This is a genomic window from Microbacterium sp. CFH 31415 (genome assembly GCF_022538185.1).
GTDB lineage: Bacteria > Actinomycetota > Actinomycetes > Actinomycetales > Microbacteriaceae > Microbacterium.
On sequence record NZ_JAKYXC010000016.1, the window covers coordinates 113338 to 170220 of the forward strand.

The 56883-nt window shown below is 71.4% G+C and carries 40 protein-coding genes (1 of these 40 only partly in view); 30 read left to right on the forward strand and 10 right to left on the reverse strand.

Annotated elements, in window-relative coordinates; genetic code table 11:
* Positions 1-628 carry the 5' portion of a hemerythrin domain-containing protein gene (locus MK786_RS14755; protein WP_241112994.1) on the reverse strand. The gene continues 62 nt to the left of window position 1, outside the view, so the window shows 628 of its 690 coding nt (coding positions 1-628); its start codon is at positions 626-628; its stop codon lies off the left edge, out of view.
* A gap of 138 nt (positions 629-766) precedes the next feature.
* On the opposite strand from MK786_RS14755, the gene MK786_RS14760 reads away from it, so the two are divergent.
* Complete coding sequence (locus MK786_RS14760) at positions 767-1549, forward strand: ABC transporter ATP-binding protein (protein ID WP_241112995.1); 783 nt, start codon at positions 767-769, stop codon at positions 1547-1549.
* Positions 1546-3015, forward strand: a complete 1470-nt coding sequence (locus MK786_RS14765; protein WP_374200488.1) for an FtsX-like permease family protein — start codon at positions 1546-1548, stop codon at positions 3013-3015. The genes MK786_RS14760 and MK786_RS14765 overlap by 4 nt, the downstream gene beginning before the upstream one ends.
* A 184-nt stretch (positions 3016-3199) precedes the next feature.
* Here the strand turns inward: MK786_RS14765 and MK786_RS14770 are convergent, their stop codons facing one another.
* Positions 3200-3706, reverse strand: coding sequence for a hypothetical protein (locus MK786_RS14770; protein WP_241112996.1), 507 nt, complete (start codon positions 3704-3706; stop codon positions 3200-3202).
* 245 nt (positions 3707-3951) lie between these two features.
* On the opposite strand from MK786_RS14770, the gene MK786_RS14775 reads away from it, so the two are divergent.
* On the forward strand, positions 3952-4593 hold the full coding sequence (locus tag MK786_RS14775; RefSeq protein ID WP_241112997.1) for a 2-phosphosulfolactate phosphatase: 642 nt from the start codon (positions 3952-3954) through the stop codon (positions 4591-4593).
* Between the two features lie 363 nt (positions 4594-4956).
* Here MK786_RS14775 and MK786_RS14780 read toward each other — a convergent pair whose 3' ends face one another.
* The 3 genes from MK786_RS14780 to MK786_RS14790 all read right to left on the reverse strand — a co-directional run bounded on the left by MK786_RS14780 (position 4957) and on the right by MK786_RS14790 (position 6979).
* The gene (locus MK786_RS14780; protein WP_241112998.1) at positions 4957-5445 is read right to left on the reverse strand and encodes a SprT-like domain-containing protein; all 489 of its coding nucleotides are present in this window, start codon (positions 5443-5445) and stop codon (positions 4957-4959) included.
* 30 nt (positions 5446-5475) lie between these two features.
* On the reverse strand, positions 5476-6003 hold the full coding sequence (locus tag MK786_RS14785) for a tetratricopeptide repeat protein (protein WP_241112999.1): 528 nt from the start codon (positions 6001-6003) through the stop codon (positions 5476-5478).
* Between the two features lie 112 nt (positions 6004-6115).
* On the reverse strand, positions 6116-6979 hold the full coding sequence (locus MK786_RS14790) for a fused MFS/spermidine synthase (RefSeq protein ID WP_241113000.1): 864 nt from the start codon (positions 6977-6979) through the stop codon (positions 6116-6118).
* 256 nt (positions 6980-7235) lie between these two features.
* Between MK786_RS14790 and MK786_RS14795 the strand changes: the two genes are divergently transcribed.
* From MK786_RS14795 to MK786_RS14805, 3 genes are all read left to right on the forward strand, one after another.
* On the forward strand, positions 7236-8903 hold the full coding sequence (locus tag MK786_RS14795) for an ABC transporter substrate-binding protein (RefSeq protein ID WP_241113001.1): 1668 nt from the start codon (positions 7236-7238) through the stop codon (positions 8901-8903).
* 87 nt (positions 8904-8990) lie between these two features.
* Positions 8991-9995, forward strand: coding sequence for an ABC transporter permease (locus MK786_RS14800; RefSeq protein WP_241113002.1), 1005 nt, complete (start codon positions 8991-8993; stop codon positions 9993-9995).
* 61 nt (positions 9996-10056) lie between these two features.
* On the forward strand, positions 10057-11019 hold the full coding sequence (locus tag MK786_RS14805) for an ABC transporter permease (RefSeq protein ID WP_241113003.1): 963 nt from the start codon (positions 10057-10059) through the stop codon (positions 11017-11019).
* A 63-nt stretch (positions 11020-11082) separates the two neighbouring features.
* Here the strand turns inward: MK786_RS14805 and MK786_RS14810 are convergent, their stop codons facing one another.
* Entirely contained in the window at positions 11083-12819 is a 1737-nt protein-coding gene (locus MK786_RS14810) for an ABC transporter ATP-binding protein (RefSeq protein WP_241113004.1), read from the reverse strand.
* Between the two features lie 106 nt (positions 12820-12925).
* On the opposite strand from MK786_RS14810, the gene MK786_RS14815 reads away from it, so the two are divergent.
* Positions 12926-13681, forward strand: coding sequence for a LamB/YcsF family protein (locus tag MK786_RS14815; protein WP_241113005.1), 756 nt, complete (start codon positions 12926-12928; stop codon positions 13679-13681).
* 2 nt (positions 13682-13683) lie between these two features.
* Positions 13684-15219 carry a 5-oxoprolinase/urea amidolyase family protein gene (locus MK786_RS16500; RefSeq protein WP_241113006.1) on the forward strand — a complete coding sequence of 512 codons (1536 nt, stop codon included), beginning with the start codon at positions 13684-13686 and terminating at the stop codon, positions 15217-15219.
* Positions 15220-15230: 11 nt separating this feature from the next.
* Here the strand turns inward: MK786_RS16500 and MK786_RS14825 are convergent, their stop codons facing one another.
* The 3 genes from MK786_RS14825 to MK786_RS14835 form a co-directional block, all read right to left on the reverse strand.
* A complete protein-coding gene (locus tag MK786_RS14825; RefSeq protein ID WP_241113007.1) occupies positions 15231-17870 on the reverse strand; it encodes a DUF4062 domain-containing protein in 2640 nt (879 codons plus the stop codon).
* On the reverse strand, positions 17864-18076 hold the full coding sequence (locus MK786_RS14830; RefSeq protein WP_241113008.1) for a hypothetical protein: 213 nt from the start codon (positions 18074-18076) through the stop codon (positions 17864-17866). The genes MK786_RS14825 and MK786_RS14830 overlap by 7 nt, the downstream gene beginning before the upstream one ends.
* Before the next feature lie 95 nt (positions 18077-18171).
* Entirely contained in the window at positions 18172-20922 is a 2751-nt protein-coding gene (locus MK786_RS14835) for a DUF4062 domain-containing protein (RefSeq protein ID WP_241113009.1), read from the reverse strand.
* A 189-nt stretch (positions 20923-21111) separates the two neighbouring features.
* On the opposite strand from MK786_RS14835, the gene rpoB reads away from it, so the two are divergent.
* The 3 genes from rpoB (at position 21112) to MK786_RS14850 (ending at position 29377) form a co-directional block, all read left to right on the forward strand.
* The gene (rpoB, locus tag MK786_RS14840; RefSeq protein ID WP_241113010.1) at positions 21112-24606 is read left to right on the forward strand and encodes a DNA-directed RNA polymerase subunit beta; all 3495 of its coding nucleotides are present in this window, start codon (positions 21112-21114) and stop codon (positions 24604-24606) included.
* Between the two features lie 73 nt (positions 24607-24679).
* Positions 24680-28570, forward strand: a complete 3891-nt coding sequence (locus tag MK786_RS14845; RefSeq protein WP_241113011.1) for a DNA-directed RNA polymerase subunit beta' — start codon at positions 24680-24682, stop codon at positions 28568-28570.
* 189 nt (positions 28571-28759) lie between these two features.
* A complete protein-coding gene (locus tag MK786_RS14850) occupies positions 28760-29377 on the forward strand; it encodes a hypothetical protein (RefSeq protein WP_241113012.1) in 618 nt (205 codons plus the stop codon).
* 37 nt (positions 29378-29414) lie between these two features.
* Here the strand turns inward: MK786_RS14850 and MK786_RS14855 are convergent, their stop codons facing one another.
* Positions 29415-30008, reverse strand: coding sequence for a hypothetical protein (locus MK786_RS14855; protein WP_241113013.1), 594 nt, complete (start codon positions 30006-30008; stop codon positions 29415-29417).
* 173 nt (positions 30009-30181) lie between these two features.
* On the opposite strand from MK786_RS14855, the gene MK786_RS14860 reads away from it, so the two are divergent.
* From MK786_RS14860 to MK786_RS14950, 19 genes are all read left to right on the forward strand, one after another.
* Positions 30182-31105 (forward strand): ABC transporter, encoded by a 924-nt coding sequence (locus MK786_RS14860; protein ID WP_241113014.1) that lies wholly within the window; start codon positions 30182-30184, stop codon positions 31103-31105.
* Positions 31106-31591 (forward strand): hypothetical protein, encoded by a 486-nt coding sequence (locus MK786_RS14865; RefSeq protein ID WP_241113015.1) that lies wholly within the window; start codon positions 31106-31108, stop codon positions 31589-31591.
* Positions 31592-31652: 61 nt separating this feature from the next.
* Positions 31653-32309 (forward strand): spermidine/putrescine ABC transporter substrate-binding protein, encoded by a 657-nt coding sequence (locus MK786_RS14870; RefSeq protein ID WP_241113016.1) that lies wholly within the window; start codon positions 31653-31655, stop codon positions 32307-32309.
* Between the two features lie 136 nt (positions 32310-32445).
* Positions 32446-33582, forward strand: coding sequence for a serine/threonine-protein kinase (locus MK786_RS14875; RefSeq protein WP_241113017.1), 1137 nt, complete (start codon positions 32446-32448; stop codon positions 33580-33582).
* Positions 33582-39530: an Ig-like domain-containing protein gene (locus MK786_RS14880; RefSeq protein ID WP_241113037.1), complete on the forward strand. Its 5949-nt coding sequence runs from the start codon at positions 33582-33584 to the stop codon at positions 39528-39530. The genes MK786_RS14875 and MK786_RS14880 overlap by 1 nt, the downstream gene beginning before the upstream one ends.
* 35 nt (positions 39531-39565) lie before the next feature.
* On the forward strand, positions 39566-40531 hold the full coding sequence (locus MK786_RS14885; protein ID WP_241113018.1) for a MoxR family ATPase: 966 nt from the start codon (positions 39566-39568) through the stop codon (positions 40529-40531).
* Entirely contained in the window at positions 40528-41901 is a 1374-nt protein-coding gene (locus MK786_RS14890) for a DUF58 domain-containing protein (protein ID WP_241113019.1), read from the forward strand. Before MK786_RS14885 ends, MK786_RS14890 begins: the two co-directional genes overlap by 4 nt.
* The gene (locus MK786_RS14895; RefSeq protein WP_241113020.1) at positions 41898-44417 is read left to right on the forward strand and encodes a transglutaminase-like domain-containing protein; all 2520 of its coding nucleotides are present in this window, start codon (positions 41898-41900) and stop codon (positions 44415-44417) included. Before MK786_RS14890 ends, MK786_RS14895 begins: the two co-directional genes overlap by 4 nt.
* Positions 44414-45907, forward strand: a complete 1494-nt coding sequence (locus MK786_RS14900) for a DUF5684 domain-containing protein (protein WP_241113021.1) — start codon at positions 44414-44416, stop codon at positions 45905-45907. Before MK786_RS14895 ends, MK786_RS14900 begins: the two co-directional genes overlap by 4 nt.
* Complete coding sequence (locus MK786_RS14905) at positions 45904-46596, forward strand: hypothetical protein (RefSeq protein ID WP_241113022.1); 693 nt, start codon at positions 45904-45906, stop codon at positions 46594-46596. Before MK786_RS14900 ends, MK786_RS14905 begins: the two co-directional genes overlap by 4 nt.
* A gap of 26 nt (positions 46597-46622) precedes the next feature.
* The gene (locus MK786_RS14910; RefSeq protein ID WP_241113023.1) at positions 46623-47972 is read left to right on the forward strand and encodes an RDD family protein; all 1350 of its coding nucleotides are present in this window, start codon (positions 46623-46625) and stop codon (positions 47970-47972) included.
* On the forward strand, positions 47969-52456 hold the full coding sequence (locus MK786_RS14915; protein WP_241113024.1) for an FtsK/SpoIIIE domain-containing protein: 4488 nt from the start codon (positions 47969-47971) through the stop codon (positions 52454-52456). Before MK786_RS14910 ends, MK786_RS14915 begins: the two co-directional genes overlap by 4 nt.
* A 108-nt stretch (positions 52457-52564) precedes the next feature.
* Positions 52565-52852: a WXG100 family type VII secretion target gene (locus MK786_RS14920; RefSeq protein WP_169580731.1), complete on the forward strand. Its 288-nt coding sequence runs from the start codon at positions 52565-52567 to the stop codon at positions 52850-52852.
* 59 nt (positions 52853-52911) lie between these two features.
* A complete protein-coding gene (locus MK786_RS14925) occupies positions 52912-53226 on the forward strand; it encodes a hypothetical protein (protein ID WP_241113025.1) in 315 nt (104 codons plus the stop codon).
* Positions 53227-53233: 7 nt separating this feature from the next.
* On the forward strand, positions 53234-54586 hold the full coding sequence (locus MK786_RS14930; RefSeq protein ID WP_241113026.1) for a hypothetical protein: 1353 nt from the start codon (positions 53234-53236) through the stop codon (positions 54584-54586).
* Positions 54583-55293, forward strand: coding sequence for a hypothetical protein (locus MK786_RS14935; protein WP_241113027.1), 711 nt, complete (start codon positions 54583-54585; stop codon positions 55291-55293). The genes MK786_RS14930 and MK786_RS14935 overlap by 4 nt, the downstream gene beginning before the upstream one ends.
* Positions 55290-55880, forward strand: a complete 591-nt coding sequence (locus MK786_RS14940) for a hypothetical protein (RefSeq protein WP_241113028.1) — start codon at positions 55290-55292, stop codon at positions 55878-55880. The genes MK786_RS14935 and MK786_RS14940 overlap by 4 nt, the downstream gene beginning before the upstream one ends.
* Positions 55877-56491, forward strand: coding sequence for a hypothetical protein (locus MK786_RS14945; RefSeq protein ID WP_241113029.1), 615 nt, complete (start codon positions 55877-55879; stop codon positions 56489-56491). The genes MK786_RS14940 and MK786_RS14945 overlap by 4 nt, the downstream gene beginning before the upstream one ends.
* 103 nt (positions 56492-56594) lie before the next feature.
* The gene (locus MK786_RS14950) at positions 56595-56882 is read left to right on the forward strand and encodes a WXG100 family type VII secretion target (protein WP_169580731.1); all 288 of its coding nucleotides are present in this window, start codon (positions 56595-56597) and stop codon (positions 56880-56882) included.
* Position 56883: the final 1 nt, after the last annotated feature.

Sequence of the window (56883 nt, forward strand, 5' to 3'; positions counted from 1 at the left end):
CGAGCCGGCCGGGCGCCGGCATGTGCGTGCGCAGCCACGCGTCGCCGCCGTCGGGCTGCGACGCGAGGATCTCGCCGAGCTGCTGCCATGTCTGCCCCTTCGGCACGGCCTTGCGTCCGTGCTCGGCGAACCACTCGACCTCCTCCTCGGTGATCGTGCGCTCCATGACGGGCACGATGTTGGCCTCCTCGTCGGGGAGGTGCACGGCGAGGGCGGCGTTGATCCCATCGAGCGCCGCGAGCACGGGCACCGAGTCCGCCTCCGACGCTGACGCACGCCAGGCCGGCAGCGCCCGGTCCAGGGCGGTGAGGTGCACGAGCATCTCGGCGTGCTGCTCCTTCATGCGCTCGACGTGCGCGGCGCAGGCCGGTGCCCGCTCCTCGAGGGCGTCCCACAGTCGGGCGTCCTCGCCCTCGTGGTGGGCGTGCAGCGCGATCGACAGCGTCTCGAGCTGCGTGGCGACCGCGGCCGCGTGTGCGGTGTCGCCGGAGGCGACGCCGCGCACCAGGTCGGGGCTCTCGCCGAACGTGCGCCGGAAGAGCCGATGGATCTCGATCATCCCGCTGGCGTCGCACGTCTTCGGGCCGGCGGGCAGGTCGCCGCGCGGCGGCAGGGGCGTGGCGGGCATCGGGTCTCCTCGTCATCTATGGCCTGCCGCGACCCTAGACCCGTGCCCCGGCGCGCGGAAGAGATCATCCTGCAGATGTACTCGGATGCCTCGCCAGGCCGACGCGCCGTCCCACCTGCCGTTCGTACCGTCGAAGGCATGGAGATCACATCGACCGACTTGGGGCTCGCGGCGCGGGTCCAGCAGCTCACGAAGACCTACGGCCGCGGCGAGAGCGGCGTCCGCGCACTGGATGAGGTGTCGGTGGGCATCCGCCGTGGCGAGTTCACCGCGATCATGGGACCGTCCGGCTCGGGCAAGTCGACGCTCATGCACATCATGGCGGGACTCGATGCCCCGAGCTCGGGTCGCGCGTGGATCGGCGACACCGACATCACCGGCCTTTCCGACCTCGAGCTCACGATCCTGCGCCGCCGTCGCGTGGGCTTCGTGTTCCAGGCGTTCAACCTCGTGCCGACGCTCGACGCGCTCGGCAACATCCTGCTGCCGTTCGACCTCGACGGACGCCGCCCGACGGCCCTCGAGAAGGCCCGGATCGACGGCCTGATCGAGGCGCTCGGCCTCACGCCGCGGCTGCGGCACCGTCCGCACGAGCTCTCGGGCGGCCAGCAGCAGCGCGTCGCCATCGCCCGCGCCCTCGCCACGGCGCCCGACCTGGTCTTCGCTGACGAGCCCACCGGCAACCTCGACTCGCGCACCGGCCGCGAGGTGCTCGGGCTCCTCGCGGCCGCCAGCCGCGATCACGGCCAGTCGATCGCGATGGTCACGCACGACCCGATCGCTGCGAGCCACGCCGACCGCGTGCTCTTCCTCGGCGACGGACGCATCGTCGCCGACAAGCCGCGTCAGACCGCCGAGGAGATCTCGGCGTACATGCTCGCGAGCGAGCTCGGCACCAGCGAGCCGGCGGTGGCGTCATGACCGCGGTCACCGCACAGGAACGAGTCGAGCGGATGCCGCAGCCCCCGGCCGCGCGTCCTCTCGCGTGGCTGCGCGAGCGCGGCATGGGTGCGAGCATCCTCGTCGCCGCCATCTCGAGCGCCTTCGGTGCACTGCTCCTCACCGCGACGGGGTATCTCGCGGCGATCATGGACGCCGACCCGTATATCGGCGACAGCGAGACGCTGGCCGCGGTGCTCGTGATCATGACGGTGATCCTCGTGGGCGTCGCCGTGTACGTCGCCGCGATCGTGACAGCCAACACCTTCTCGACGATCGTGGCGGGCCGCACCAGGCGCATCGCCTTGATGCGTCTGATCGGAGCATCGGCGTATTCGCAGCGCAACGAGATCGCCCGTCAGGGTCTCGTCGTCGGCGCGATCGGCGCCGTCGTCGGGCTCCTCACCGGAATGCTTGCGGCGGCCGGCGGCATCGCGCTCGCCGAGGCGCTCCTCGGGGTTCCCGACGTCGGCTACTCGGTCGTACAGGCAGTGCTCGCCATTCCGGCGATCATCGTGGCGCTCACCACGTGGGCCGCGGCCTGGGTGGGCTCGCGACGCGTGCTGACCGTGACGCCGCTGCAGGCGCTCGGTGGCTCGGTCGAGGCATCCCACGACTCGTACACCCGCCGCAAGGGGCGCAACGGAGCCGCGATCGGCCTGTTCGCTTCGGGGGCTGCGCTGCTGGCGGCGGGCATCGCGCTGGGTCTGGTCTCGCCCCTCGGCGTGGTGATCGCGTTCCTCGGCGGACTGCTGTCGTTCACCGGCCTCGTGCTCGGCTCGACGATGGTCATGCCGCCGGTGCTGCGCCTGGTCGGCCGCCTGTTCGGCGACTCGGCGACCTCGCGACTCGCGGCCGAGAACGCACTGCGCTACCCGGAGCGATCGAGCCGCATGGCGATCGGCGTCGTGATCGGTGTGACGCTCGTCACGATGTTCGCCGTCGCTCTCGAGACGGTGAAGGCGGTCGTCGCCGCATCCGGCGGGGGCGAGATCGATCGTGACTTCGAGGCGCTTCTCGACATGTTCGCCGGCATCATGATGGGCCTCGTCGCCGTCTCGGCGGTCATCGCCGCCGTGGGACTCGTCAACCTCCTGACGATCGGCGTGGTGCAGCGCCGCCGCGAGCTCGGGCTGCTGCGCTCGCTCGGCGTCTCGACCAGCCAGGTGCGTCGCATGGTGATGCTCGAGGCTGCGCACATCACGATCGCGGCCGTCGTCACCGGGCTGGTGCTGGGCACGGTCTACGGGTGGGCCGGAGCGCAGTCCGTGCTCGGCTCGGTCGCCGTCCCGCCGGCGTGGCAGTCGCCCACGTTCGTCGCCCCGGCGCTGCCGTGGCTGCCCATCGCGCTCGTCGTGGTCGCGACCGCCGTGCTCACGCTCGTCGCCGCGGTCGTTCCGACGCGCCTGGCGACGCGGGTAGCTCCGATCGAGGCGCTCGCCGACTGACGCCCACGCCGGCGCCGGGCCCGGCGCCGCCCGGGCCCCCCTTCCAGTCCCCCATCCCTCCGTTCCCCGCGAGACTGCACCCGGGCGCCGAGACTGCAGCTACGCGCTGCGGTCTCGGCGCACCAGTGCAGTCTCGCGGAAGACCCGGGGGGGAGACCGGGGGGAGGACCGGGTCCGGGCGGCGTCAGATCGCGACGTCGGCCTCGGGGTCGTGGGCCCAGCTCGGTGCGAGGGCGCGGATGCGGGCGGCGCGCCACTGCCACATGCCCCACAGCACCGGCCAGAGCGCGGGAGCCGTCGGCCCGCCGATCACGAGCCGGTCGCGCCAGAGTGTCTTGGATGGTTCGCCCGGCGCGGGTGAGACCGCCATCTGGTGGTCCCACACGTCGAGACTGGCGAGGGGACCGGTGAGCGGGATGCCGCTGTCACGGAAGATGCGCACGGGGCCCGCCGGCTCGTCGACCACGCGCTCGCTCACGTGGATCAGCTGGCGGCCGGACGGCACGCCGAAGGCCGAGAGCTGCACGGGCACGTCGTCGCCGGGCGACCACGCCGTCGGCAGCCCGTCGGGTACGAGCGGCTCGAGCCCGAGCACGGGGCCGTAGAGCTCCGCCACCGCGCGGGGCGAGTGGAGGGCCCGCCAGGCGGCGTCGGCGTCGCAGTCGATCACGAGCTTGAGCAGGATGCGCATGCTCCAGTCTCGCACCGTGCACCGCGGGCGGGTGGAGGGGCAGGTCTGCCGAGCCGCCTGCCGTGCCGCAACCCCGCCCGACACCGGCTCGGCGGTGCGGCCGGTGCGATCGTCCGGGCCCGCCGTGCCACGACTCCGCCTGGCACACGCTCGGCCGCGCTTCACGTGCCGTCTTCGTGCGGGTGACGGCGGGCGGACGCCCTCGCGGGTCGGAGTTGCGACACATGCCGCCGTACGCTGGACGGATGCCCGGCCACCTGTTCGACCAGTCCTCCTACCAGGTGCGTCTCGACTGGGGCGTCGACGGTCTCGTGCGCGTCGCCCCGAGCGACGTCATCGTGGTGGTCGACGTGCTCCGGTTCTCGTCGACGGTCATCCAGGCCGTCGAGAACGGAAAGGCGGTGGAACTGGATGCCGCGGCCCACGCGGTCTCGATCAACGGCGCGGCCGTCGCCGAGGCCGCAGCCGGATCAGGTGCCACCGTGCTGCTGGGGGGCCTGCGCAACGCGTCCGCAGTGGCGCGCGCGGTCATGACGATCCAGCACCACCGCGGCGACCGCACGAGCATCGCCGTCATCGCCTGCGGAGAGCGCGTCTCGGCTGATGCCGTCGCCCCGCTGCGCTTCGCCGTCGAAGACCTGATGGGTGCAGGAGCCGTCGTCGACGCGCTCGCCGAGCTCGGCATCGACCACTCGTCGCCTGACGCCGCCGTCGCGGGCGAGGGGTTCCGGGCACTGCGCGGCGCCGCTCGGCACCTCGTCACCGCGAGCGGCTCCGGCCGCGAGCTCGAGGCAGCGGGACGGCGGGACGAGGTGCTCGCCGCGGCCGCCGTGGACGCGGCATCCGTCGTCCCCGTCCTTCGCGAGGGCGCGTTCGAAGCCTTCTGACACCAGCGCGCCGCACAGACACCGGATCCAGGACACCGGCGCGCCGCGCAGGACAGTCGGACCCCCGTGCCCCGTCACTCGCACCGAAGCACCGCGCCCCGCACCGCCGCCGCGACGCGCGCACCCGGGCACCCGGCGCCGCGACACCTGCATCCGCCCAGGCACCCGCCGCCCCGGACCCCCGGGCCCCGTCACCCGCACCGAGGCACCGCGCCCCACACCCGGACCCCCGCCGCGACGCCCGCACCCGGACCCCCGCCGCGACGCCCGCACCCGGGCACCCGGCGCCGCGACAACTGCACCCGCCGCCGTGGCACCCACCGCCGGGGCACCCACCGCCGCGACTGCCGACGCCCTCCCGGGTCAGCGCGGGGTCATCGCCGCCAGGCGCGTCGCCGGGGTGATCTCGCGCCGCGTCCATGTGAAGGTGAACCGCTCGTCGAAGCGCGGCGCGCACTTCGCGCACGAGGTCGGACGGGTGGCGCGGCGATGCCGGTACGCGACGTGCCCGGCCGGGCACACGCCCACCCACGGCGCCAGGTCGGTGGCCGTCTCGCCGTGATGGGTGGTGCCGCCCACGTAGCCGAGGTCGCGGGCGACGGCCTTCCACTTGGCGCCGTGGCCCGCCGCCGGCCCGGCGAGCGCGTGGGCCACCTCGTGCAGCAGCGTCTGGTGGTTGGTGTCGTCGTCGTGGCGTGCGGCGAGGTATCGCGAGACGCTGATGCGACGGCTCGTGTAGTCGCACAGTCCGGCACGGCGCTTGGCGTTGTCGAACGCGAACGACCACGAGTCATCGAGGTGGGTCGAGATGAGCGCCTCAGCCCAGAGGCGCACGCGATGCAGGTCCGACATGAACGCGAGAGTAGGGGGTGGCTGCGACAGTCAGCTGGCGACGGATGCCGCGGCCCGGCGCCGGTCTGCGGCATCGATCGCGAGCAGCGTGGACTCGAGCTGGTCGTCGGGGGCTCCGGACTCCTGGCGCAGGAACAGAGCCCGCTTGAAGTCCCGCCGCGCCGACTCGTAGTCGCCGGCTTCGTAGTGGGTGCGGCCGCGGTGCTGATAGGCGAACGCGGCGATGCCGGCCCAGCCCTGGCCGTCGGCCTCTTCGGCGCAGGTCGTGAGCTCCTGGTCGGCCGCGGCGTACGCGCCGCGCGTCTGCAGCACCGAGGCGTGCAGGATGCGGGCGCGCAGCAGGTCCTTGCGGGTGCCGGCCATGCGGGCGACGCGCACCGACTGCTCCGAGACGACGAGGGCATCCTCGGTGCGATCGAGCACCTTCAGCAGCCACACGCGCTCGAGCAGGGCCGGAAGGCTGCGCTGCTCGCCGATCTCGTCGAGGCGCTCCTTGCACTGGCGGGGATCCACCTTCTCGCGGAGGGTGTCGGGGTCGTACCCGCGGATGTAGCTCACAGCGACTCCCTTCGCACACGGTCAGCTCGCTGCATCCAGTGTGCCGCCGGGCGAGCGCTGTCCGGCCGTGCCACGCCGGGGCGCGGCATCCCACCGCCGTCGGAAGCGACGGTCAGCGGTCGAACAGCGACGACGACGGCTTCGGCGAGTCTGTCGCGTCGCCGTCGGTCGCGACCCGGGCGCCGCGGGCGAACTCGACGACCTCGGCGCCCTGCGCCACCTTCGCAGGGTGCGGGCCGGCCGCCATGAGGCGCGGCAGCCACTCCGTGGGGAGGGGAGCTCGGGATGCCGCGATCACGAGATTGCCGAAGCGGCGACCCTTCAGCGTCTGCACCTCGGCGAGCACGATGACGTGCTCGAGCACCGCCGCGACCGTCGCGACCTGGCGGCGGGCGAAGGCGAGCCCGGCCCCGTCGGCGACGTTGACCAGCAGCACGCCGTCGGGCGCGAGGAAGCGCGCAGCCTCGGTGTAGAACTCCACGGTGGTGAGATGGGCGGGCGTCTGGGCGCCCGAGTAGACGTCGGACACGACGAGGTCGGCCGCGCCGATCAGCCCCGCGGGCAGGCGGCCCAGCACCGCGCGGGCGTCGCCGATCCGCACGCGGATAGATGCCCCGCGCGGGAGCGGGAGATTCTCGCGCACGAGGTCCCACAGCGCCGGCTCGAGCTCGGCGACCTGCTGCCGCGAGCCCGGCCGCGTCGCCTCGACGTACCGCGGGATCGTGAGGGCGCCGGCACCGAGATGGATCGCGGTGAGCGGCTGGCCCGGTATCCGCAGTCTGTCGATCACCGCGCCCATGCGCGCCACGTACTCGAAGTGCAGGTGGGTGGGGTCGTCGAGGTCGACGTGCGACTGGGGCGTGCCGTCGACGTCGAGCTCCCATCCGCCGCCGAACGCCGAGGGCACGATAGAGGCGATGGCCCCGTCGAGCAGACGCGCCGAAGGAGCGGATGCCTCGTTCCCCCCGCGCGCCATGACCCTCACGTTAGCGCGGTCCGACCGCCGCTCCGGGGCCGGATTGACACATCTGCACTCGCGACGGCGTCGTCCGCGAGCACATCGCTGAGCCGCTGGACGTCCGCGCGGTCGAAACATAATCGAGACATAGGTGTAATCGCCGCAGCGTCCGCGTCCAGGTAGCGTCGATGCATCACACCCCCTGAGGGCGCCCCACGCCTCGCCTGCACGATGCCGTGAGCGGCGCCCACATGACATGGAAGGTGCACAGCACATGCTCCACACTTCGAAGAGGCGCCTTCTCGCGGGCGCCGCGGCGGTCGCCATCGGCGCCGTCGTCCTCACCGCCTGCGCCAGCGAGCGCGGCGGCGGCGGCGAGACCGGCGAGGCGAGCGACGTCGACTCGACGTTCGTCTTCGCGGCATCCAACGACCCCTCGGGTCTCGACCCCGCCTTCGCCAGCGACGGCGAGACCTTCCGCGTCGCGCGTCAGATCTTCGAGGGACTCGTGGGTGTCGAGCCGGGAACGGCCGACCCCGCCCCGCTCCTCGCCGAGAGCTGGGAGCAGTCCGAGGACGGTCTGTCGTACACCTTCACGCTGAAGGAGGGCGTCACCTTCCACGACGGCACCGACTTCAACGCCGAAGCCGTCTGCGCGAACTTCGAGCGCTGGTACAACTGGACCGGCCTCGCCCAGTCCGAGAGCCTGTCGTACTACTACGGCTCGCTCTTCAAGGGCTTCGCCGACTCGCCCGAGACCGCGGTCTACGAGTCCTGCACGGCCGACGACGAGACGCACGCGACGGTCACGCTCACGCAGCCGTTCGCCGGCTTCATCGCGGCCCTGTCGCTCCCCGCGTTCTCGATGCAGAGCCCGACGGCTCTCGCCGAGTACGACGCCGACGGCGTGGGCGGCACCGAGGAGTCCCCCACGCTCAGCGAGTACGCCAACGCGCACCCGACCGGCACCGGTCCGTTCGTCTTCGACGAGTGGGCGCCGGGCGAGCAGGTCACCCTCACGGCTTACCCCGAGTACTGGGGCGAGCAGGGCCAGGTGCAGGAGATCATCTTCCGCACCATCAGCGACACCACCGCGCGCCGTCAGGCGCTCGAGTCGGGCAGCATCGACGGCTACGACCTCGTCGCCCCCGCTGACACCGCCGCCCTCGAGGAGGCCGGCTACAACGTCATGCAGCGCGACCCGTTCACGATCCTCTACCTCGGCATGAACCAGGCCGTTCCGGAGCTCGCGAACCCGCTGGTGCGCGAGGCGATCCACCACGCCATCGACAAGGAGGCCCTGGTCACCCAGGTCCTGCCCGAGGGCACCGAGGTCGCGACGCAGTTCATCCCGCCGGTGGTCACGGGCTGGAACGAGGACGTCACCACGTACGACTACGACCCGGAGCGCGCCAAGGAGCTGCTCGCCGAGGCGGGCTACCCCGACGGTCTGACCCTCATGTTCAACTACCCGACGAACGTGTCGCGTCCGTACATGCCCAACCCGGAGCAGATCTTCACCAACCTGGCCTCGCAGCTCGAGGCCGTGGGCATCACGGTCACCCCGGCGGGCAACGAGTGGAACCCGGCGTACCTCGACCGCATCCAGGGCGGCGCGGACCACGGTCTGCACCTGCTCGGCTGGACCGGTGACTACAACGACACCGACAACTTCGTCGGCGTCTTCTTCGGACAGGCCTCGAACGAGTGGGGCTTCGACAACCCCGAGCTGTTCGAGGCGCTCACCGAGGCCCGCGGCACGGCCGACATCGAGGAGCAGACGGCGCAGTACCTGGCCATCAACGAGATGATCGCGGAGTTCAACCCCGGCGTCCCGCTGGCCCACCCCGCTCCGTCGCTGGCCTTCGACCCGCGCGTCGAGTCGTACCCGGCCAGCCCGGTCAACGACGAGGTGTTCAACCAGATCGTCCTCACCGAGTGACGAACTGACGGATGCCGCGGGTCGGGCACACGCCTGACCCGCGGCATCCGCGTTCCCCTCTCATCCTGGAACCCGGAGTCTTGTGTAGTGCTGCGCGTCATCGGCAAACGAGTCCTGTATCTCATCCCCACCCTGTTCGGCCTGTCGATCCTGCTGTTCCTCTGGGTGCGCTCCCTCCCGGGCGGACCCGCGGTCGCCATCCTCGGTGAGAAGGCGACGCCCGAGGCCATCGAGCGGATCAACGAGCTCTACGGGTTCGACCGGCCCCTGATCGAGCAGTACTTCACCTGGATCGCCTCGCTGTTCCAGGGCAACTTCGGCGCGTCGATCATGTCGGGCAGGCTCGTGCTCGAGGAGTTCGCGCTCCGCTTCCCGGCGACGCTCGAGCTCGCGATCGCGGCGCTCATCTTCGCCGTCGGCTTCGGCATCCCGCTCGGGTACTGGGCCGCCCGACGCCACGGCAAGGCCGCCGACCACTTCGCCGTCGTCGCCAGCCTCATCGGCATCACGATCCCGGTGTTCTTCCTGGCCTTCATCCTCAAATACGTCTTCGCCGTGCAGCTGGGCTGGCTCCCATCCGACGGGCGCCAGAACCCCCGCATCGACGCGACGCATCCCACGGGCTTCTACGTCCTCGACGGCATCCTCACGGGAGAGTTCGACGCCGCCTGGGACGCGATCCTCCACCTGATCCTCCCGGCGATCGCGCTGGGCACGATCCCGCTCGCGATCATCGTGCGCATCACCCGCGCCTCGGTGCTCGAGGTGCAGAACTCCGACTACGTGCGCACCGGCCGCGCGAAGGGCGTCTCGCAGGGCACGATCCGCAATCGCTTCATCCTCCGCAACGCGATGCTCCCCGTGGTGACGACCGTCGGCCTGCAGACCGGCCTGCTGATCTCCGGCGCGGTCCTCACCGAGAAGGTGTTCGCGTATCCCGGGGTCGGGCAGTTCATGGCCGATGCGATCTTCGAGCGCGACTACGCCGTGCTGCAGGGCTTCATCATCTTCATCGCGATCGGCTACGCCCTCATCAACCTGGCGGTAGACGTGTCGTACAGCTTCATCGATCCGAGAGTGAGGGTCTCATGATCGCGCTCCACGGCCGGAGGTCCCGCATGACCACGATGATCCCCACGGCGGGAGGTCTCGCATGACCTCTGCAATGCTGCCTCCTGCGCCGTCCGGCGGTCCCGTCGACGACACGGCGATCACCGACGGCGAACTGCTCGGCGCCCGAACGGGCGGCGGCGGCTTCTGGCGCGACGTCTTCCGTCGCCTGATGCACAACCCCTCGGCCTGGGTCGGCGGGGTCATCGTCTTCTTCTTCGTCCTCGTCGCCGTCCTGGCGCCGTGGCTCGCCCCGTATCCCCCGAATGCGCTCCCGGGCCAGGCCTACATCACGCCCACCCACATCCCGGGCCCGGGGGATCTGCCGCAGTTCCCGCTCGGCCTCGACCGCTTCGGCGGCGATGTGCTGTCGAAGCTGATCTGGGGTGCTCAGGCGTCGCTGATCATCGGCGTCGTGTCGACGGCGTTCGGCCTGATCGGCGGCATGCTGATCGGGTTCATCGCGGGCATGTTCGGCGGACAGGTCGACAACATCCTGATGCGCTTCGTCGACATCCTGCTGTCGGTGCCGAGCCTTCTGCTCGCCGTCTCCATCGCCGCACTTCTCGGCCAGACGCCGTTCTCGGTCATGATCGCCATCGGTGTCGCGCAGGTGCCCGTGTTCGCGCGCCTCCTGCGGTCGTCGATGCTGCAGCAGCGGAGCGCCGACTACGTGCTCTCGGCGCAGACCCTGGGTCTCGGCCGCGGCCGGATCACGATGAGCCACGTGCTGCCCAACTCGGTGGGTCCCGTCATCGTGCAGGGCACGCTGAGCCTCGCCACGGCGGTCATCGAGGCGGCGGCCCTGTCGTTCCTCGGTCTCGGCGGCGGCCGCCCCGAGACGGCCGAGTGGGGACGCATGCTCACGTATGCGCAGGCGGAGCTCGCGATCGCGCCGTGGCTCGCCTTCCTGCCCGGCATCTGCATCATGATCACCGCGCTCGGCTTCACCCTGCTCGGCGAGGCGCTCCGCGAGGCGATGGACCCCCGCACCCGCAAGCGCTGAGCCCGACGCGAACGGCCCCCGGAACCGCTGCGGTTCCGGGGGCCGTGTCGCAGGCGAGAGGCGTCAGACGGCGATGTCGAGCTCGTTGCCGGGGATCGATGCGAGCAGCCGGCGTGTGTACGGGTCGCGCGGGTTGGTGAAGATCTCCTCGCTGGACGCGGCCTCGACCAGCGCGCCGTCCTTCATGACGCAGACGTAGTCGCTGATCAGGCGCACCACCGCGAGGTCGTGCGAGATGAACAGGTAGCTCAGGCCGTACTCCTGCTGGAGGTCGCGCAGCAGGCGCAGGACCTGGTCCTGCACGAGCACATCGAGCGCCGACACCGGCTCGTCGCACACGATCAGGTCGGGCGAGAGCGCGAGTGCGCGGGCGATCGCGACGCGCTGCCGCTGGCCTCCCGACAGCTCGGACGGGTACCGCCGGAGCATCGTCTGCGGCAGCGCGACGTCGTCGAGCAGCTGACGCACGCGCGCCGCCCGCTCCTTGCCCGACCCACGCCGGTAGAACTCGAGCGGCTCGGAGATGATGCGCTCGATCGAGAACATCGGATTCAGCGACGAGTACGGATCCTGGAAGATCGGCTGCACGCGCTGGCGGAACTGCCGCAGATCGCGGCCCTTGAGCGCTGCGACGTCCTGGCCGTCGAAGCGGATCGACCCGCTGGTCGGCTCGACCACCTTGAGCATCATGCGCGCGGTCGTGGTCTTGCCCGAGCCGGACTCGCCCACGATCGCCACGGTCTCGCCGCGGGGGATCGCGAAGGACACGTCGTCGACGGCGGTGAAGTCCTCCTTGCTGCCGCGCACTTTGTAGACCTTGGTCAGCCCCTCGACCTCGACGATGTTGTCGGGGGCGGATGCCGCGGCCGCGGGCTCTTCGGGACGGCGCGGCTCGGTCGTCGCGGCGGGCGCGGCATCGGGCACCGCCGTGTCGGCGGGCGACGTCGTCGTCTTCCGGAACACCTCCGGCCGCAGTCGCACGGCCGCCACAGAGGGCGCCGCCTTCACGAGCGCCTGCGTGTACGGCTGCTGCGGATCCTCGAGGATCTGACGGGCGGGGCCTTGCTCGACGATGCGGCCGCGGTTCATCACGACCACGCGCGAGGCGCGCTCGGCGGCGAGCCCCAGGTCGTGGGTGATGAGCAGGACGGCCGTGCCGAGGTCGCTCGTCATGCGGTCGAGCTGGTCGAGGATGGTCTTCTGCACCGTCACGTCGAGGGCGCTCGTCGGCTCGTCGGCGATGAGGAGCTTGGGGTTGCAGGCCAGGCCGATCGCGATCAGCGCGCGCTGGCGCATGCCGCCGGAGAACTCGTGGGGGTACTGCTTCGCCCGGTCGGCGGCGTTCGGCAGGCCGGCGGCGGCGAGGGTCTCCACGACGCGCTGGTCGACGTTCTTACGTGTGGCGAGCCCGTGGGCGAGCAGCGTCTCGGCGATCTGCGTGCCGATCTTGACGACCGGGTTGAGGTTCGACATCGGGTCCTGCGGCACGAGGCCGATCGAACCGCCCCGCACGGTGCGCATGACGCTCTCGGGTGCCCCGACGAGGTCTTCGCCCTCGAACAGGATGCTGCCCTTGGTGACCTTGCCGTTGCCGGGGAGGAGTCCGATGATCGCCATCGCGGTCGTCGACTTGCCCGATCCTGACTCGCCCACGATGGCGAGGGTCTCACCCGCCGCGAGGTCGAGGTCGACCTCCTCGACGGCGTGCACCGGGCCATCGATGGTGCGGAACTCGACGCCGACGTCGCGGACCTGGAGGAGCGGCGTCCCGGCCGCGGGACGTTCGGTGGAGCGGGCCATTCGTCCATCCTGCCTTCCGCGGGGCCGTCGTGCACGCGTCCGTGCACAGCCTTTACGGAGTCGTAACGCCCGGCGCGGTGGGATCCCGCGGGGTTACCGTTGAGGCATGGCGGCCATCGACCTGAACGCCGACCTCGGCGAGACCGTCGACGGCGTGCCCACTGCGGACGACGAGGCGATGTTCGCGGTGATCTCGAGCGCGAGCGTCGCCTGCGGCGGGCATGCGGGGGATGCCGCGTCCATGCGCGAGGCGGTCGCGCGGGCCGCTCGCTTCGGCGTCGCCGTCGGCGCGCATCCGGCCTACCCCGACCGCGCCGACTTCGGTCGCACGGCGATCGCGATCGCCCCAGACCTGCTCGCGGCGGAGGTCGCCGTGCAGCTCGGCGCGCTCGTCGCCGCCGGTGCCGATGTGCGGTACGTCAAGCCGCACGGCGCGCTGTACCACGCCGTCACCGCGGATCGCCGGAAGGCCGATGCGGTGGTCCGCGCCGTCGCCGACCAGTCCGACCTGATCGGGCGGGCGCTGCCCGTGCTGGGTCTGGGCGGCGAGATCGCGACGGCCGCGGCATCCGCGGGTCTTCCGTTCGTCCGCGAGGCGTTCCTCGACCGCGGCTACGCTCCCGACGGCGGGCTCGTCGCCCGCACGTCGCCGGGCGCCCTGCTCGACGACGCCTACGCGGTCGCCGATCGAGCCGTGCGTCTCGTGCGCGATGGCGTCGTGCAGGCCGTCGACGGCTCGCTCATCGAGGCGGACGCGGTGTCGCTGTGCCTGCACGGCGACACGCCGTCGTCGGTCGAGATGGCGCGGGCGGTGCGCGCCGCACTCGACGACGCCGGAATCGAGGTGCGCGCACCGTGGTGAGCGTGCGGGTGCGACCCGTCGGCGAGCGCGCGTTCCTGCTCGAGACCGCGACGCTCGACGACGTGCTTGCCCTGCACGCCGGGCTCGAGGTATCCCGCCCCGACGGCGTGATCGACCTCGTCCCCGCCGCCCGCACCGTGCTGGTGCGGGTCGACCCCCGCGCGATCCCCCTGTCGGCGGCGCGGACGTGGGCCGAGCGCACCGCCGCGGCCGCGGAGCATCATGCAGCGGGGAACGGCTCGACCGTCGAGGTCGAGGTCGCGTACGACGGCGACGACCTCGCCGACACCGCAGCTCTGCTCGGCCTGACGGCCGACGAGCTCGTCCGGCGGCACACCGACGCCGCCTGGACCGTGGCCTTCACCGGCTTCGCGCCCGGATTCGGGTACCTCGTCAGCGACGACTGGCCGTACGACGTCCCGCGCCTGGCCACTCCCCGCACGCGGGTGCCCGCCGGCGCGGTCGGGCTCGCCGCGGGCTTCGCGGGAGCGTACCCGCGCGAGACCCCAGGTGGCTGGCGGCTGATCGGTCGCACGGCAGCACCGCTGTTCGATCCGGATGCCGCGTCCCCCGCGCTGCTCGCACCGGGCATGCGCGTGCAGTTCCGCGCTGTGCCGGACATCCCGCTCGCAGCGTCGCGAACGGCATCTCCGCCGGGGTCGGTGACCCGCGGCCTCGTCGTCACCGAGCCGGGACTGCTGGCGACCCTGCAGGACGCCGGCCGATCCGGCGCCGCGTCGATGGGAGTCGCGGGCTCGGGCGCGCTCGATCGCGCCGCGCTGCGGACCGCGCATCGGCTGCTCGGCAATCCCGAGGATGCGACGGGGATCGAGATCACGATGGGCGGCTTCCGCGCGGTCGCCCGGCGCGACCTGTGGTTCGCGGTGACCGGCGCGTGGGGACCGGTGCGCCTGGACGGGCGCGAGGTCGATCCGTACGAAGCGCATGAATGGCCGAGCGGCGCTGAGCTGCACGTGGACTGGTTCGCGCACGGCGCGCGGGCGTACCTTGCTGTCCGCGGCGGGCTGGAGGGTCCCACGGTGCTCGGCTCCCGGTCGACGGATGTGATGGCTGGGCTCGGACCCGAGCCGCTGCGCGCCGGCACCGAGGTGGGCGTCGCGGACGCGGCATCCGCTCCCATTCCCCCCAGCCTTTTCGCGCCGTGGGGCGCGCCGCACGACGACGAGCTGGAGATCGAGCTCGCGCCCGGGCCGCGTGAGGACTGGTTCACGCCCGAGGCGCTGACGACCCTGTACGAGTCGGTCTGGACGGTGTCGAACCACGCCGACCGCGTGGGTGCACGGCTCGACGGTCCCGAGCTCGTGCGCGTGCGAACGGGGGAGCTGCCCAGCGAGGGCATGGTCGCGGGGGCCTTGCAGGTGCCGCCAAGCGGCCGGCCGACGATCCTCCTCGCCGACGGTCCGGTGACGGGCGGCTACCCCGTCATCGCGGTGGTGACGGATGCCTCGCTCGACCTCGTCGCGCAGGCCCGGCCCGGCACCCGTATCCGCTTCCGCCACGCACGCAGAACCGGGTAGCGGCCCCCGCGTCACCAGTGACGGAGCGCCTCGGCCACGCCCTGGTGCTCGCTCTGGGGGAGGGCCAGCCGCACCGCCTCGGGCACGCTCAGCTCGGCCCCCGCCGCCTCTCCGGCGGCGACGCTGTCGGGATCGCGGCCGCGCAGGATGTCGAGGTACGGCGTGTGCACCGTGAAGGCGCCGACGTCGAAGATGCCGATGCGCCGGCGGATCACCCCGGCGGCGACGGCCAGGGCGGACGCGCGCCAGGCCTCGCCATGGGCGGCCGCAACCGCGCAGATGCCTTCGAGGCTGTACGCGACGCCCTCCTCGTAGTGCAGGCGCACCGACAGCAGGAGCGTCAGGATGAACTCGCGCTCGGCCTCCTCGATGTTGCCCAGCTGGAAGTTCAGGCGCGACCGGAGGTTGCCCGCGACGGAGGTGGTGAAGATGTCGCCGCCCGCGGAGGCGAGCTCGGTCGCCCGATCGAAGTGCCCGAGGGCGGCGTCGGTCTCTCCCCGCACCCAGGCGAGGCGGCCGAGGGACACCTCGGTGATCGCCTCCGCCCAGTCGTTGCCGAACTCCCGCAGCTTCGCGACCGCCTTGCGCAGCTCCTTCTCGGCCTTGGCGATGTTCGGGTCGCGCAGCTGCACGCGCGCCGTCGCCCGGGCGGCGAGGGCCATCGCCGCGGCGCCTTCGTCACCGCTCTCGGTGAAGAGCCGCACGCACTCGCCGAGCCCGGCGACCACCTGCTCGCTCGGACGCTGCCACATCTCGCCCCACAGCGCGAGGAACCACGCCACCGCGCGCGTGTGCTGCGTGATGGGGCGGTCATGCTGCTTGTCGAGCAGCTCGAGCATCCACAGTCTCACCTCGGCGAAGAACCCCGAGATCCACCAGTAGATGAGCAGGCACCACGCGAAGTCAGCCGCGTCGTCGAGGCGGTCGGTGTAGATCAGATGCCGCACGGCGGCCCGCAGGTTGGGCAGCTCGAGGCCGAGCTGCACGACCGCCTCCGCCTGCGCCTGGCCACCCAGGCCGGGCGCGACGCGGCGCACGAGGTCGAAGTAGTAGTCGGCGTGTGCGGCGCGCACCCGGTCCGCTTCACCGCGCGCTTTGAGGCGTCCGAGCGAGTACTCGCGCACGATCGCGAGCAGAGAGAACACCGACCGGCCGCCCATCTCGGTCTGCTTCACGAGCGACGCGTCGACCAGCGCCGCGAGGGCGTCGATCTCGAGCCCTTCCCACGACCGGCCGACGCCCAGTGCCTCGACGGCGTCGAGCGTGAAGCGCGTCGCGAACACCCCGAGATCCTCGAGCAGCTCGCGCTGCTCGTCGGGGAGCAGGCTCACGCTCCAGTCGATGGTCGCCCGCATGGTGCGATGTCGCTCAGGCAGATCGCGCACGGCGGCGGTGAGGAGGGGGAGGCTCTGTCCCAGCCGCTGGGAGATGCCGGCGGGTGTGAGGATGCGCACCTTCGCGGCCGCGAGCTCGATCGCCAGCGGCAGTCCGTCGAGCTGCCGGCAGATGTCGGCGAGGTCGGCGGCGTTCTCCTCCGTGACCTCGAACCCGGGCTTCACGGCCTGGGCGCGATCGAGGAAGAGCGAGACCGCGGCGGAGCGGGTGGCGCGGTCGACGCTCGCAGGGTTGTTGCCGGGCGGGGTCGAGAGCGGTGGCACCTCGTACACGCGCTCGCCGCGGATGCGCAGGACGACACGGCTCGTCACCAGGAAGGTCGCCGTGGGCGCGACCGTGTACAGCCGCACGAGCACCGGCGCGGCCTCGACGATCTGCTCGAAGTTGTCGAGCACGACGAGCACCTTGCGCTCCTCGAGCGCATGCGAGATGCGCTCCTCGAGCGCCGCTTCGCCGTTGTCTCGGATGCCGAGGTGGTAGGCGATCGTGGGGAGCAGCAGGCCGGGCTCGAGCACGCCCTCGAGCAGCACGAAGTAGATGCCGTCGGGGAAGAGGTCCTCGGTGGCGAGCGCCGTCTCGATCGCCAGACGGCTCTTGCCGATGCCTCCGGGACCGATGAGGCTCACGACCCGGTCGGTGCCGCGGGCGAGCAGATCGCGCACGGCCGCGATGTCGCCGTCGCGTCCGATCGTGGTCGTGTACGGCACGGGGACGCGCGCGACGAGCGCGGCCGCGGCCGCCTCCGGGTCGATGTCCTCCGCGATCTGCGACTCGTCGAAGCGCTCGGCGAGGAGCATGGCGAGGTCGTCGGCGACCTGGTCTTCGAGGTCTTCGGGCGACTGGAAGTGGAGGTAGGCGGCGGTGTCGTCGGCTTGGATGCGGGCGATGAGGTCGGCGAGGCGTTCGTCTCGGGTGTCGGCGTTCTTGATGTAGATGAGCTTGGGCATCGTCTTCGGGGCGAGGTTGTACTCGTCCTCGAGGCCGGAGATGTCCTCGTCGGGGGCGACCCAGCCGTAGCTGGAGCCGTAGATGCCGACGAACACGTCGCTCTGGGAGAGGTAGGAGCGGTAGAGCTCGCGGGGAGGGTGGGGGCGTGCGCCGAGTTCGAACATGACGGGGGCGAGGCGCATCCGCTCGATCGCGGCCCGGACGGCGCGACGCTCGTCGGCCAGCTCGCGCAGGGTCGAACTGACGAACACCCGGATCCGCTGATCGGGAGTGCGGATGACGGGATGCGGCTGTTGCAGGTTCACCATCGCTGCAGGGCCTCTCTCTCCGGCGCGCCTGCCGGGGGCAGCGCGAGGCTGATCGCCTCGGCCGGCATCGGCGCGGGGGCGAGGCGGATCCGCTCGGTCGCGGCGCGGGCGCGACCCTCGTCGGCCGGTTCGCGCAGGGTCGAACGGGCGAACACCCGGATCCGCTGATCGGGAGTGCGGATCGCGGGGAACGACTCCCCAGTCATGACGACATCTTGGACCCAGAACCGCCGGTCGCGCCAGACATTCGCGCGGTGCCGCAGTCGGGGGTCCTCGATCTGCACGCACCGACCGGATCGCGCTATCCGGCTTCTGCGGCAGCCCGCGCCGACTCGGTGCCCGACTCCCGGCCGGTGCGCACGACGGCCGGCACGCGACGTACCGCGAACGAGGCGGCTTCGCGGGCCGACCAGGTGCGTCCGCGCGCGATCGCCTCCTCCACCTCCGGCCCTTCGCCGCCGGCGGCAGTGAGATAGCGCAGGTGGAAGACGAACTGGGGTGCGTCGAACATCGTCAGCCGCTCGCGCGTGCTCTCCGCGGCGCCGGCGAGCAGGGCGGCGGTCTCGACATCCCCGCGCAGGGAGGCGACCGCCGACAGACCTTCGATGGCGTAGGCGATGCCCTCGTCGTGATCCAGCTCCATCGACATGCGCATAGCCTCCGTGAAGCCGAAGGCCGCGGCATCCGTCTCCCCCGCCAGCAGGCGCGCGCGGGCAAGATGGTGCGTGGCGACCGAGAGCCCGAAGATGCCCCCGCCCTCGCGCGCAGCCGTGGCGGCCTCGGCGAACCGCCGCGCCGCTCCCTCGGGATCGCCCAGCGCCCATTCGAGCCGGCCGAGCGCGATGAGCGCGAGCACCTCCCCCCAGCGCTGACCGCCCTCGCGGAACCGGCCGGCGCATCGTTCGAGCGTGGCGGCCGTCGATGCGACGTCGGGATCGCCCATCGTGATCCGGGCGAGCCCCGCGGTCGCCTCCGCCATGGTCACTCCGAAGTCGTCGCCGGCCTCGTCGAAGAGCGCGGCCGCCTCGAGTAGTCCGCGCACGACGCCGTCGCGCTCATCGGTGCGCCACATCTCCGACCAGAGGAAGTAGAAGCGGGCGACCGCCCGCGCGTGAGGAGACATATCGGATGCCGCGCCCAGCAGCTCCTCCATCCACACCCGCACCTCGTAGAAGTACCCGCGCAGCCACCAGTAGATGTAGAGCCGCCACGCGATCTCGGTCGCGGCATCGGCGTCGCCCACCGAGATCAGGTGGCGGACGGCGGTGCGGAGGTTGCCGCGCTCCAGGTCGAGCCTGCGGGTCGCGCTGCGCTGATCGGCGCCGCCGAGGGAGGGGGCGACGCGACGGGCGAGCTCGAGGAAGTACCGGGCATGAGCGTCGCGCATCCGGCGCTCGTCGCCCGACTCGCGCAGGTGGTCCACGGCGTACTCGCGCACGGTCACGAGCATGGTGAAGACCGCATGGCCGTCGACCTCCGATTGGGCGACGAGCGAGTTGTCGATGAGCACCTCGAGGGCGTCCACCGCGCGCGGCTCCCAGGGCCGGCCCGCCGCCACCGACTCCACCGCCTCGAGAGTGAACCCCGCGGAGAACACCCCCAGGTCGCACAGCATCGCGCGCTCGTCGGGGCGCAGCAGCCCCGCCGACCAGTCGATCGTGGCGCGCAGCGTGCGCTGGCGCTCCGGCACGTCGCGCGCCGCATCGCGCAGGACGGACCGGGGGCCGTGCAGTCGCTCCAGGACGAGCTCGGGTGTCAGCAGGCGCATGCGGGCGGCCGCGAGCTCGATCGCCAGCGGCAGGCCGTCGAGCGCCCGGCACAGCGAGACGACCGCCGACGTGCTCTCGTCGGTCAGGACGAAGTCGGGCTTCACGGCGCGTGCCCGCTCGATGAAGAGCTGGACCGCCGCGGAACGCGCGGCCCGCGTCATCGAGTTCGGCGCGCCCGCGTCGGCGGTCTGCAGCGGCGGCACGTCGTACACGCGCTCGCCACGCACGCGCAGCACCGCGCGGCTGGTCACGAGGAACGACGTGTGCGGTGCGACTGTGTACAGCGGGACCAGCTGGGCGGCGGCATCCACGAGCTGTTCGAAATTGTCCAGCACGAGCAGCATGCGCTTCGTCGACAGCGCCCGCGCGAGCCTCTCCTCGACGGGGAGGTCGCCGCTGTCGCGGATGCCGAGCGCGTACGCGATCGTCGGCAGGAGGAGGCGCTCCTCGAACACGTTCTCGAGGGCGACGAACACGGCGCCGTCGGGGAAGTGCGCGCGGGCGGCCTCCGCCACCTCCAGCGACAGGCGGCTCTTTCCGATGCCGCCGGGACCGAGCAGCGTCACGACGCGGTGGGCGCCCGAGGCCAGCAGCTCGACGACCTCCGCCACTTCGCGCTCGCGGCCGATGATGCGCGTGTAGGCGGCGGGCATCGGCGTCGCCGGCGTCGGCGCGGGGGCGGGGTCGCCGCGCCGCGACGCGTCGAACCGCTCGGCGAGAAGAACGGCCAGGTCGGCCTCGACCAGTCGCGCGAGCTCGTCGGGTGATGAGAAGCCCTTGTACGATGCGGTGTCGTCCTCCTGGATGCGCCGGACGAGTTCGACGAGGCGTTCGTCGCGGCCCGCCGACTCGCGGAGGTAGATGAGCTTCGGCATGCCGGGCGGGGCCAGCCGGTACTCGTCCTCGAGCCCCGAGATCTCCTCGCCCGGCGCCACCCAGCCGTAGCTGTCGGCGTAGATGCCGACGAACACGTCGCTCTGCGCCAGGTACGACCGGTACAGGTCTCGCGGGGGATGTGGGCGGGCGCCCAGCTCGAACATCACCGGGGCGAGATGGAGCGCTTCGACGGACGCGCGGACGGCACTCCGCTCGTTCTCGAGCTCCTTGAGCGTCGAGCTCACGAACACGCGCAGACGCTGGTCGGGCGTGCGGATCGCCGTCCCCGAGCCCCCTCGACTCCCCAGCGTCATCCGCTCATTGTGGGGGTGGGATGCCGCATCCGTCCACCGTCCGGCGCGGTTATACCGCAGCATCCGAAGCTCGTCAAGGATCCGGCTGGACATGGCGCGTCATCCGGCGTATAGTGGGTCCTTGCGCTCTTGGATTCCCCCTGCCCTCATATGGTGGTCGGCTGTGCCTGCGCGCCCTCGCTTCACGGCGAGGCGTGACGCGCGGGCAATCGGGGACGACTGAGCACTCCACACCTGACGACAAGGAAACGAGCCCTACCCGGGCCCACGGAGGTAATCCCCTTGGCTGCTGCGCGCAACGCATCCACCACCACCCCCAAGAACGGCCGCGGAGCATCCCGCCTCTCGTTCGCCAAGATCTCCGACACGCTGACGGTCCCCGACCTGCTGGCGCTTCAGACCGAGTCCTTCGACTGGCTGGTCGGCAACGACGCGTGGAAGACGCGCGTCGCCGAGGCCCAGGCGGCCGGTCGCACGGATGTCCCCGAGGTCAGCGGCCTCGAGGAGATCTTCGAGGAGATCAGCCCCATCGAGGACCTGAGCGAGACGATGCAGCTCTCGTTCACGAACCCGTACCTCGAGCCCGAGAAGTACTCCATCGAGGAGTGCAAGGAGCGGGGCAAGACGTATGCGGCCCCGCTCTACGTCGAGGCCGAGTTCATGAACCACCAGACCGGTGAGATCAAGACCCAGACGGTCTTCATGGGCGACTTCCCGCTCCAGACCGACAAGGGCACGTTCATCATCAACGGCACCGAGCGCGTCGTCGTGTCGCAGCTCGTCCGTTCGCCCGGCGTCTACTTCGACAAGACTCCCGACAAGACGTCCGACAAGGACATCGTGTCGGCGCGCGTCATCCCCAGCCGCGGTGCATGGCTCGAGTTCGAGATCGACAAGCGCGACCAGGTCGGTGTGCGCATCGACCGCAAGCGCAAGCAGTCGGTGACCGTCTTCCTCAAGGCGCTCGGCCTCACCAGCGAAGACATCCTCGCCGAGTTCGCGGGCTTCGAGTCGATCGAGGAGACGCTGTCGAAGGACACGATCCTCACCAAGGAAGACGCGCTCCGCGACATCTACCGCAAGCTCCGTCCGGGCGAGCAGGTCGCCGCCGAGGCCGCCCGCGCGCTGCTCGACAACTTCTACTTCAACCCGAAGCGCTACGACCTGGCCAAGGTGGGTCGCTACAAGATCAACCAGAAGCTGGGCCTCGACAAGCCGCTGAGCGACTCGGTGCTCACGGTCGACGACATCGTCGCGACCATCAAGTACCTCGTCCGCCTCCACCGCGGCGACGTCACGTTCGACGGCATCCGCGCGGGCAAGCCCGCCGAGATCCGGCTCGACGTCGACGACATCGACAACTTCGGCAACCGTCGCATCCGCGCGGTCGGCGAGCTCATCCAGAACCAGGTCCGCACCGGTCTGTCGCGCATGGAGCGCGTCGTCCGCGAGCGCATGACCACGCAGGACATCGAGGCGATCACGCCGCAGACCCTGATCAACGTCCGCCCCGTCGTGGCAGCGATCAAGGAGTTCTTCGGAACCTCGCAGCTCTCGCAGTTCATGGACCAGAACAACCCGCTCGCGGGTCTGACCCACAAGCGCCGCCTGTCGGCGCTCGGCCCCGGCGGTCTGTCGCGTGAGCGTGCCGGCGTCGAGGTCCGTGACGTCCACCCCTCGCACTACGGCCGCATGTGCCCGATCGAGACGCCGGAAGGCCCGAACATCGGTCTGATCGGCTCACTCGCGTCGTTCGCGCGCATCAACGCGTTCGGCTTCATCGAGACGCCGTACCGCAAGGTCGTCGACGGCAAGGTCACCGACCAGATCGACTACCTCACCGCCAGCGAGGAGAGCGACTACATCGTCGCTCAGGCGGGCGTCGAGCTGAAGGCCGACGGTCACTTCGCGCAGGACCGCATCCTGGCCCGCCGCGGCCAGGGTGGCGAGGTCGACCTGTTCCACGCCGAGGAGATCGGCTACATGGACGTCTCACCGCGCCAGATGGTGTCGGTCGCGACCTCGCTCATCCCCTTCCTCGAGCACGACGACGCCAACCGCGCGCTCATGGGGGCGAACATGCAGCGCCAGGCTGTTCCGCTGCTGCGCTCGGAGTCGCCCGTGGTCGGCACCGGCATGGAGGGCTTCGCGGCCATCGACGCCGGTGACGTGGTCACCGCCGAGAAGGCCGGTGTGGTCCTCGAGGTCTCGGCCGATGTGGTCACCGTGCAGCTCGACGAGGGCGGCACCCAGGACTACTTCCTGCGCAAGTTCGACCGCTCCAACCAGGGCACGAGCTACAACCAGCGCGTCGTGGTCTCGGCCGGCGACCGCGTCGAGGTCGGCGAGGTCATCGCCGACGGCCCGGCGACGGAGAACGGCGAGCTCGCGCTCGGCAAGAACCTCCTCGTCGCGTTCATGACGTGGGAGGGTCACAACTTCGAGGACGCCATCATCCTCAGCCAGGACCTCGTGAAGGACGACACCCTCTCCTCGATCCACATCGAGGAGTACGAGGTCGACGCCCGCGACACGAAGCTCGGCAAGGAGGAGATCACACGCGACCTCCCCAACGTGAGCCCCGACCTGCTGAAGGACCTCGACGAGCGCGGCATCATCCGCATCGGCGCCGAGGTGCGTCCCGGCGACATCCTCGTCGGCAAGGTCACGCCCAAGGGTGAGACCGAGCTGTCGGCCGAGGAGCGTCTGCTCCGCGCGATCTTCAACGAGAAGAGCCGCGAGGTGCGCGACACCTCGCTGAAGGTCCCCCACGGTGAGCAGGGCACGATCATCGCGGTCAAGGAGTTCAACGCCGAGGACGGCGACGACGAGCTCGGCTCGGGCGTCAACCGCCGCGTCGTGGTCTACATCGCCCAGAAGCGCAAGATCACCGAGGGCGACAAGCTCGCCGGCCGTCACGGCAACAAGGGCGTCATCGCGAAGATCCTCCCGATCGAGGACATGCCGTTCCTCGCGGACGGCACCCCGGTCGACGTGATCCTCAACCCGCTCGGCATTCCGGGTCGAATGAACTTCGGCCAGGTCCTCGAGACCCACCTCGGGTGGATCGCGAAGCAGGGCTGGAAGGTCGAGGGCACCCCCGAGTGGGCTGCCCGTCTGCCCGAGCAGGCGCTCGAGGCTCCGCCCGGCACCAAGGTCGCCACACCGGTGTTCGACGGTGCCTTCGAGGAGGAGATCGCCGGTCTGCTCGACTCGACGACCCCGACCCGCGACGGCGTGCGCCTGATCGACTCGAGCGGAAAGACGCAGCTGTTCGACGGCCGCTCCGGCGAGCCGTTCCCGGCGCCGATCTCGGTGGGCTACATGTACATCCTGAAGCTGCACCACCTCGTGGACGACAAGATCCACGCGCGGTCGACGGGCCCGTACTCGATGATCACCCAGCAGCCGCTCGGTGGTAAGGCCCAGTTCGGCGGTCAGCGCTTCGGTGAGATGGAGGTGTGGGCCCTCGAGGCCTACGGCGCCGCGTACGCGCTCCAGGAGCTCCTCACGATCAAGTCCGACGACATCCTCGGCCGCGTCAAGGTGTACGAGGCGATCGTCAAGGGCGAGAACATCCAGGAGCCCGGTATCCCCGAGTCGTTCAAGGTCCTCATGAAGGAGATGCAGTCGCTCTGCCTGAACGTCGAGGTGCTCTCGGCCGACGGCACGGCGGTCAACCTCCGTGACACCGACGACGACGCCTTCCGCGCCGCAGAAGAGCTCGGTATCAACATCTCCAGCCGCTTCGAGTCCTCGTCGATCGACGAGATCTGACCCGGCCGATCTCGATACGCCGCTCCGCGGCTACTCGATCAACGATTTGCTTTATTGAGACACAGGAGAACCAGTGCTCGAATCAACCACTTTCGATCAGCTTCGCATCGGCCTGGCCACTGCCGACGACATCCGTCGTTGGTCGTTCGGTGAGGTCAAGAAGCCCGAAACCATCAATTACCGCACGCTGAAGCCCGAGAAGGACGGCCTCTTCGGAGAGCAGATCTTCGGTCCCTCGCGTGACTGGGAGTGCGCGTGCGGCAAGTACAAGCGCGTGCGCTTCAAGGGCATCGTCTGCGAGCGCTGCGGCGTCGAGGTCACCAAGTCCTCAGTCCGCCGCGAGCGCATGGGCCACATCGAGCTCGCCGCGCCCGTCACCCACATCTGGTACTTCAAGGGCGTTCCGTCCCGCCTGGGCTACCTGCTCGACATGGCGCCGAAGGACCTCGAGAAGGTCATCTACTTCGCCGCGTACATGGTGATCTCCGTCGACGAGGAGGCGCGCCACCGCGACCTCCCGACGCAGGAGAACAACATCCGTCTCGAGCTGAAGACGCTGGCCGACCGCCGCGACTCGCGCATCGCGACCCGTCTCCAGAAGCTGGAGGAGGAGCTCGCCGCGCTCGAGGAGGAAGGCGCCAAGGCCGACCAGAAGAAGAAGGTCAAGGACGCCGCCGAGAAGGAGATGGCCTCGATCCGCAAGAACGCGGACGACCAGATCGCCCGTCTCGAGCGCGTGTGGGAGGACTTCCGCACGCTCGAGGTCGGCGCGCTCAAGGGTGAGGACGAGATCTTCCACGAGCTTCAGGACCGCTTCGGTCAGTACTTCGAGGCCCACATGGGCGCCGAGTCGATCAAGCGCCGCCTCGAGGCCTTCGACCTTGCCGCCGAGTCCGAGAACCTGCACCTGCAGATCTCGGAGGGCAAGGGTCAGCGCAAGATCCGTGCGATCAAGCGTCTCAAGGTCGTCAACTCGTTCCTTCAGACCGGTATGAGCCCTGCCTCGATGGTGCTCGACGTCGTCCCGGTGATCCCGCCGGAGCTGCGCCCGATGGTGCAGCTGGACGGTGGCCGCTTCGCGACCTCCGACCTCAACGACCTCTACCGTCGCGTGATCAACCGCAACAACCGCCTCCGTCGCCTGATCGACCTCGGTGCTCCCGAGATCATCGTCAACAACGAGAAGCGGATGCTGCAGGAGGCCGTCGACGCGCTGTTCGACAACGGCCGCCGCGGTCGTCCCGTCACGGGCACCGGCAACCGCGCCCTCAAGTCCCTGAGCGACATGCTCAAGGGAAAGCAGGGCCGGTTCCGCCAGAACCTGCTCGGCAAGCGCGTGGACTACTCGGGTCGTTCGGTCATCATCGTCGGACCCCAGCTCAAGCTCCACCAGTGCGGTCTGCCCAAGCAGATGGCCCTCGAGCTGTTCAAGCCGTTCGTGATCAAGCGCCTGATCGACCTCGGTCACTCGCAGAACATCAAGGCGGCCAAGCGCGCCGTCGAGCGCACCCGCCCCGAGGTGTGGGACGTGCTCGAGGAGATCATCCGCGAGCGTCCGGTGCTGCTCAACCGTGCGCCCACGCTGCACCGTCTCGGCATCCAGGCCTTCGAGCCCCAGCTGGTCGAGGGCAAGGCCATCCAGCTGCACCCGCTCGTCTGCGCGGCGTTCAACGCCGACTTCGACGGTGACCAGATGGCCGTGCACCTGCCGCTGTCGGTCGAGGCCCAGGCCGAGGCACGCATCCTGATGCTCGCCTCGAACAACATCCTGAAGCCGTCGGACGGCCGCCCGGTGACCCTGCCCTCGCAGGACATGATCATCGGTCTGCACCACCTGACCACGGTCAAGGAGGGCGCGAAGGGCGAGGGCCGCGTGTTCGGCTCGGTCGGCGAGGCGATCCTGGCCAAGGACGAGGGCACCCTCGACCTGCAGGCCAAGGTCCGCATCCGCATCCCCGGCATGACGTTCCTCGAGTCCGAGGGCGAGACGGCCGAGAGCATCGCCGCGTACGAGCGCAACGGCCTCGTCGAGACCTCGCTGGGTCAGGCGATCTTCAACGACACCCTCCCCAAGGGCTACCCGTTCGTGCGCGAGCAGGCAGACAAGGGCAAGCTGTCGCAGATCGTCAACAAGCTGGCCGAGGAGTACCCGAAGGTGGAGGTCGCTGCTTCGCTCGACCGCATCAAGGACGCCGGCTTCTACTGGGCCACCCGCTCGGGTGTCACCGTGGCGCTGAGCGACATCCTCACCCCGCCGAACAAGGGCGAGATCGTCGCCGGCTTCGAGAAGCAGGCCGCGAAGGTCCAGGCGCAGTTCGAGAAGGGTCTCACGACCGACGCCGAGCGTCGCCAGGAGCTCATCAAGATCTGGACCGAGGCGACTGACGCCGTCCAGAAGGCGATGCGCGACAACTTCCCGGAGGACAACACCATCAACCGCATGGTGTCGTCGGGTGCTCGTGGCAACTGGCTGCAGATCCGCAACATCGCGGGCATGCGAGGCCTGGTGAACAACCCCAAGGGTGAGATCATCCCCCGTCCGATCATCTCCTCGTACCGCGAGGGTCTGTCGGTGGCGGAGTACTTCATCGCGACGCACGGTGCCCGCAAGGGTCTGGCCGACACGGCCCTCCGTACGGCCGACTCGGGTTACCTCACGCGTCGTCTCGTGGACGTCTCGCAGGATGTCATCATCCGCGAGGAGGACTGCGGCACGACCAAGGGTCTCGAGCTGCCGATCGCGGCTGTGGGCTCGGACGGCACGCTGCTGCGTGACGCGAACGTCGAGAACTCGGTGTTCGCCCGGACGCTGGCCGCTGAGGTCGTCAGCCCCCAGGGCGAGGTCCTCGCCGCGGCGGGCGACGACGTGGGCGACGTGCTCATCGACAAGCTGGTCGCCGGTGGCGTCGAGTCCATCAAGGTGCGCTCGGTGCTCACGTGCGAGTCCGCCGTCGGCGTCTGCGCGAAGTGCTACGGCCGGTCGCTGGCCACCGGCAAGATCGTCGACATCGGCGAGGCGGTCGGCATCATCGCCGCTCAGTCGATCGGTGAGCCCGGTACCCAGCTGACGATGCGTACCTTCCACACCGGTGGCTCGGCGTCCGCGGACGACATCACGCAGGGTCTGCCCCGCGTGCAGGAGCTGTTCGAGGCGCGCACCCCGAAGGGTGCCTCCCCGATCGCCGAGTCGGACGGCCGCATCACGATCGACGAGACCGACAAGGCGAAGAAGGTCATCCTCACGCCCGACAACGGCGACGAGCCGCACGTCTACCCGGTCCTGAAGCGCGCGACGCTCCTGGTCGAGGATGGACAGCACGTCACGGTCGGTCAGCCGATCCTGGTGGGCACGCTCGACCCCAAGGAGGTCATGCGCGTCATGGGCGCCCGCGAGGTGCAGCGTTACCTCGTGAACGGCGTGCAGGGCGTGTACCGCTCGCAGGGTGTGCCGATCCACGACAAGCACATCGAGGTCATCGTCCGCCAGATGCTGCGCAAGGTCACCGTGGTCGACCACGGCGAGACCACGCTGCTCCCGGGCGAGCTGGTCGACTTCAAGCGCTACCAGAGCATGAACCGCGAGGCCGTGGCCGAGGGCAAGCGCCCCGCGTCGGGTCGCCCGGAGCTCATGGGCATCACGAAGGCGTCGCTTGCGACGGAGTCGTGGCTGTCGGCCGCATCGTTCCAGGAGACGACCCGCGTCCTGACGCAGGCCGCCATGGAGGGCAAGAGCGACCCGCTCCTCGGCCTCAAGGAGAACGTCATCATCGGAAAGCTCATCCCCGCCGGAACCGGACTTGCGAAGTACCGCAACGTCTCGGTCGAGGCGACGGAGGAGGCCAAGAGCGAGCGGTACCCCAACCGCATCTTCGCCTCGGACGGCGCCTACTCGGACGCCGACCTCAGCTACGTCGACTTCGACAGCTTCTCCACGGACGGCGACTTCAGCGGCAACTACAACTGAGTCGCGATCGACCGAGATCGAGTGGGCGCTCCGGCGCCGCATCGAGATCTGCAGGCTGAGCGCACGAACACGAAGGGCCCCGGTTCGCCGGGGCTCTTCGTCGTTCCCGGGGGCTTTGACGTGCGCTGCGCGCCGCGCCGCAGCATCCGTCCCCCGGCGCTTACCGTGGACAGGGAGGTGGTGGGGGCCATGGCACGGGTGGGTGGACGCAACTCGTGGATCGCCGTGCCCGTCGGCCTCGGATGCGCGGCGATCGTCGGCGCGCTGGTCTGGCTCTCTCTGCCGATGGTGCCGGTCACCGTGGCGTGGGCCGGCGACATGCTCCGCAACGCGACCACGCCGCGCCCGCAGCCGACGCAGGTCGACACGCCCGCGCGGCAGGCGGCGGAGGGGAACCGCCTGGACTGTCGCACCCTCTACTCGGACAGCCTGTGGAATGAGATGACCTGGACCGGCCGCACCGTCCTCGACCAGGACCTCGACCCGCCGTCGACGACCGTGCCGACGCTCCTCGAGGTGCTCACCCCGGACGTGCGCGTGACGTGCCACTGGGCTGCGCCCGACGGGGGCACGGTCGTGTCCACGCTCGCCGCGGTCGACGAGGCGGCGCCGGCGCTCGCCGAGGCGGCGCTGCGCGGGCAGGGCTTCTCGTGCGCGATGAGCGACGCGGGGCTCCACTGCGCAGGACGCGTCGGGCGCGAGACCGAGACCCACGTCTTCCGCGACGGGCTGTGGCTGGCGAGCGTCGAGTCGGCGTGGCATCCCGAGGACTACGCTGCCCGCTTGGAGCGCCAGGTCTTCGGGTGACCGGCGCGAGCCGGACCGAGACACGGGTGAGCGGGGGTCAGCCGAAGATGCTCGACACGATCGCCGAGGTGTAGCCCGCGGGGGCGAGGTTGGAGAACTGCGTATCGATGAGGATGCCGTCGCGCCAGAACAGAGTGCGGCCGTCGGTCACCGGATACGTCTCGTTCTCCCACGTCTTCTCGCAGCGCGTGCCGCCGTCGGGGGTGTAGCAGGTGAAGTCCTCGTCGTCAGCGAGCCCGTTGAGAAGATCGAGCGCCGGACCCCGCGAGACGTAGGCGACGGTCGTGATGAGGCCGGTCGTGTCGGCGGCCGGGTCGCGCCACACGCAGATCAGGCTGCCGTCGCTCTGGAGGCCGGAAGGGCCGAAGGCGGGGTCGTTCAGCGGCACATCGGCGAGCTCGGCGAGCACCGAGGCGTTGAGGATCGCGCGGCAGTCGTCGGGGATGTCGACCCGCACCGCCGTGGGGCTGGCGGTGACCGTCGGAATGGGGGTCGCATCCGTCGTCTCGGCCTGCGCGGTCGGAGTCGGGCCAGCGCCGCCGGTCGTCGCGGCGGCGCAGGCGGAGAGCGCGGCCATCGCGAGGAGGAGGGATGCCGCTGCGGCGGCGAGCCGCGACGTTCGGTGGGCCATGCGCCCACCCTAGGTCGTCGTCGCGGCGTGCGACGGCCAGCGCGCCGACCCGGCGCAGTGACCGGAACCGTGTGAAACAGTGCGCAATCGCGTCGGCATGGCTTCCGGGCGCGAGGCGCACCCCGGGCTACTCTCACTGTGCGGGACCGAACCCCGCGTGAGGAGTGCCTGCGATGAGTGACTCGAAGTCGACCTACGGCGAGCCGGTCGAAGAGCCCACGCCCGAGGGTGATGTCGTCGGCCGTGCGCATGAGGGGCTGGCAGAGGCGGAGGCCGTTCGGGCCGAGTCCGCCGATCCCGGCGTGGCCGCACCGGCGGACGTTCCCGCCGAGCCGGCCGCGGCGGCCGCACCGGCCGAGCCCGACCCGTGGGACTCCGCCGAGGCGGCGTCCCTGCAGCACGACCGGGCTCCCGCGCCGGCCGCCGACACCGCCGTCTACGACTCGAGCGCCGAGACCGTCGCGGTGGCCCCTTCGGTCACCCCGAGCGAGCCCGTCGCCGAGACCGTCGTCGCCTCTCCGGTGGCACCGCAGCCGATCTTCGTCCAGGCGCCGGAGGCGCCGCGCCCGCGCGGCAACCGCGCCGCTGCGGGTGCGATCGGCCTGGTCGCCGCGCTCGCGTTCGCTGTGCTGTACTTCGGGGTGTGGCTCGCACTGGCGGGCATCGCGGGCGAGCTGAACGTAGACGACATCGCCGGGCACGCGCTCGCCGCCCTGTCGTCATGGGTGCTGTGGGTGCCCGTCATCGTCTTCTTCCTCTCGTTCTGGCTGCTCGGCGCGATCATCAACCGCGGCCGCTGGGGCTCCTGGGTGATCTTCGGGCTGCTCGTCGGCTTCGCCTCGTGGGGCGGCTACCTGCTGGGCCAGCTGTTCCAGGAGCAGTTCTGGAACATCACCGCCTCGCAGGGGGCGGAGCTCATGGAGCAGCACATCCTCGCTCCGCTCGCGATCGCCGCCTTCATCATCGGTCGCGAGCTCACCATCTGGTTCGGCGCCTGGGCGGCCTCGCGCGGCAAGCGCGTCACCGAGCTCAACGTGGAAGCCCAGCGCGAGTACGAGCGCACCCTCGAGGCGGGGCCACAGCTCGTCCGGCAGTAGATGTCCACTGAGCCGCAGTCGACGGGCGGACCGGTCCGCCCGGTCACGGCGCTCGTCTTCGCGACCGTCGGCTACATCGCGCTCCTGATCTTCGGGCTCGGGATGACCAGCCTGGTGAGCGGACAGGACGTCATCGCCACGCCCGGACTCGGTCAGGCTCCGGGCATCGTCGCCAGCCTCGTGTCGACGGCGGCGTTCGCCGCAGCACTCTGGGCGACCGTGCGTCGTCGGCCCGCCTCGTTCTGGGGCGCGGCATGGACCGCGGTCGCGTGCTTCGCAGGCTATGTGGGTGGGGTGTGGATCGGCGCCCTCGCGACGGGGACGGACCTCGCGATCGCCTCCGCCGTCGCCGGCCGCATCGCCACCTCGTGGTTCGGACTCGTCATCGGGGCTGCGGGATTCGTCGCAGGGTGGGCGGGCATCGCGCTCGTCCGCACGCGCGCACAGCGTCCGCGCTGGCCGTGGGAGGACGAGTTCGACGAATGACCGGACGCACGGGATCCGCGGAATCCCGGCACAGGCGGTCATGCGGTACTACCGTGGACTCGTGGAGCGCTCGCTCGAGACGCAGGTCAGCCAGGCGGTGGACGCCTGGCTGGCGTGGCTTCCTCGCTGGGAGCCCGCCACGCACCGCGGCCGGGTCGCCCCGTGCCGCCGCTGCTTCGGGTCGCCGGTGCTGTCGGCGGCGGGTCTCGGGGCCGATGTCCCGCACGGCGTGCAGCACGGCCTCTCGACGCGCATCAAGACCATCGTCGACCGCGCGGTGGCGGAGTACACCTCGCTGAACCTGCCGATGCTGCAGGCCGAGCTCGACCAGCAGGCCGCACGCAACCGATCCCGCAGCTATCGGCCGGCAGAGAACCTCGAGCCGGAGTACGAGGGTCTGCCGCTCGACCCCGACCCGGTGCCCGGTGCGCCCTTCCTCTTCACGATCTCCGGGCTGGCGGAGGAGGCGGACGCGCACATCCCGGCGCTGCCGCCGCTGAGCGATGAGGCGAAGGCTGCCCTGCGGCAGGAGGTCGGGCTCGCCGACGACTACGCCAACATGGTCGGCCGCGAGGTGTGCACGATCCTGCTGCACCACCGCCTGCGCATCCAGGCGGCGATCACCGAGTACGTCGAGCCGCAGATAGAGGCGATGCTCGAGGACCTCGCGCGGTCGCTCGACGCGCCGTTCGACCCGCACGATCCGTCGACGGGCTAGCGCCGGAGAGACCGTCTGCCCTCCACAGCATCAGGGTGTGCACAGGCTCATGGAGACGACTTTGTTAGCATGGCCGAGTTTGCTGTGCGATCGGCATGCCGGCTCTTTCGGCGGCAGGACAACCGAAGGAGGGGTCGTGGCCACCAGGCTCCCCTCCGCGCCGCCGATTCTGCCCGGACTCGCGTACATCCGCCCCCTCGGTTCGGGCGGTTTCGCCGACGTCTTCCTCTACGAGCAGGACATGCCCCGCCGCAACGTCGCCGTGAAGGTGCTGCCCAGCGACGTGCGCGATCCCGACCTGCGCCGCATGTTCAACGCCGAGGCCGACGTGCTCGCGCACCTCTCGGCGCACCCTTCCATCGTGACCGTCTACCAGGCCGGGATCTCGGCCGACGGCCGGCCGTACATCGTGATGGAGTACTGCCCGGGGTCACTGGCCCAGCGGTACCGCATCGAGCGAATCCCGGTCGATGAGGTCCTCACGATCGGCGTGCGCATGGCGGGTGCCCTCGAGTCGGCACACCGCGCCGGACTGGTGCACCGAGACGTCAAGCCGAGCAACATCCTCATCACGACGTTCGGCACGCCGGTGCTGGCCGACTTCGGCATCTCTTCGTCGCTCATCCAGAAGAGCGCCGACGAAGTCCTGGCCATGTCGATCCCGTGGAGCGCGCCCGAGGTCGTGGCCGAGCAGACAGCCGGCTCCATCGCCAGCGAGGTCTGGAGCCTGGGCGCCACGGTGTACTCCCTGCTCGCCGGGCACAGTCCGTTCGAGCGGCGTGAGCGCGGCCAGAACACGAAGGACCTGCTCCGCCGTCGCATCGCACGCGCAAGCTACACCGAGATCGCGCGCGCGGACGTGCCGGCATCGCTGCAGACGGTGCTGGCGACTGCGATGAACCGCGACCCCGCCCGCCGATACGCCTCGGCGCGCTCCTTCGCCGAGGCGTTGCGCGATGTGCAGGCCGAGCTGGGGCTGTCACCGACGTCACTCGAGATCCCCGAGGAGGAGTGGGCGCCCGCATCCGCCGGTGTCGACTTCACCGATTCCGCACTCCGCGGTCCCGCGCGCTCGCACCTGGAGCGCGACTCGGTGCGGAAGCGCCGTGCCGCGACCGGGGTGTCGGGGCTCGCCCGCGACGAGGACACCGAGTTCTCGGCGCCCGGCCCCGCGCGGCACAGCGTCGTGCCGTGGATCGTCGGCGGAGTGGTCGGACTCACCGTCGCGGGTGCCGCCGTGCTCGTCGCGATGTTCGCGACGGGGGTGCTGTGATGCGCCGCCGTACGGTCGCCGGTCTGGTCGCTTCGGCCTCGGTCGCCGCCGTGGTCATCGGGGCGAGCGTGATCTGGCCCGGGCTCGATGCGCAGGAGACCCCCGACGTCGACACCGCTGTGTGGGCGCTGCAGACGGGCGAAGGTCGCCAGTACGCGCGCGTGAACACCTCCGTGCGCGAGCTCGACACCGTGCGCGGGATCAGCAACCCCGACCGCGTCGTGCAGAGCGGCGATGCCGCCTACATCTTCAGCGACAGCCTCAGCAAGGTCACTCGCATCGACGAGTCGCTGCCGGCCGATCTCGACGACGAGGCCCTGCGCGCGTCGGCGTCCACGCCGGCCGGCACGACCGAGGTGGCGACCGCGGGCGACTTCGTCGCCTACCGCACCGACGCCGGCGTGGTGTTCGCGGGGCTGCTGTCCGCCGGGGACCCGGCCCGGCTCGACCCCTTCCCCTCGGAGGACGAGGATGCGCCGCAGTACAGCGCGGACGCGATCGCCGTCGACGACCGCGGCATCCTCTTCGCCTACTCCCGAGAGGACGCCTCCGTCCTTCGGTACGACATCGAGGCCGGCGAGGTGGCGGGCCGTGACCCGATCGAAGCAGACGACATCGCCGCACCGGCGATCACCGCGGCCGGAGACGTGTGGGCGGTCGCCGACACCGAGACCGGCGACGTGTGGCTGCGTGGTGCTGAAGGCCCCACACAGACCGTGGCGAGTGCCGGTCTGATCGTGGGCGAGCCCGATCCGGCCGGCCAGAGCGTCTACCTCGCCGACGATTCGGTGCTGGTGCGCGTGCCCGCCGACGGCACGGCCCCGCAGACCGAGGCCGGCGACCCGGACGCGCCGCTGGGCGTTCCGGCGCGGCCGATCGTCCAGGACGGCACCGTCTACGCCGCCTGGCTCGGGGCGGGTGCGGAGGGCGGGTCGCTCTGGAGGTCGGACAGCGGGCCCACCGCGCTTGACTATGGCGGTGAAGAGCTCGCCGACGAACGGCGCCCGACGTTCGTCGCGAGCGACCGCGCCGTCATCCTCAACGACATCCGGTCGGGCTGGGCGTGGACCGTCCCCGACGGCCGGCTCATCGAGTCGAGCCAGGACTGGTCGCTCGACGATCGCACCGAGTCCGACGCCGTGCCCAGCGACGATCAGCTGACGGTCGTCATCGACCCGAAGCCCCCGATCGCCGAGCCCGATGCGTTCGGGGTGCGCGCGGGGAGCCTCACCACGCTGCCGGTGCTGATGAACGACCACGACCCGAACGAAGACGTGCTGAGCATCGACCCCGCATCGGTCTCGGGCCTCGATCCCGCCTTCGGCACGGTGTCCATCACCGACAACGGGCAGCGGCTGGCGGTGCGCACGACGCCGGAGGCGACCGGCTCGGCGACGTTCTCGTATGCGGTGACCGACGGAACAGCCACGTCCGGTCTCTTCTCCGACGCGACGACCATCACGCTGACGGCGGCCGCGGCATCCGTCAATACGGCTCCGCAGTGGTGCGGCGTCGAACGCTGCCTCGTCGAATGGCCCGAGCCCGAGGTCGCGCGCGGAGGCACCATCACCGTGCCGGTGCTGCCCGGCTGGGTCGACCCCGAGGGCGACCCGCTCCTCCTGCTGTCGGTCGAGAACACGAGCGCGGTGGGCAGCGTGGCCGCGACGCCGTCGGGCGACGTCGTCTACCAGCACAGCGACGACGGGAGCGGGGCCGAGCAGCAGGTCGAGCTCGTCGTCACGATCGCCGACACCGAAGGAGCGACCACCCGGAAGTCCCTCGTCGTGACGGTGTCGCCCGAGCCGCTGCTCGAGGTGCACTCCTTCGCGGTCGTCGACACGGTCGACACCGCGCTGACCGTCGACATCGCGCCGCACGTGACGGGCACGGCCGGCCTGCTGAGGCTCGACTCGGTGCGCGTGCTCGATGACGCGGAGGCCACGGCCACGGCGGCCGACGGCACGACCGAGTTCGACTTCTCTGCGAAGAAACCGGGCACATTCCGCGTCGACTTCACCGTCACCGACGGCACGAGCGAAGCGACGGGAACGGCCCGCATCACCCTGCTGCCGGCGGATGCCCCGGCCGACCTGGCGACGTCGCCCGTGGTCGCCTTCGTCCACCCCCAGCAGGATGCGACGCTCGACGTCTTCGCGGCGGTCTCGAACCCCACGCGGCGCGTCCTGCTGCTCAGCGATGTCGTCGCGGATGCCGAAGAGGGCGCCTCGCTGACCGTCGACACCGTCGGTCAGAGCAATCTCCGCGTGTCGGGCACGACGGCGACGGGCGAGCCCGGCCGCCTCGGCACGGTGAGCTATGTCGTCAGCGACGGCACCGAGGACGCCGGCTCACGAGTTGTGGGCGAGGCCACGGTCTATCTGCTTCCGCTCGCCCCCGAGCTCGCGCCCATCGCCGTCGACGACACCGTCGTCGTGCGTGCCGGCGCCCAGATCGACATCCCCGTCCTGGAGAACGACATCTCGCCCGCGGGCGGACGCCCCACGCTGAACCCGGCCTCGGTGGTCTCGTCGACCGACGATGCGCTCGCGTTCGCCTCCGGCGACCTGCTGCGCTACCTCGCGCCCGACGAGCCGGGCGAGTACGCGGTCGACTACAGCGTCTTCACGACCGGCGCTCCGGCACTCGCCGACGACGCGGTCGTGCGCATCCGCGTGCTCGAAGACGAGGTGAACCGGGCGCCCGTTCCCGACCGGCTCGAGGGCCGCGTGCTCAGCGGAGCATCGGCGCTCATCGAGTTCGACGGCTTCGGCATGGACCCCGATGGCGATGTCGTCACGCTGGACCGCATCGTCACGCAGCCGGAGCGCGGTGCGGCGACGATCTCGGCCGACGGCAAGTCGATCGTCTACTCGAGCGTTCCCGGCGACAAGGGTCAGGTGTCGTTCCGGTACAGCGTCGTCGACGCCTTCGGGGACACCGGCGAGGCCCGAGTGCGCATCGGCGTGCTGGACGGCGAATCGAACCCCAGCCCCGTGACCTTCACCGACTACGTCCAGGTGCAGGCGGGCGAGGGCAACACCATCAGAGTCAGCCCGCTGGCCAACGACGTCGACCCGACTCTCGGCACGCTGTCGGTCACCGCGGTGCGCCCCGACCTTCCGGAGACGCTTCTGGACGGCACTGACAACCCGGAGTTCGACCGGCTCGAGGATCGCATCCGCCGCACCGACGGCGCGACCGTCGTCATCGAGGCCGGCGAGGAGCCGACGACGATGTCGTTCCTCTACGACGTCGAATCGAGCTCGGGCAACACCGGTCGCGGTCTGATCGTGGTCAAGGTCGTCCGCGAGAACGTGCCCGACTACCCGGTCGTCGCCGACACGATCCTCACCGCCGAGACGCGCGAGGACTTCCCCGACGGCGTCGACGTGCTGGATGAGAAGGCCACCTGGTCGGGCGGTGACGTCTCGGACCTCGAGGTGTCGCTGTGGGGCGATCCGCCCGGCATCGAGGTCGACGGCTGGGACATCAGCGGCGCGCTGCCTGCGAAGACCCGCCTGATCCCGTTCGCCGTGACCGGCGAGGGCATCAACGGTCCGGTGACCACGTACGCGTTCCTGCGCGTGCCGGGCGACGACGACCTGGCGCTCTCGATCCGCTCCGGGGCGGCCGCGCCGGAGGTGACGGAGCTCGAGTCGGTGACGTTCGACATGGCCGACCTCGTGGCCAAGCCCCGCGGCACCACGCTCGAGGTCGGCCGTGACGTGCGCGCCTCGGGCGCGCGCGCGGAGGCGGCGTGCGTCGTCGAGGACGGCACGTCCGTGCGGTACGACTCCGGTCCCGGCGGCCCGTGGGCGGACTCGTGCCAGGTGCCGGTCAGGCTCGAGGGCCAGGACGACTGGACCTATCTCTCCGTGCCCATCGTCGTGAACGCGCTCGACCCGCAGCCGGTGCTGAGGGCCGGCTCGATGACCGTCGGGCCGGGCGAGACCTCGACGTTCGACCTGCGCGACATGACCTCGTGGCAGCTGCGGCAGGACTGGGAGGGCATCCGGTACGACCTCGACTACCCGGGTGCGGCGTTCGACGTGTCGCTCGAGGGATCGATCGTCACGGTGACCGGACGCGACACCGCGGTTCCCGGCTCGGAGGAGGCGGCGATCGTGTCGGTGACGAGCCACGAGGAGGTCGCCCCGGTGCGACTCATCCTGCGGGTCGGCGCGGCTCCCTCGACGCTCCCGCAGGGCGGTTCGACCACCCAGCAGTGCTCGCAGGCGAGCGGCACGTCGTGCACCATCTCGGTGATCGGCGTCGGCGGCGAGGTCAACCCGCTGCCGCGCACTCCGCTCGAGGTCGTCGACGTGCGTGCGACCGGCGCCTGCGTCGGTGTGACATTCGAGATCGCGTCCCCGACGTCCGTCGTGGCGTCGTGGAGCGGCGACGCCCCCGGTGCGACGTGCTCGGCGACGTTCTCCGTGCGCGACGCGCAGAACCGCACCACGAGCGGCGAGCGCGACGGGCGGCTGCTCCTCGACCTGCTCGGGTACCCGAAGGCGCCCGCGAGCGTCGTGCAGACCGCCTACGCGGACCAGACGGTGACGCTGCGCGTCGACCCGGGCGAGTCCCGCCTCGCGTACCCGGCTCTGTCGGGCTTCGTCATCCGCTGGAACGGGCAGAAGGTCAGCGACTGCTCCGCCGACGGCGTGTGCGCGCCCATCACCGCGCCCAACGGCGAGGAGCGCACGTACGAGGCGGTCGCTGTCAACGGCGTGGGTGAGTCGCGCACCGGCGTGCGCACCGTCGCGTGGGCGTACGACACCCCGTCCGCGCCGGCGCGGATCACCTGGGCGCCGGTCGCCACGGCGACGGGAGAGGGCGGCATCATCTCGCTGCTCGTCGAGGGTGTGGATGCCGCAGAGACGGGCAGTCTCGAGATCGTGAGCGCCGTCGGCGAGACGCAGCGCGTCGCCGTCGGCCGCAACGACGTCACCGTGCGCGTCCCGAGCTTCCGCGTCGGGTCGAATGCGGCCAACCCCGTCACGATCACGCCCCTCTCTCGTTTCGCACTCCCGCCCGGGCTCGGCGGACAGCCCAACGGCACGACGACGACGATCACGGCCAACGGCGTCGGCGCGCCCCTCAACGTCACTCTCTCGCTGGTCTCGCGGTCGACGGGCGACGGGCGGTCGACCATCGACGCCGTGGCGACGGCCCAGCCGAACGGCACCGGGTCGCAGCTGCGCTTCGGCATCGTCCCGTACGACGAGCGGGGGTCCTGCACCCCGGTCGCGGGCGGCGACCGCGCCTCGTTCGCCGGCATGGAGGACGGCCGTGACTACCGCTACTACGTGTGTGTGGAGTCCTGGTACGACGGCTCCTCGTTCGGCGCGGCGTCCGCCGACGAGACGGTGCGCGCCCAGCAGTCCGGCGCGGCGCCCCAGGGCTACACCTTCCGTGTCGCGCCCGACCCCGTGGTCGAAGGTCAGGCCGCCCGCTGGCGGATCGTCGACGACCCCGCTCCGGGTCAGGCCCCGCCGCGCTTCAACGTGGTGGTGTACGAGCGCTGGGGCCCGGGAACGTCGGTGTACGACCGCGATCCCGGCATCCGCGTGTTCTTCCGTCACCGGATCTGGGGCACCGAGTCCGACCGCGGGCCCGTGGTGCCCGCGCCGGGCAGCGCGCCGTACCAGGTGCAGGCGCGCTGGGCCGTCGGATCCTGCGTGGCGGGAGCGCCACTGTCGCTGACGAGCTCGTCGAGCAACGGCGAGGCCGGCATCGCATGGTCCGACGCCGGCGCCGTCTTCTACGATGCGGCGGGTGCGGCTCTTCCCTACACCGCGGGCACCTGGACCGTGCCTGCGGGAGCGACGCGTGTGGAGGGACTCCAGGTGACGGTCTCGTGGAACGCCGCGTGGAACCTCGCGCCCGCGTCGCAGACCCTCGGCGCCGCCTGCGATCCCGGCGCTCCGCCGGAGCCCACGCCGTGACCCCTTCGACCCAGTCAGATGAACGAGGACAGCACATGACGATCACGCAGGAGCAGGCGACCTGGTTCGCCCAGACGTTCGGGCAGCTCGCCGACAACGTGGAGCGCGCCGTGCTCGGCAAGCGACACATGGTCGAGCTGGTCCTGACCGCCATGCTCAGCGAGGGTCACGTGCTGCTCGAGGACGTCCCCGGCACGGGCAAGACGTCGCTCGCGCGGGCGATGGCGCAGTCGGTGCAGGGGACGAACACGCGCATCCAGTTCACCCCCGATCTCCTGCCCGGCGACATCACCGGCATCAGCGTGTACGACCAGAAGGAGGGCGTGTTCGAGTTCCATGCCGGACCGATCTTCGCCAACATCGTGCTCGCCGACGAGATCAACCGCGCGAGCCCGAAGACGCAGTCGGCGCTGCTCGAGGTGATGGAGGAGGGCCGGGTCACGATCGACGGCGTCACCCGCCAGGTGGGTGTGCCGTTCCTCGTGCTCGCGACGCAGAACCCGGTCGAGCAGGCCGGAACCTACCGCCTGCCCGAGGCCCAGCTCGACCGCTTCATGATGCGCACCTCGCTCGGCTACCCCGACCACGCCGCCACGGTGCGCATCCTCGACGGCGCCGCGGTCGCGACGGCCGACCTCGCGCCGATCATCACCCCGCAGGCGCTCGTGGGCATGGCCGACCTCGCCGCCCAGGTCTACGTCGACGCCCTCGTGCTCGACTACATCGCCCGCCTCGTGGACAGCACCCGCTCGGCCGACGAGGTGCGCCTGGGGGTCAGCATCCGCGGCGCCCTCGCCCTCACGCGCGCGACCCGCACGCGCGCGGTGTCGCAGGGACGCACCTATGCGACGCCCGACGACGTCAAGGCGCTCGCCGTGCCCGTGCTCTCGCACCGCCTGATCCTCCACCCCGAGGCCGAGTTCGACGGAGTCACTCAGGAGGCCGTGATCGGCCAGGTCCTGCTCGACGTCGCGCCGCCCAGTCGCCGCGAGGCCGTATGAGCCTGACCGAGTCACGCCTCACCCGGACCTCCGTCTCGACGGGGTCGTCGGGCCGCACGACCGTCACCGCCACCTCGGTGGCGTCGGGCGGCCGGTCGCGCGCCCTCGTGGGTGTCGTGGTGTGGTTCGTCGGTGCATGGACGGCCCTCGCCCGCGGGATCGCGACGGCGGCCGGGTGGGCCGCGCGGACGATCCGGCCGGCCGGGGTGCTGGTCGTGCTCGCCGCGACGGCGGGACTCGCGCTGGGCATCGTCTTCGGCTGGGTCGAGTGGATGGTGGCGGGCGTGGCCGCGCTCGTGCTGGTCGCGGCATCCGTCCCCTTCCTCTTCGGCGCCCGCTCGTACGACGTCGACCTGTCGCTGACACATGAGCGGGTCGTCGCCGGCGACGGCGTCACCGGCGAGATCGTCGTGCGCAACGACGGGCACCGCATCGCCCTCCCGGGCCGCCTCGACATCCCCGTCGGCGCGGGTCTCGTGGAGTTCGGAGTTCCCCTGCTGCGCCCCGGCCACACCGTCTCGCAGCCGCTCGACATCCCCGGCCTGCGTCGCGGCATCGTGACCGTCGGACCCGCGACGACCGTGCGCAGCGACCCGATCGGCCTGCTGCGCCGCGAGCACGCGTTCGAGGACGTGCACGACGTCTATGTGCACCCGCGCACGACGTCCCTCCCCTCCACGAGCGCGGGCCTGATCCGCGACCTCGAGGGCAGCCCCACCCGCCGGCTCGTCGACTCCGACATGTCGTTCCACGCGATCCGCGAGTACGCGCCCGGAGACTCCCGCCGGCAGATCCACTGGAAGTCGACCGCCAAGACCGGGCGGCTGATGGTGCGCCAGTACGAGGAGTCGCGGCGCTCGCGCATGGCGGTCGTGCTGGGCGTCGCCGAGCACGAGTACGCCGATCCCGACGAGTTCGAGCTGGCTGTCTCGTGCGCCGCCTCGCTCGGCCTGCGCGCGGTCCGCGACGCGCGCGACGTCGAGATCGTCACGGGGTCGGAGATCCCGCGCGTGGTCCGCGGTCGCCTGCGGGCGATCCGGCACATCCCGGCCGGCTCCCCACGCCCCATGCTCGACGGGTTCAGCGGTGTGACGATGCTCGAGAGCACCATGCCCATCGCCGACGTCTGCCGGCTCACCGCCGAATCGGGGGACCGCCTGTCGATCGCCTTCCTCGTCGTCGGGTCCCACGTCACCCTCACGCGGCTGCAGCAGGCCGCCCTCGCCTTCTCGGCGGACACCAGCGTCGTCGCGGTGATATGCGACGAGCGGGCGCATCCGCGGATGCAGCCGCTCTCCGCCCTGACCGTCCTCACCGTCGGCACCCTCGATGACCTGTCGGGTCTCCTTCTGCGCGGAGCGACGGCATGAGCGCGAATCGGGATGCCGCGACCGCGGCCGAGCGGCGACCGGTCCTGGTCCCGCGCATCGTCGTCGGGAGCCTGTTCGCCGTCGTGGTCGTCGGTGTGGCAGCGGCGGCCGCGTGGCCGATCTACCACTCGGCCGCGTTCGGGCTGCTGGTCGCGGTCGCGGTGTCGATCGCCGCGGCGCTCGCGGCGGTGGCCGCACGGCTGCGGTGGAACGGCTGGATCGTCGCCGGAGCACTGGCCGGCGTCTCTCTCGTCGTCGGCGTCCCACTGGCGGTGCCGTCGCGGCTCGGCGGCGCGAGCGACCTCCTGCGCGGATTCAGCGAGCTCTCCTCGGGCGCGCTGCTGGGCTGGAAGGACCTCGTCACCGTCGAGCTGCCCGTCGGCTCGTACCGCAACCTCCTCGTCCCGGCGCTGATCGTCTTCCTCGGGGGGACCTGCCTCCTGCTTCTGCTCGCGTGGCGCGAGGATCGCATCGCCTATGCAGCCGTCCCCGTCGCGCTGGGGATGGTCTCGTTCGGGCTCTTCTTCGGACGCACGACGGTGAGCACGCCCATCGAGATCGGGCCGCTCACGCTGTACGCGCCCGCCGAGACCGCGCTCGGCGCGCTGAGCCTGCTGTCGTGTCTGCTGTGGCTGGCCTGGCGCACGCACGACGAGCGCCTTCGCGCGCTGCAGCGCGCCGCAGCGTCGAGCGGCGTCCGCATCTCGCGTCGCCGGTCACGGGCCGACCGGCGGCGCACGGCGCTCGGCGCGGGCATGGTCGCGGCGGCGCTCGTGCTCGCCGTGGGCGTCGTTCCGTTCGCCGCGCGAGGCGCGGAACGCGAGGTGCTGCGCACCGCGGTCGGACCCGAGGTCGACCTCTCGGCAGCCGTGAGCCCGCTCGCCGAGTACCGCGCTCTGTTCGATGACGACCGCGTGCAGCAGGTGCTGTTCACGGTGACGACCGGAGCCGCGGCGCCCGAGCGCGTGCGCGTCGCCACCCTCGACTCCTACGACGGCGAGGTGTTCCGCAGCGGCGGGGAGGGGGCGGCGGACGCCGGACGCTTCGTGCGCGTGCCCTCGTCGCTCGATGCCGGACCCGGCACGCCGGTCGAAGCCACCGTGGAGATCGACGCTCTGGGCGGGATCTGGATGCCGACCGCCGGGCGGCTGTCGGGCGTCGCGTTCGCAGGCCCGCGCGCCGCGTCGCTCGTCGACCGCTTCTACTACAACGCCGCCGCGTCGGCCGGCGTGCAGACCGCGGGAGGAGGGCTCGCGTCCGGCGACCGCTACACCGCCTACGGCGTCGAGCCAGAGGTCCCCGCCCTGGAGGAGCTGGAGGCCCCGGGTGCCACCGCGGGCGACGTGGCCGCGCCGGACAGCCTGCGCGCGTGGGTGGAGAACCACGTCTCGGGCACCGGGGGAGCGGCCCTCGCCGACCTCGTCGCGCTGCTGCGGGACCGCGGCTATCTCAGCCACGGTCTCAGGGGAGGCCAGGGCGAGCCACTCCCGGTGTGGGCCGAGCAACTGCCCGACTACACGTTCCAGCCGAGCGCGTCGGGGCACTCGCTCGCCCGCATCGACGCGATGTTCGACCGGCTGCTCGAGCGCGAGGGCGACCCGCGCGCGCAGGCCTCCGGGAACTATGTCGCGGCCGTCGGCGACGACGAGCAGTTCGCGGTCGCCGTGGCGCTGATCGCGCGCGAACTCGGCTTCCCATCGCGGGTCGTGCTCGGCGCCCGCATCGGCGAGCCCCAGCCGGGCCTCGCGTCGTGCGGTGACGGCGTGTGCCGGGCGCGGGACCTGTCGGCCTGGACCGAGGTGCAGTCGGCCGAGGGGGACTGGGTGGCGGTCGACGTCACCCCGCAGTGGGCCGAGTCGCCCAGCCTCGACGTGACGGAGCAGCGCGACCCCGAGGTCGTCACGGAGGTGCTGCCCGATACGGTGGAAGAGGTCCTGCCTCCCGATCCGCTCCAGGAGGACTCGGCCTCGGGCGATCCCGCCGCCGACGACGCCGGGGTCGGCCTCGCGTGGCTGTGGCCGATCCTGCGCACCGCGGGCGTGGCGCTGCTCATCCTCGGACTCGCGCTCGGGCCGTTCCTCGTCGTCATCGCGGCGAAGGCGGCGCGCCGACGCGGACGACGGCGCGCGCCCTCACCCGCTGCCCGCATCGCCGGTGGCTGGGAGGAGTACGTGGATGCCGCGCTCGACACGGGCCGCGAGGCGCCGCGCACGCACACCCGACGGGAGCTCGCGACGGCCTTCGGCTCCGACACGGGGCTGCAACTCGCCGACACCGCCGACCGCGCCGTATTCTCGTCCGGAGATGAGACGGACGCCGATGCCGCGCAGTACTGGCGGGTGGTCGACGAGGAGCGTCGCCGCCTCGCGCAGGAGCGAGGGTTCTGGAGAGGGCTTGCCGTGACCGTATCGTTGAGATCGTTCGTCCGACACCTCGCACCCGCCACGGGTGCCCGCACGCGTTTCGCCGAGAGGGGGAGGCGCCGGGTCGTCCAGCCCGTGCGCCCCATGCCATGAATGCCGATGCATCCGCCACCGTCGCCGGGATCCTGATCTCGCTGCTCGCGGTCGCCGCCGTCTACGTCTGGACCGCGATCGCGCTGTCCGCCGTGTTCCGAAAGTCGGGCGAGGAAGCCTGGAAGGCGTGGGTTCCGGTCCTCAACGTGATCGTGCTGCTCCAGCTCGGCGGTCTCTCGCCCTGGCTCGTGCTGATGGCCCTCGTCCCGGTGCTGGGCGGCATCGCGCTGTGGGTCGTCGTCGTGATCGCCTGCTACCGCGTCAACGTCGCGTTCGGGTACGGCGCGGGAATGACCGTGCTCGCCGCGCTCCTCTTCCCGGTCTGGGCCACGGTCCTCGGCTTCGGCTCGGCCCGCTGGGTCGGCGCCGAGCCCGCCCCGGGGGTGCGCCGCTCCGTCGGCCCCACCGACGTGCCGGTTCCCGGCTCTTCTCCTGCGGACGCCGGCCCGCCGCCGCCCGGCGACACCCCGGCCGGCAACGCGTGGGCTCCCACCGCGCCGGCCACCATGCGTCCCGCACCGCCCGTGCCACCGGTGCCGCAGGTGCCGCCGGCACCGTCCGCACCTTCGCCGGACGAACCTCGCGCCGCTCCCGTCGCCGCCGCGGAGGAGCCGATCTCGTTCGTGCCGGTGACCGGCGCGTCCCGGCCCGTGCCCCCGGCATCCTTCGACTTCACCGAGCCCTCGCACCCCGGCGCGCCCCACCGACCGGCCGACCCGTCGCCGGTGCTCGACGAGGAGTCCGCGCCCGCGCCCGCGTCCTCTGCGCGCGCCAACCAGAACTGGGGCGGCTTCGACCTCGGTGCCGTCGTCGAGCTGACCGGAGAGGTCACGGCGGCCGTCAGCGGTGCTCCGCAGCCGATCGCCGCGGTCCCCGGCGTCGCTGCCGAACGGCCTGACGAGGAGTCCGACCAGCGTCCCGCGGTCACTCGTGTGCCCGCGGCGCGGCCGACGCCCGAGGTGGAGCCGTGGGCTCCGGCGCGATCACCCCTGCCGGAGGGCGACGCCTTCCCGGAGGCATCCGGCGAGGTGTCCGCCGTCGCGGGGGCACCGGATGCCGGCACCCCGCGCTCGGCGCGCACATCGGTCTCGGCGCAGCACGTGCTGCCCGAGATTCCGGACGGCGTCGACGAGACCGTGATCGCGAACCGCCGCAAGGCCAAGTGGTCGATCGTGCTGCCCTCGGGCGGTCTGGTCGAGCTCGCCGCCGACATCGTGCTCGTCGGTCGCCGGCCGGCACGGAGTACGGCCTATCCGGACGCGCAGCTCGTCGTGATCGATGACGGCACGGTGTCGAAGACCCACATGCGTCTGGAGCGCAACGGTGACGAGTGGTCGGTGACCGACCTGCACTCGACCAACGGCACGATCCTCATCGCGTCCGACGGCGCCGAGCGGGAGATCCCGCCGGGCGCCGCGCACCGTGCTCCGGCCCGGATGCTGCTCGGCGACGCCGAACTCCGGCTGCTGGCCGACGATTCGAGCCGATGACGCCGGCCGACCCCGCGAACCCGCCCGTCCCCGCAGCGGATCGCGCCCACCCCGGCGACGATGGCGCCGTCGACGAGGCGACGGTCATCGGGGCCCGCCGGCGAGCTGCGGCTGAGCCGGTCGACGAGGCGACGGCGATCTCCGCGCGGCGAGGTCGCGCACCTGACCCGGTCGGCGAGGAGACCGTGGTGTCGGTGCGCCGCCGCGGTCAGTCCGAGCCCGACGGCCCCGGCACGGCGGACGACACGATCCCCTCGGCTCGGGGCCGCGGCCTCGCCGGTCCTGCGGTGGCCGACGACGACACCGTGCTCTCGCGCCGGTCCGCCGCGGCGACCGACACCGTGCCAGACGTCGAGGAGACCCTGCTCCGCCCGCCGGCCGCGTCGGGCGACGCCCGCCGTGAGCCCGGTCCCGTCGACCGCGCGCCCGGCGGTCGGGACGCGCGCATCCCCGACGCCGACGCACTCCGCGCCCCCGTCCCGCCGCGCCCGGTCCCCCCGGTGACCGCCGCCCGCGGCGCGGCACCGGTGCGTCCTCCGAGCATCGAGCGCACGGGCCCGGTCCCGGATCATGAGAGTGTGGAGCGTGCGGCACGAGCCCGTGACCGACGGCGCACGATCGTCGTCGTGCTCGTCGCGGCGGCCGTGGTGCTCGGATCCGCGGCTGCGCTCGTGCTCCTGCTGACCTGACGGCGACCGGTGACCTGAGGATGACGATGACCGACACTGCCGCTCCCGCCCGCCCCACGCGGGACGAGCCCCTCGACGACGGCCCTGTCGCGCCCGAGACGGCGGCGATGCTCGGGATCGTGCAGGCCGGGCTCGGCTACCGCTCGCTCGCGTTCGCGATCGACGTGGTCATCTGGCTGGTCCTCGCCGGGCCGCTCATCGCCGGCATGATCATGCGCGCCCTGGGCGACACCTCGCTGCTGTCGCTGCTGCTCATCGCAGGCGGCTGGTTCCTCTCCGGACTCTTCGTGCTGATCCAGCTGATCCTGCACGGCCGACGGGGCGTCACGACCGGCAAGGCCGCGCTGCGGCTGCGCTCGATCTCGGCGACCGACCTCGGCCGCCCCGGCTTCTGGCGTGTGGTGCTTCGCGCGCTCGTCCTGGCGGCGAGCACGCTCGTGCTGGTCGTCGTCGGCCCCGCCGTGCTGTTCGCTTCGAGCCTCGCCGACCCGCAGCGGAGGGGCCGCAGCATCCTGGACCGCATCGGCGGGTGCTGGGTCATCGACGCGCGCGCGGGCCTCGACCCGTTCGACGCCAAGGCGCTCCGCCACGCGCGCCGCGCGCTGCGCGGTCGGCCCGACGACACCGAGGAGCTGCCGTCGATGGCGAGCGGTGCCCCGGCGGAGTCGTCTCTGCGCATCCCCGACGCACGCTCGCGCGCGGGCGTCGTGGGCCCCGGCGGCACCGGGGCGCAGTGGGCGCTCGCCGCGCCGGGCGACGACAGCGTCATCGACGGCGTGCCCGGAGCGGATTCCCCGCCTGCCGCCCCGACGGCGCAGGGCTTCGCCCCGACGGCGCAGGGCTTCGCCCCGACGGCGCAGGGCTTCGCCCCGGCGGCGCAGAGCTTCGCACCTCCCGCCGCGGGAGCCGCGGCCCCCGCCGCCGCAGGGCACGCCACCCCGCCCGCCACCCCGGCACCGGCACCGGCACCGGCACCGACGCCGGCCGAGGTCGTGCAGGCGGCGGGCGCTGCGCCCGCCACCGGGCTGCGCCGGGCGCAGGCCATGATCCGCTTCGACGACGGCTCGGTGCTGCGCGTCCCCGTGCTGGGACTCATCGGCCGCGACCCCGAGCCCGCCGCGGGTGAGACGGCCGACGCCGTGGTGCGGCTCGACGACCCGCAGCGACTCATGTCGAAGACGCACGCGGCGTTCGGGCAGGACGCCGAGGGGGTGTGGGTCGGCGATCGCGGCTCGCGCAACGGCACGCAGCTGCTGTCGCCCGGTGGGGACGTCGTCGACGTTCCGGCGGGCGAGCGCATGCGGGTCCCGGTGGGCTGGACCGTTCAGATCGGCGGCAGGACGTTCGAGCTCGTTCCGAGAGGTGCTGATTCGTGAAGCTGAAGCTGGGTCTGCGTCGAGGCGTCGGATCCACCGTCGACGTGCTCGTGACCGCCGATTCGACGGCGACCGTGCAGGATGTGGCGCGCGCCCTCGCCGAGGGCGACGCGCTCGCCGCGCCGGGCGGCGTGAATGCGAGCGACGTGCCCACGCTGCTCGTCGCCTCGCCGGCAGGTCGCCCCGTCCACCTCGACCCGTCCGCGTCGATCGCCGACGCGCCCATCGGCTCGGGCTTCGACGCCTCCGTCGTGCCCGCCGTCCACGGGGCAGGTGCCGACGGCGCGGTCACCGCGGCTGTGATGCGCATCCACAGCGGCCCCGACGCCGGCCGGACGATCCCGCTCGCGGCGGGCTCGACGGTGATCGGCCGCGTGGCTCCCGCGCAGGTCCTCCTGGACGACCCGCTCGTCTCGAAGCGCCATGCGCGCGTCGAGGTCGACCAGTCCATCGAGCTCGTCGACCTGAACTCCGCGAACGGCCTCATCGTCGACGGGGGACTCGTGCAGCGCGTCCGGGTCATCCCGGGCCAGAAGATCACGATCGGCGCCACCGAGGTGTCGTTCTCGCTCGTGCCGCGCGTCGAGACCGACGCGTCCCTCGTGTTGGAGCGCGGCGGCGCGCTCATGTTCAACCGCTCGCCGCGCGTGGAGGACCGCTACGCGGGCCAGGAGTTCCGGCATCCGATCATCCCCAACGAAGCCGACCCGCGCATCTTCCCGTGGCCGATGATCATGGCCCCGGTGCTGCTCGGCCTCGCGATGTTCGCCGTCACGCAGCGTCCCACTTCGCTCCTGATCGTCGCGATGGCCCCGCTCATGATGCTCGGCAACTTCATCGGCCAGCGCACTCAGCAGGGCAAGAAGCTCCAGCTCGAGATCGAGACGTTCGAGACGCAGCTCGACGAACTCGAGGAGCAGCTCGAGATGGAGGAGATCGTCGAGCGCGAGCGCCGGCGGGCCGAGGCGCCGGCGACGGCGACCGTGTACGAGAACGCCATGGCGCTCGGGCCGATGCTGTGGACGCGCCGGCCGGAGCACTGGAACTTCCTCGGGCTGCGCCTCGGCGTCGGCGCGGGGCACAGCCGCAACACCATCCAGGAGGCCAACGACCAGCGCGGCATCGCGCAGTACTCGCAGCAGGTGCGCAGGCTGCGCGAGCGGTTCGCGCACATCGACGACGTGCCCGTGATCGAGCTGCTGCCATCCGCCGGCGCCATCGGCATCGCGGGACCCCGCGAGCTCGCAGCCGATGTCGTGCGCGGCCTCGGAGTGCAGCTGTTCGGGCTCCACGCCCCCAACGAGGTGGTCACCGCCGCCATCGTCGACCCGGGCTGGACCGGCGACATGGAGTGGATGAAGTGGCTCCCCCACACCACCAGCCCGCGCTCGCCGTTCGCCGAGATGGCGCTCGCCGACAGCCAGTCCGCGGGCACCGCCCTGCTCAACGGACTCGAGGAGGCGATCCTCGAGCGTCTGTCGGGGTCGGCGACGCATCGCGGGCCCCTCGCCGCGAGCGAGGTCTCGATGGCCCTCGGCAAGCACGTCGGCGAGCAGCGCGGCGGCGGCGGGTCGGCCGCCGGCGACGTCTCGCTCGTGCTGTTCGTCACGCACGACGCGCCCGTCGACCGTCCGCGCCTCACCCAGGTGATCGAGCGAGGACCGGATGCCGGCGTCTACACCGTCTTCGTCGCCCCCACCGTCGAGTCGCTCCCCGCGTCGTGCCGCACGTTCATCGACGTGAGCCACGGCCTCGACGAGGCCACCGTCGGCTGGGTGCGTGCGGGCGATCGCGCGCAGAGCGTCGCGATCGAGGGCGTCTCGCGCGAGTACGCCGAGATCTTCGCCAAGCGCCTGGCGCCCGTCGTCGACTCGAGCTCGGTCGCCGCCGACTCGTCGGACCTGCCGAACAGCGTGTCGCTGCTGCGCCTCATCGGCACCGACATGGCGGCCGAGCCGCAGGCGGCGGTCGAGCGATGGCGTCAGAACAACTCGGTCATCGACCGCACGCGCGGCCCGCGTCCGCGCCTGAAACGCGCCGGGACGCTCAAGGCATACGTCGGGCAGGGGAGCCCCGACGCGATGTCGCTCGACCTGCGCACCCAGGGGCCGCACGCGCTCGTCGGCGGCACCACCGGCTCCGGCAAGTCGGAGTTCCTGCAGGCCTGGGTGCTCGGCATGGCAGCGGAGTACAGCCCCGACCGGGTGACGTTCCTCTTCGTCGACTACAAGGGCGGATCGGCGTTCGCCGACTGCGTCGAGCTGCCGCACACCGTCGGCCTCGTGACGGATCTGAGCCCTCACCTCGTGCGCCGCGCGCTCACCAGCCTGCGCGCCGAGCTGCACCACCGCGAGCACCTCTTCAACCGCAAGAAGGCGAAGGACCTCCTCGAGCTCGAGAAGCGCCAGGATCCCGAGACCCCGCCCGCGCTCGTGCTCGTCATCGACGAGTTCGCCGCGCTCGCGACCGAGGTGCCGGAGTTCGTCGACGGCGTCGTCGACATCGCCCAGCGCGGCCGGTCGCTCGGCATCCACCTGATCATGGCGACGCAGCGCCCGGCGGGCGTCATCAAGGACAACCTGCGCGCCAACACGAACCTCCGCGTCGCGCTGCGGATGGCCGACGCCGCCGACTCGAACGACGTCGTGGGCGACCCGGTCGCCTCGACGTTCGACCCGTCGATCCCGGGCCGCGGCATCGCCAAGACCGGACCCGGCCGCCTGGTGCCGTTCCAGTCCGGCTACGCCGGCGGCTGGACCGCGGAAGAGCCCGATCGCGCCCAGGTGCGCGTGGCCGAGCTGCGCTTCGGCTCGGTCACCCTGTGGGAGGCCGAGGGCGACAGCGAGTCCGACACGCACGACGAGGACCTCGGGCCCAACGACCAGAAGCGGCTCGTCGCGAACCTCGTGGCCGCGGCCGCCGACGCGGGCATCCCCGCCCCTCGCCGGCCATGGCTCGATGACCTCGCCGGCACGATCGACCTGCGCGATCTGCCGCTCGAGGGCGACCAGCGCATTCCGATCGGCCTCGCCGACATCCCGCAGCGGCAGCTGCAGGAGGCGGTCTACTTTCAGCCCGACACCGACGGTCACATGCTCGTGTACGGCACGAGCGGCGCGGGCAAGAGCGCCGCGCTGCGTACGATCGGCATCGCGGCGGGCGCGCGGCCCGACCTCGGCCGTGTCGCCGTGTACGGCATCGACTTCGGCACCGGCGCACTGCGCTCGATGGAGATCATGCCGCACGTCGGATCGATCGTCTCGGGCGACGACGTCGAGCGCGTCCAGCGCCTGCTGCGCACGCTGCGGGGCGTGCTCGACGACCGCGCGAAGCGGTACTCCGACGTCAACGCCGCCACGCTCACCGAGTACCGGCAGATCACCGGCGACGCCGCAGAGCCCCGCATCATCCTGCTGCTCGACGGGTTCGGCGTCTTCAAGCAGGACTGGGAGACGTCGTCGACCCGCGCGCCGTTCTACGGCATCTTCATGCGTCTGCTCGGTGAGGGCCGCCCGCTCGGCGTGCACGTGGTCGCGACCGCCGACCGCTACGGCGCCGTTCCCACCGCGGTGAGCGCCAACGTCACCAAGCGGATCGTGCTGCGGATGTCCGACGAGGGCGCCTACGCGATCCTCGGCGTCGCGAAGGACGTCCTCAACGAGCGCAGCGTGCCCGGCCGTGCGATCGTCGACGGACTCGAGACCCAGGTAGCCGTCATCGGCGGCACGACCAACGTCGCCGAGCAGAACACCGCGGCCGAGGCGTTCGCCGCGGCGCTGCGGGCGGCGGGCGCCGTCGAGGCGAAGAACATCGGGTCGCTCCCGGTCGAGCTCGACGTGGCCGAGCTGCCGGCGCGCGTGGGGGAGTTCCCCGCGCTCGGCATCGGCGACGACACGCTCGGCCCCAAGGGCTTCGAGCCCGTCGGCACGTTCGTCGTCGCGGGTCCTCCGCAGAGCGGCAAGACCACCGCCCTGCGCGGCATCGTCTCGTCGCTGGAGCGCTTCGACCCCGATGTCGAGCTCTTCCACGTCGGCGGGCGTCGCGCCGCGCTGCGCGACTACCGGCCGTGGCGGCAGGCGGTGTCGGCCATCGAGGACGTGCGCGCGCTCGCGAAGGAGCTCAAGGACGTCGTTGCCGACGAGTCGACCTCCAAGCGGATCGCGGTCGTCGTCGAGAACATCACCGAGTACGGCGACACCGATGCCGAGCGCCCGCTCAAGGAGCTCTTCCAGGCGATCAACCGCAGCGACCACTTCCTCGTCGCCGACGGCGACGTGTCGCAGCTGAGCAGCGGCTACGGCCTGATCGGCGAGCTCAAGGGCGGACGCCACGGCATCGCCCTGCGGCCCGAGACGTACGACGGCGACTCGCTGTTCAAGATCCCCTTCCCGAAGGTGCAGCGGCACGAGTTCCCCGCCGGCCGCGGCCTCTTCGTCGAGAACGGACAGGTCGTCACGGTGCAGCTGCCGCTGGTCGCGGAGTAGGGACGAGCGGATGCCGCGAATGGGGAATGATCCCCATTGGGAAGCGCTCACCCGCTCGGTTAGCCTGACGTGGGGCCAGAGCGGTCCGAGGTTTCGAAGGGAATGACGATGGCGGATTTCAAGGCTTCTTACGGTGAGATGGAAGCGATGTCGGGCAAGCTCGACAGCGGTCGCGAGGAGATCGGCGACATCCTGCGTCGCCTGAAGAGCGATGTGGACCGTCTGCTCGGCGATGACTTCAAGACGCAGCACGCGTCGGGCAAGTTCGGCGAGGGGTACACCGAGCTGACCACGGGTCTGGAGAAGGCCATCGAGGGCATCTCCGACATGGGTGAGTCGCTGCGCAAGATGCAGCAGGCGATCAAGGACACCGACCAGGCACTCGCCGGCAACTGACGACTTCGCGGCGGCGGCGGCCACCGGCCGCCCCGCCGCGCCATGCGGAGGGCGAAGAAGTGCCAGACATCTACCTCAACATGCAGGAGCTCGACGAGGTCCTCGCCGGGCTCGACGCGTCGATCGACGAGTTCGACTCCGCGACCGGTGTCGCCGACGGCATCGCCGAGGCCATCGGCCGCCCCGACGGCCGTGGCTCGCTCCACGGCAAGGCGAACGACTTCGAGGACGACTGGAACAACACGCGCGGCGAGTTGAAGGACAACCTCGACCAGATCCGCACCCACCTCCAGGACGTCATCGACGGGTGGCGGAACTGGGATGCCGAGGCTGCGGCCGCGATGCAGTCGTCCGCCCCCGACAACGCGGTGTGAGGACACGATGACACTCCGTTCCCCCGAGAACAATCTGCTGCGCCGCCTGGAGGGCAACCCCGGCGATGTGCGCCGCTACGGCCAGGATCTCGTCGACGCGGGTGCGGTCATGCGCCGCACGGCGACGCAGCTGAAGCGGATCAGCGAGGGCACGCGGCAGATCGCCGAGTCCGTCGACGCCGTCCGGGAGGTCGCGGGCGAGACGTATCCCGACCTCGAGAAGGCCGCGACGCGGTACGAGCGCACCGGCGCGGTGCTGAAGACCTACGCCGTCGAGCTCGACACGGCGCAGACCGGGATCCACCCGCTCATCCCGCAGATCGAGGACGCCCATCGCGACCTGGTGACGGCACGGACGGACGAGGCGGACGCCGATCGGCTCGTGCGCGACCACCGGTATCAGATGCCGTGGGAGGACGACGTCTCGGATTCCCAGAAGCAGGCGGCGCTCGACGCGCAGACCAGCGCCGAGACGGCGCGGGAGAACGCCGAGAGCAGGCTCGCATCGCTGTGGGGCACGTTCGACCGCAAGTTCTCGACGTGGTCGGACGCCTACGACGACGCCGTCGACGGGATCGAGGACGCCTTCGACGCGGCCGACAACAACGACGCGTGGGGAGAGGACCTGCTGCCGGTCCTGGGCTGGATCGCGGTCGGCCTCGCGGTGGTCGCGATCTTCGTGACCGGGCCGATCGCGCTGGCCATCGCCGCCATCGGCGCGGTGATCGCCCTCGTGATGGTCGCGATCAACGTGCTCAAGTACGCCAAGGGCAGAGGCAACTGGCTCGATCTGACGCTCTCGATCATCGGCGTCATCCCGTTCGCCCGGCCGCTCATCACGGGCGCGCGCGGCGGCATCGCCGCGCTGCGGGGCGTCTCGGCCACGTTCTCGGCAGGTCGCGGCGTCATGCGCGCCTCCGTGCGGTCGACCTTCCCCCGCTTCGGCTACGCGCCGATGTCGGGCGGACCGTTCTCACGGCTCGCGGGCCTCGGGAACAACGCGTGGGCGGGCACGCGCAACGCGTACTACGCCGTGCGGTCCGGCGTGCGGTCGTCGGCCCTGCTCTCGCGCTTCTCGATGCGCGACTTCTTCATCGACCGCCCGGTGATGAACCTGTGGCGCGGCGGGCACAACCCGGTCACGAGCTTCTCGAACTTCCTGCTGCGCAACGGCTCCCGCGTGGGTGACGACGCAGTCGCGTGGGCCAACTCCGCCGAGGTCGCGTCGTTCGCGCCGTCGCAGTTCGCGCAGGCCGCCTCCGTCTTCGAGTCGTCGGTCACGTGGATTGTAAACTCCGACTTCATGGCCACGCAGAACTCCGAACGCTACAGCGGCTGGCGAGCGAGCCTGGTTTCGTGACCTCGCCGCACTCGCCCTTCGCCTACGCCATCGGCGACGAGGCCGACGCCGCGCGCGAGCGCAGCATCGGCCCGCGCTGGATGCCGATGAGCATCGGCCTCGTCGCGTCGGCGGTGTTCATCATCGTCACGATCGTCAACGTCCTCGCGTCGGGCATCCCGAACCCCGTGGACGGCACGTCCGCGTGGGACTCCGATGTGCCCTTCCCGCTCATCCCGCTGCCCAGCTGGCTGACCGTCCCGGTCGCGCTGGCCCCGCTTCTCACCGCGGTGCTGCTGTGGCGGGTCGTCGACGCACGGCACAAGGCGCTGCTGACCAACACGATCGTCTACGCGCTCACGGTCTTCCTCCTCCTGCCGATCCTGCTGTCGTGGGTGTACCCCGAGCCGGGCGGCATCCCCGACGGCGATCGCACGATGGGCTGGCACTGGCTCGGCGCCCCCCTCGCGCTGATCGGCGCGATCGTGCTGATCATCCGCCGCGTCACGCTGCCGGCTTCTCCGGTGCCCGCTGTCGAGCGCGACGCGTTCTTCCTCGAGGAGGTCGAGCTGCGGCGCAAGGCGCGCTACGACAAGAAGGCGCGCGCCACCCTCGAGGCCGACCTCGCCGACCTGCGCGCCCGCCAGGCCGCCGCGACCGCCGCCACCCCGAAGGCGTCGGAGCCGCACTCCCGCGCCGCCGACGATCAGCCCGGAGGCGCCGCATGAGCACACCGACCGCGCCGGCACCCGGACTCGGCTTCTCGATGCTCTTCCCTCCCGGCTGGCGGGAGTTCCGCACCGACGTCGAGAGTGAGCGCGAGCTCACGGAACTGGCGACCCGCGGTGCCCGCGACGCCGGGCGTGCCGACGTCGCGCTCGCGATCCGCCAGCACATCCACCGCATGTTCGAGGGGCTCCGCCGGCGACGCGCGCTCGGCGTGCACCTGCCCGTCGTCACGATGGACGACTCCGTCCTCCCTGCCTCGCTCACGGTCGTGCCGGTGCGGTTCGCGCCCGGGGGCCTCGCGCGGGCGGTGGCCGACCGGGCCGGCGATGCCGCCGTGGAAGAGGTCGATGCGACGGGCGCCCGCTGGTACCGCTGGTACGACCGTGCCGACCAGCTGGAGGGGCAGGATGCCGCGGCATCCGTCACCCTCCACTATGTGATCCCGCGCCCCGACGACGCCGGAGCCCTGCACCTGCTGTACGCCTACACCGTCCTCGCCGAGGATCGCGGCGAGGAGCCCGACCGCTCGCTCGAGACGCTCGGGCACGGGATCATCGGCACGTTCGAGTGGGGCCGGCCGGCATGACGGACTACGTCATCGATCTCGACGACCGCGAGTGGATCGGCGTGCCGCCCGCCTTCCCGTATCTGGAGTGGCCGGATGCCGCGGCCTGGGCCGCCGCGCTCGCGGACGCCGCGATCCCCGGCGATCCGGAGCGCCGGGCCGCGTTCGAGCGCGCCGCCCTCAACGTCGCCTCCGATCGGCCGCAGGACGTCGACCATGTGCTGTGGTTCGCCCCCGAGGACGGCCGCGCGATGGGGGTGGCGTTCCTCAGCGTGTACGGCGAGGTCCCGGCCGAGGTCGACCTCGAAGACGTCGCGATGCTCGGCATCGACTCGCCCACGGCGCCGCAGATCGCGTCGCACGCATCCGAGCGCTTCGGCACCGTCGTGCAGGCGGCGGCGACCGTGCGCCTGTCCGACGTCGCGGCCGAGCCAGAGGCCGCGCAGGGCGTCGCCGGCAGCATCCGCACCGTGGCCGCGGCATCCGATCTCCTCTTCGTCCTCAACGCGGTCGACGAGGACATCGTCACCCTCGCGGTCATGCAGCAGCCGATGATCGACCTCTTCGAGCGCATCGAGCTGCTGACGGACGACGACGCCGTGACCGACGCGGTGCGGCGTCTGGTCCAGTAGTTCGACGTCCGCCATGGGGAATGGTCCCCATGGGCACTCCGGCGGTCCCGGGTTAGCGTGGAGTCACCGGGCCGGACCCGGTCCACGGACGAAGGGAATGACGATGGCGGATTTCAAGGCTTCTTACGGTGAGATGGAAGCGATGTCGGGCAAGCTCGACAGCGGTCGCGAGGAGATCGGCGACATCCTGCGTCGCCTGAAGAGCGATGTGGACCGTCTGCTCGGCGATGACTTCAAGACGCAGCACGCGTCGGGCAAGTTCGGCGAGGGGTACACCGAGCTGACCACGGGTCTGGAGAAGGCCATCGAGGGCATCTCCGACATGGGTGAGTCGCTGCGCAAGATGCAGCAGGCGATCAAGGACACCGACCAGGCACTCGCCGGCAACTGAC

What these genes read in the sequence shown, in the direction of transcription:
- MK786_RS14760 (WP_241112995.1), top strand. Translation starts at nt 767, where the DNA reads ATGGAGATCACATCGACCGACTTGGGGCTCGCGGCGCGGGTCCAGCAG.
- MK786_RS14765 (WP_374200488.1), top strand. Translation starts at nt 1,546, where the DNA reads ATGACCGCGGTCACCGCACAGGAACGAGTCGAGCGGATGCCGCAGCCC.
- MK786_RS14770 (WP_241112996.1), bottom strand. Translation starts at nt 3,706, where the DNA reads ATGCGCATCCTGCTCAAGCTCGTGATCGACTGCGACGCCGACGCCGCC.
- MK786_RS14775 (WP_241112997.1), top strand. Translation starts at nt 3,952, where the DNA reads ATGCCCGGCCACCTGTTCGACCAGTCCTCCTACCAGGTGCGTCTCGAC.
- MK786_RS14780 (WP_241112998.1), bottom strand. Translation starts at nt 5,445, where the DNA reads ATGTCGGACCTGCATCGCGTGCGCCTCTGGGCTGAGGCGCTCATCTCG.
- MK786_RS14790 (WP_241113000.1), bottom strand. Translation starts at nt 6,979, where the DNA reads ATGGCGCGCGGGGGGAACGAGGCATCCGCTCCTTCGGCGCGTCTGCTC.
- MK786_RS14795 (WP_241113001.1), top strand. Translation starts at nt 7,236, where the DNA reads ATGCTCCACACTTCGAAGAGGCGCCTTCTCGCGGGCGCCGCGGCGGTC.
- MK786_RS14805 (WP_241113003.1), top strand. Translation starts at nt 10,057, where the DNA reads ATGACCTCTGCAATGCTGCCTCCTGCGCCGTCCGGCGGTCCCGTCGAC.
- MK786_RS14810 (WP_241113004.1), bottom strand. Translation starts at nt 12,819, where the DNA reads ATGGCCCGCTCCACCGAACGTCCCGCGGCCGGGACGCCGCTCCTCCAG.
- MK786_RS14815 (WP_241113005.1), top strand. Translation starts at nt 12,926, where the DNA reads ATGGCGGCCATCGACCTGAACGCCGACCTCGGCGAGACCGTCGACGGC.
- MK786_RS14825 (WP_241113007.1), bottom strand. Translation starts at nt 17,870, where the DNA reads ATGGTGAACCTGCAACAGCCGCATCCCGTCATCCGCACTCCCGATCAG.
- MK786_RS14830 (WP_241113008.1), bottom strand. Translation starts at nt 18,076, where the DNA reads ATGACTGGGGAGTCGTTCCCCGCGATCCGCACTCCCGATCAGCGGATC.
- MK786_RS14835 (WP_241113009.1), bottom strand. Translation starts at nt 20,922, where the DNA reads ATGTCCAGCCGGATCCTTGACGAGCTTCGGATGCTGCGGTATAACCGC.
- MK786_RS14850 (WP_241113012.1), top strand. Translation starts at nt 28,760, where the DNA reads ATGGCACGGGTGGGTGGACGCAACTCGTGGATCGCCGTGCCCGTCGGC.
- MK786_RS14855 (WP_241113013.1), bottom strand. Translation starts at nt 30,008, where the DNA reads ATGGCCCACCGAACGTCGCGGCTCGCCGCCGCAGCGGCATCCCTCCTC.
- MK786_RS14860 (WP_241113014.1), top strand. Translation starts at nt 30,182, where the DNA reads ATGAGTGACTCGAAGTCGACCTACGGCGAGCCGGTCGAAGAGCCCACG.
- MK786_RS14865 (WP_241113015.1), top strand. Translation starts at nt 31,106, where the DNA reads ATGTCCACTGAGCCGCAGTCGACGGGCGGACCGGTCCGCCCGGTCACG.
- MK786_RS14880 (WP_241113037.1), top strand. Translation starts at nt 33,582, where the DNA reads ATGCGCCGCCGTACGGTCGCCGGTCTGGTCGCTTCGGCCTCGGTCGCC.
- MK786_RS14885 (WP_241113018.1), top strand. Translation starts at nt 39,566, where the DNA reads ATGACGATCACGCAGGAGCAGGCGACCTGGTTCGCCCAGACGTTCGGG.
- MK786_RS14890 (WP_241113019.1), top strand. Translation starts at nt 40,528, where the DNA reads ATGAGCCTGACCGAGTCACGCCTCACCCGGACCTCCGTCTCGACGGGG.
- MK786_RS14895 (WP_241113020.1), top strand. Translation starts at nt 41,898, where the DNA reads ATGAGCGCGAATCGGGATGCCGCGACCGCGGCCGAGCGGCGACCGGTC.
- MK786_RS14900 (WP_241113021.1), top strand. Translation starts at nt 44,414, where the DNA reads ATGAATGCCGATGCATCCGCCACCGTCGCCGGGATCCTGATCTCGCTG.
- MK786_RS14905 (WP_241113022.1), top strand. Translation starts at nt 45,904, where the DNA reads ATGACGCCGGCCGACCCCGCGAACCCGCCCGTCCCCGCAGCGGATCGC.
- MK786_RS14910 (WP_241113023.1), top strand. Translation starts at nt 46,623, where the DNA reads ATGACCGACACTGCCGCTCCCGCCCGCCCCACGCGGGACGAGCCCCTC.
- MK786_RS14920 (WP_169580731.1), top strand. Translation starts at nt 52,565, where the DNA reads ATGGCGGATTTCAAGGCTTCTTACGGTGAGATGGAAGCGATGTCGGGC.
- MK786_RS14930 (WP_241113026.1), top strand. Translation starts at nt 53,234, where the DNA reads ATGACACTCCGTTCCCCCGAGAACAATCTGCTGCGCCGCCTGGAGGGC.
- MK786_RS14940 (WP_241113028.1), top strand. Translation starts at nt 55,290, where the DNA reads ATGAGCACACCGACCGCGCCGGCACCCGGACTCGGCTTCTCGATGCTC.
- MK786_RS14945 (WP_241113029.1), top strand. Translation starts at nt 55,877, where the DNA reads ATGACGGACTACGTCATCGATCTCGACGACCGCGAGTGGATCGGCGTG.
- MK786_RS14950 (WP_169580731.1), top strand. Translation starts at nt 56,595, where the DNA reads ATGGCGGATTTCAAGGCTTCTTACGGTGAGATGGAAGCGATGTCGGGC.